Origin of the sequence: Nocardia higoensis NBRC 100133, assembly GCF_000308595.1 — a bacterium.
Lineage (GTDB): Bacteria > Actinomycetota > Actinomycetes > Mycobacteriales > Mycobacteriaceae > Nocardia > Nocardia higoensis.
In genome coordinates, this window is record NZ_BAGA01000081.1 from 57,672 (window position 1) to 115,342 (window position 57,671).

Consider the following 57,671-nt stretch of genomic DNA (forward strand, 5'->3'; position numbering starts at 1 on the left):
ACACCGCGGGCGATGAGCGCGCGGGCCAGGCGGTTGGCGCGGCGGTCCGCTTCGGCGTAGGTCAGCTCGATGCCGTCGGCCACCGACACCAGCGCGGTGCGGGTCGCACCGCGGCGCACGGCGTCGGCGAAGTAGCCGGCCAGGGTCCGCACGCCGCGGGTCGTCGACGATCCGGGCGCGGCATGTCCGCGGGTGCCCGGCAGCCGGGACGTCGCGAACCCGGCGGCGGGCGCCGCCCCTCGCACGGGGGCGAAGTGGACGCGCTCGACGTCGGTGCGGGCGTCGATGTCGCGGATCAGCACCTGTGGATCGGCGCAGACGGCGGCGAGCACGCGCTGGAAGCGGTGGGCCAGGGTGCGGACGGTCTCGGCGTCGAAGAGTTCGGCGGCGTAGACGAAGACGAATGCCGGACCCCGGCTCGGGGATACGGACGTCGAAGCGACGGTGTCGGCGGTGACCCGCAGTTCGAGGTCGAACTTCGCGGCCGCGATGTCGAGTTCCTCGGCTCGCAGTTCCAGCCCCGGCAGTCGCAGCGCGGGGGCGGGACCGTCCTGCACGGTCAGGGCGACCTGCACGACCGGATGTTGCGCGCCGGAACCCGCGGCCCGGCCGATCTCGTCGACGACCCGCTCGAACGGCACGTCGGCGTTGGCGATGGCCGCCAGCTCGTTGTCGCGGTCGGCGCGCAGCAACTCGACGAAGGAGGCGTCCGGGTCCACCCGCGAGCGCAGCACCAGGGTGTTGACGAACATGCCGACCAGATCGTCGAGCGCGGTGTCGGTGCGGCCGGCCACGGGGGTGCCGATCACGATGTCGTGTCCGCCGGTGACCGCGCGCAACAGCACCGCCAGCGCCGAGCGGACCACCATGAACAGGCTCACGCCCTGCTCCCGGGCCACCGCGGCCAGTGCGTCACGCACCTGCTCGGGCAGCGCGAGTTCGACTGTCCCGGAACGATAATGCCCGTCCTCCGGCCGCGCACGGTCGTACGGCAGCGGCAGTTCCTCGGGCAGTTCCGCGAGCGCCTCCCGCCAGTAGGCCAGCTGGGCGCCCGCGGCACTGCCGGCGTCGTCGGCGTCGCCGAGGCAGGCGCGCTGCCAGAGCCCGAAATCGGCGTACTGCACCGGCAGCGGCGTCCAGGCCGGATCGGCGCCGTCGCAGCGAGCCCGGTAGGCGGTGACCAGGTCGCGGGTCAGCGGCATCAGCGACCAGCCGTCGGCGGCGATGTGGTGTAGCACGATGCCGAGCAGGTAGCGGTCCGCGCCGGTGCGCAGCAGCATGACGCGCAGCGGAGTGTCGGTGGTCAGGTCGAAGCCGGTGCGGGCGAAGGCGGTCAGGCGCTCGTCCGCGAGATCGGGACCGACGTCGGCGAACCGGGTCTCGGGCAGGGCGTCGGCGACGGGAAGCACCACCTGGTGGGCGCCCGCGCCGTCCTCCGGGTACACCGTGCGCAGCACCTCGTGGCGTTCGACGATGTCGACGAGGGCGGCGCGCAGCGCGGCGAGGTCGAGCGGTCCGTCGATCCGCAGGGTGAAAGCGATGTTGTAGGCACTGGATTCGGGCGCGTACCGGTTCAGGAACCACAGCCGCTGTTGGGGCAGCGACAGCGGCAGGCGCGCCGGGCGCGGATCGGCCGCGGTCAGCGGGATCCGGTTGGTCCGGGGGGCGGTGGCCAGCCTGGTGGCGACGCCGGCGACGGTCGGCGCCTCGAAGATCTCGCGCACGGGCAGTTCCGCACCGAATTCGGCGTGCAGGGCGGCGGTCAGGCGGGTCGCCAGCAGCGAGGTGCCGCCGATGTCGAAGAAGCTGTCCTCCGCACCGGGCACCGGGCGGCCGAGCACCCGCTGGAACACCGCGGCCACCCGGCGCTCGGTGTCGGTGCGCGGTGCGCGCGTGGGGCCCGCGGCGACGAATTGCGGTGCGGGCAGCGCCTTGCGGTCCAGCTTGCCCGAGGGCGTCATCGGCACCTCGTCGAGCACCATGATCGACGCGGGCACCATGTAGCCGGGCAGCCGGTCCCGGACGGTGGCGAGGATGTCGGCGGCGTGCAGCGGTGCGCCGCCCGGCTCACCGGTCACATAGGCGGCCAGCCGGGGGTGACCGTGTTCATCGGAGTGCACCACGGTCATGGCGAATCCGACGCCGGGATGATCGCGCAGCACATGGTCGATCTCGCGCAGTTCGATGCGGAAGCCGCGGATCTTGACCTGGTCGTCGGCGCGGCCGAGGAAGCGCAGCGTCCCCGCGGCGTCGGTCACCACCAGATCACCCGTGCGGTACATGCGTTCGCCGCGCCTGCCGAGCGGATTGGCCGGGAAACGCTGCGCGGTCAGGCCGTTGCGGCCCAGGTAGCAGCGGGCCAGACCGGGGCCCGACAGGTAGAGCTCACCCGGCGTGCCCGGCGGCACCGGGCGCAGCCGGGCGTCCAGCACGAACAGCCGCATTCCGCGCACCGGCCTGCCCAGCGGCACCGGCTGCCCGGCGATCATGGGCGCCGAGGCGGTCGCGGCCACCGTGGCTTCCGAGGGGCCGTACATATTGTGCATGCGGTGCCGGGTGGCCCAGGTGGCGACCAGATCCTCCGAGCACGCCTCACCGCCGACGATGACGGTCGACAGATCGGGCAGGTCGCCGGCGGGCACCGTGGCCAGCGCCGCGGGCGTGACGAAGGCGTGGGTCACCCGCTCGGAACGCAGCAGCTCGGCCAGTTCCCGGCCGCCGTACATGCCCACGGGGGCGATCACCATCGTCGCGCCGGCCGCGAAGGCCAGCAGCAGTTCGAGCACGGAGGCGTCGAAACTCGGTGAGGAGAAGTGCAGGGTGCGGGCCCCGACGGTGATGCCGAACAGGTGCACCTGCTCGTGGGCGAGCGAGGTCAGGCCCGCGTGGGTGACGACCACGGCCTTCGGTGTGCCGGTCGAACCGGAGGTGTAGATGAGATACGCCGGGTGCGCGACCCGCAGCGGGAGCAGCCGGTCGGCGTCGGTGAGCGGGTCCGCGGAGTGGCGGGCGCATTCGGCCCCGAATTCCGCCGAGCCGAGCACGAGCCAATCCGAGGCGGTCCGCGCGTGCCTGCCGCGCTCGGCGGTGGGCCAGGCGGGCAGGGTCGTCACCGATTCCGGGAGGGTCACGCCGAGCAGGGCGCCGGAGTCGGCGAGCATGTGCGCGATACGTTCCGGCGGGTAGCCGGGGTCGACCGGTACGTAGGCCGCGCCGGTCTTGGCGACGGCCCAGATCGCGATGATGGCCTCGAGTCCGCGTGGCATCGCGACCGCGACCACCGTCTCCGGTGCGGCGCCGTGTGCGACGAGCGCGCGGGCCAGCCGATTCGAGCGCGCGTCGAGTTCGGCGTAGCTGGTGTCGCGGTAGCCCGTCCCCGGTTCGAGGTGGCGCACGGCGACGGCGTCGGGCACCCGTTCGGCCGTCTCGGACAGCAGGCGCGCCAGGGTGACCGGCGGATCCGCCGGCGCCGCGGCCAGCGGGGCGAGATTGGCGAGCTCGCGGGCGTCGAGCAGCTCGATGTCGCCGACCGGCAGAGCGGGCGCGGCCAGGGCGGTTTCCAGCACGGTGACGAACCGGCGCGCGAACGCCTCGATGGTGCCGTGGTCGAACACATCGGTGGCATAGACGAATTCGGCATCGAGCGAGCCGTCGGCCCGGCCGTCGTGCACCTCGAGATGCAGGTCGAACTTGGCGATGTCGGCGGCCACCTCCAGTACCTCGGCGGTGACCCCGGGCAGTTCGATCCGCAGCTCGGGCGTGTGGTCGTAGGACAGCATCACCTGGAACAGCGGGTGCCTGCCGGTGGCTCGCTCCGGATTGACCGCCTCCACCAGCCGTTCGAAGGGGACGTCGGCGTTGGCGAAGGCGTCGAGATCGGCATCGCGCACCACCTCGAGCACCCGCTCGAATCCGGCTGCCTGATCCACCTCGGTGCGCAGCACCAGCGTGTTGACGAACATGCCGACCAGCTCGTCGAGCGCCGGATCGGAGCGGCCCGCGATGGGCGTGCCGATGGCGATGTCGGTGCTCGCGCACAGTCGCGACAGCAGGGTCGCCAATGCGGCATGCAGGACCATGAACAAGCTGACCCCGCGCCCGGCGGCGAGTTCGGCTGCGGCGGAGCGTATTTCGGGCGCGATCGGGAACCGGACGCGGGCGGCGGCGGCGTTGCGGCGCAGCGGGCGCGGACGGTCCAGCGGCAGGTCGAGCTGATCGGGCAGGCCGTCCAGCGCCGAACGCCAGTACGCCAGTTGACGATTCACTCCGCTGCCGGCGTCGCCTTCGGCCCCGAGCAGCGCGTGCTGCCAGAGCGCGAAGTCGGCGTACTGCACCGGAAGCGGAGTCCAGCGTGGGGCGTGGCCCTGGGAGCGGGCCGTGACCGCGGCCATCAGATCGCGGGCCAGCGGGGCGATCGACCAGCCGTCGCCGCTGATGTGGTGCAGCACGATCAGGAAGACGTGCTTGCGGGGGCCGGTCGACCACAGTGCCACCCGCAGCGGCGCCTGGTTGCGCAGATCGAAACCGTAGCCGGCGAATTCGGCGGCCAGTGCGGCGACATCGCCGCCGGTGGCGTCGATCGGGTCGAGGGTCAGCGGTATGTCCTCGGCCCGGTGGATCGACTGGTAAGGGCCGTCGGCTCCTTCCGGGAAGGTGGTGCGCAGGCTCTCGTGCCGGTCGATGACGTCGACCAACCCGGCGCGCAGCGCCGCCAGATCGAGCGGCCCGTCCAGCCGCAGCGCCAGCGGCATGTTGTAGGCGGACGCGTGCTCGGCGAACCGGTTCAGGATCCACAGCCGTTGCTGGGCGGGCGAGAGCGGGATGTGCGCGGGGCGGGTCGCCGGCGCCAGGCGCGGCGACGTCTCGTCGGGCACGCCGGCGGCGAAGCGCTCGGCCAGCGCACCCACCGTGGGCGATTCGAACAGGTCACGGATGGTGAGCCCGAGCCCGAGGTCGGCGGTGATCCGGGCGACCGCGCGGGCCGCGCTCAGCGAATTGCCGCCGAGATCGAAGAAGCCGTCCTCCACGCCCACGTCGTCGCGGCCGAGCACGTCGGCGAAGATCTCGGCCAGCAACTGCTCGGTCGCCGTCCTGGGCCGGGTCTCGGCCGCCGAACGCACCGGGCGTTCCGGGGGCGCGGGCAGCGCCTTGCGGTCGATCTTGCCGTTGACGTTGAGCGGCAGCTCGGCCAGCTGCACCAGCGCCGACGGCACCATGTAGCCGGGCAGCGTGCGGCGCAGCCCGGCGAGGATGTCGTCGATGTCGAGGACGGGCGACTGCCCGGTCGCGTGCTCCGCCGCGGCGGACGGTTCGGACATCGCGGCGGGGTCCCGGGTGGCGGGGTCGCCCTGCGCGGCGACGATGTAGGCGACGAGCTCGTCCCCGCCGCGGCCGGGTCGCGCGACACAGACCGCGCGCGCGATCCGGGCGTCGCCGAGCAAGACCGCCTCGATCTCGCCGAGTTCCAGCCGCTGGCCGCGAATCTTCACCTGGAAGTCGGTGCGGCCCAGGTAGTCCAGCGCGCCGGGGGCGCCGGGCGCGGTGTCCTGCCGCCAACGCGCCAGGTCCCCGGTGCGATACATGCGGGCACCGGGGACGAACGGATCGGCGACGAATCGGTCTGCGGTGAGCACCGGTCTGCCCAGGTAGCCGCGGGCCAGCTGCACGCCGGCCAGGTACAGCTCGCCGGTGACACCGGGCGGGACGGGGCGCAGGTGCGGGTCGAGCACATAGGTGCGGGTGTTCCAGATCGGCGAGCCGATCGGCACGGTGGCGATGCCGGGCGGGCAGGGCCAGGCGGTGACGTCGACGGCCGCCTCGGTCGGCCCGTACAGATTGTGCAGGTAGGGGCCGGTGTCGCGACCCGCGCCGAGCGCGGCGTGGAAGGCCGTGACGGTGGCGGCGGGCAGCGCCTCGCCGCTGCAGAACACCCGGCGCAGGACCCGGCAGTCGCGCACATCGGTGTCGGTGACGAACACCGAGAGCATGGAGGGCACGAAATGAGCTGTGGTGACGGACTTCTCGGCGATCACGCGAGCGAGGTAGGCCGGGTCGCGGTGGCCGTCGGGCGCGGCGACGACCAAGCGTGCGCCGACCTGCAAGGGCCAGAAGAACTCCCACACCGAGACGTCGAAGGTGGCCGGGGTCTTCTGCAGGACGGCGTCGGTCTCGTCGAGCGGGTACTCGTGCTGCATCCAGCGGAGCCGGTTGACGATGGCGGCGTGGCTGATACCCACACCCTTGGGCTTGCCGGTGGACCCGGAAGTGAACAGCACATAGGCCAGATGCTGTGGGCGCAGCGGCGCGGTGCGCTCCGTGTCGGTGATCGGAGCGGGGTCGTAGCGTGCCAACGGCGCGGTGTCGACGGCGAGCACCGGGGTGTGGGCGGGGGGCTCGAGACCGTCGCGTTCGGCGACCAGCACGCAGACCGGCGCGGCCTGGTCGAGGATGCCCTCCCGGCGTCCGGCGGGATGGTCGGGGTCCAGCGGCAGGTAGGCCGCACCGGTCTTGACGATCGCGTACATGCCGGCGACCAGGTCGATGCCGCGTGGCAGGCACAGCGCGACCACGGTCTCGGGGCCGGCGCCGCGCTCGATCAGCAGCCGGGCCAGCCGGTTGGTCCGCGTGTCGAACTCGGCGTAGGTCAGGGTGGTGCCCTCGACGTCGAGGGCGATCGCCTCGGGGCATTGCGCTGCGCGCTCGGCGAACAGCGAGACCAGGGTCTCCTCGGGCAGGTCGACCTCGGTGGCGTTCCAGGCCCGCACCACCAGTTCGCGTTCGCCGGCGGTGATCGCCTGCAGAGCGCGCACGGTCGTGTCGCGACCGGCGGTCAGGAAGCGGGCCAGGTAGTCCAGGAAGCGTTCGTGATGCGCGGTCACCTCACGCTCGGCGTAGAGCAGCCGGTTGGCCTCGAAGTCGAGGTGGATGCCGCCCTCGCCGTTGTAGATGTTGACCGACAGATCCTCCACCGGGCCGGTGGACAACACGTGCAGTTCGCCCACCGAGCTGCCGAACCGCAGCTCGTTGTTGAACATCATGATGTTGACCATCGGACCGAAGAAACCGCGGGTGTTGGCCGAGTAGCCGCAGTCGCGCCGGATGTCCTCGTGCCGGTAGCGCTGGTGACGTAGGGCGCCGGTGATCTCCAGTTCGGCGGCGCGCACGATGTCGGCGACGGTGGTCCCGGCCGCGAAACCGAAGCGCAGCGGCACCACGTTCGACAGCACGCCCGCGGAACGACGCAGCGCCACGGTGGTGCGGGCGGCGACCGGCAGGCTGAGCACCACGTCCGGATCGCCGGTCACCGAATGCACGTACCCGGCCAGGGCGGCGACCAGCAGCGTCGAGGTGTTGGACTCGAATTCGGCGGCGGCTTCGTCGAGCGCGACGCCGAGTTCGTCGTCGAGCACGCCCTGCGCCAGCCGCCTGCCCGGATCCGGCATGGGACCGGCCGCGACGGTGGACAGACTGATCGGCTCCCCCGCGCCCGCGAGATGCTCGGTCCAGTACGCCCGGTCGCGTTCGTGCCTGCTGGTGCGGTGGTAGGCGGACTCGTCGGCGTAGATCTCGGCCAGCGGTGTCGCGCGCGAGACGCTGGGTTCGGTGTGGTTCTCCAGCGCGGTGTAGATCTCGGCGGTGCGGGCCACGCCGGTCATGGCGGCGTAACCGTCGATCAGGATGTGATGGCCACGGGCGTACCAGAGGTATTCCCTATCCCCGATGCGCAGGATGACATTCGTGACCAGCGGGTCGTTCTCGATGTCGATGGGTGAGGCGGCGTGCTCGCTCATCCAGCGCATCGCGGCCGCGCGTGGATCGGGCCGATCACGCAGGTCCAGCCGCCCCCAGCCCGGCCTGCGGGAGGGGTCGAGGACCTGCCGTGGCGTCCCGTCGATCTCCAGCACGCGCAGGTAGGCCGACTGGTTCTCCGCCCCGCACCGCTCGACCGCGTAGAGCAGCCGCCCGACGTCGAGATCACCGTGGATCTCCACGTACTGCGCGATGGTCAGCGGCACGTCGGGGCGGATGCGCTGGGCGTACCAGAGCGCGGTCTGGGCGGGTGAGAGATCGAAGAGCCGGTCGACGAGGCGGTCGGACAGATCCCGGGCCGTGGGATGCCCGGCCAAGCCACTCGAATTGCAGTCGACGCGATCGGTGGCCAACGAACTCATCAATCACTCCATTCTTCCGCAGCTGACTCCGAGCCCCCGAGCACCGGATGGCCCTCGCACGCACGCGTGGAGGGCCGCAGGACGTGACACGTCTTGAATTCGGAGCCCGTACGCGGGCGGATTGCCGGAGCCCTCGTTTTGTCGGTCATTCGTACGACTCCAACGATGCTGCGCGAGCGACGAATTCAACGGCTATCCGACAGTTAATTTCCCGTAACGAATGTAGGGACTGTCATTTCGCACCCAAAAAGGGTCTCTACCAGCCGAATTGGCCGAAGAGGTGAATCTTCAGCGAATCATGGCGCGTCGGAAGACAGACATCATCGGGCAAATCAGACGTGGGCGAGATCACACAGTGCCGGACACGCAGAGACCTTCGGGCACAGCCGGATCCGCCGCTGTACGGGACCGACCGGTTCGGTATCGCTACCGATCTCGGCGGCGGAGAACCACGGCCACGACGACGGCGCTCACGGTCAACACCACGGCCAGCAATTCGGGGACTCCGCCGAGCCGGGTGGCCGGGGTCGTCACCGAGCGCAGCGGCAATGTGCTGACGAGCGCGGCCGGCACGAACAGTTCGGTGGACTGCTCGATCGAGCCGTCGGCGGCGACGATCGCGCTGACCCCGGAGGTCGCCGCGACGACCAGTGCGCGGCCGTGCTCGACCGCCCGCACCCGCGACATGGCCAGCTGCTGGTAGGTCATCTCGCTGTCGCCGAAGGTGGCGTTGTTGGTCGGCACGGTGAGCAACTGCGCGCCCGAGGCCAGCGAATCGCGGAACGCGCGGTCGAAGGCCACCTCGTAGCAGGTGGCCACGCCGATCCGCGCGCCCGCGGCCTCGACCGTGCCGTCGCCGTCGCCGGGCACGAAGTATCCGGCCCGGTCGGCGTAATCCGAGAACAGCCGGAAGAACGAACGCATCGGCAGATATTCGCCGAACGGCTGGACGATCTTCTTGTCGTGACGCTCCTGCGGTCCGTTCGCGCCGTCCCAGACGATGACCGAGTTGGTGGTGGTCCTGTCACCGTTGATCAGCACGGCGCCGACCAGAATGGGCGCGCCGATCCGCTCCGAAGCCCTGGTGATGATCTCGGCGGCGTCGGCATTGCGCAGCGGGTCGATATCGGAGGAGTTCTCCGGCCAGATGACCACGTCGGGCCGGGGCGCCTCGCCCGCGTCGACCTGGTCGGCCAGTTCCTCCGTGCGGCGCACGTGGTTGTCGAGGACGGCGCGGCGCTGGGCGTTGAAGTCCAGCCCAAGCCGCGGCACGCTGCCCTGGACGGCGGCGACGGTGATCCGGTCGTCCCCGTCGTCGGCATCGGGCAGCGCGGACCGCAGCGCCAGGCCCGCCGCGGGGAGAACGACGATCGAGACCGCGATCACCGCGGCCCAGCTGCGCCACACCGGCTGACCCGCGCTCGACATCCGCTTCGCGCTCGTCCGGCCACGCACCACGGGGACGAGCTCTGTCACGAGCACGACCAGCGCGCATCCGACGAACGCGACGACGAAACCGATCAGCGGAGCGCCACCCAGCGCGGCCAGCGACAGGAACCATCCGTCCGCCTGCCCGAAGGCCAGCCGTCCCCAGGGGAATCCGCCGAACGGGAAACTCGACCGCGCCCATTCGACGCCCACCCACGCCAGCGCCACCCACACCGGCCAGCCCGGCAGCCGGACGAGCAGCCGCGTCAGCACCCCGAACAGCCCGATATAGAGCGCACAAGCGACCGAGAGCGCCAACCACGGACCCGGCCCCACATAGATCCCCGTCCACGGCAGCAGCGGCAGGAAGAACCCCAGTCCCGCCAGGAAGCCGTAGCCGAAGCCACTGCGCATCCGGTCCCCGGCGCGCAGCACCCCGACGAGCACCGCGACGCCGACCGGCGCGAGGAACCAATACGGACGTGGCGGGAAGCTGCCGAAGATCAGCAGGCCCGCGAGGATCGCCGCCGCCGACTTCCACAGCACCGGCCATCGCGACAAGGCGGCCCACACCCGGCCCGTGCCCACCGCGCTTCGAGTGCCCTCTGCCGTGGCCGTGCTTCCCTTCGCGTCCACGGCATCGGTGACCGTATCCGCGCGCACCGTCGACGGATCAGCGCCCGCGTCGGCCGACGGCTGGTCGCTCGCCTCGACCGCCCGCTCGCCCGGCGCGGCCGTGCGGGTCGGCGCCGCCACTGCGGCACTTCCTCCCGTCGGGTGCGCGCGGGCGGTCCGCTGTTCGGCCTCCGCGCTCTCGCGAGCATCCGCTTCCGCGCGCCGGTCACTCATGGTCATGCCTCGTAGATGGTCACGCCCGCGCGGACCGTGCGCAGGCAGCGCGGCAACGGCGAATCATGCTCCAGCGCGGGCAGTCCCGGCACCCGGGAGCGCGGATCGGTGGACCACCGCTGCACCGAGGCGGTCGAGGCGGCCACGACGAGTTCGTCGGCTGCCCAGACGGCGTAGTCGGCGGGGGCGCCGGGGACGAGGGTGCCTGCGACGCCGTCTCGCACGCCGCCCGCGCGCCACGCGCCCCTGGTGGCGGCGGCGAACGCGGCGCGCGGGGAGATCCCGTGGTCGGGGGTGCGGTGCAGGGCCGCCGCGCGGACAGCGGCCCACGGGTTCATCTCGGTCACCGGCGCGTCGGACCCGATGGCCAGCGAGATGCCGGCCGCGGCCATCGCGGCGTAGGGATTGAGGCCCGCGGCGCGCTTGTCGCCCAGGCGGGCGGCGTACATGCCGTCGGTCCCGCCCCAGGCGGCGTCGAAGGCAGGCTGGACGCTGGCGATCACGCCCCAGCGGGCCAGTTTCTCGATCTGGTCGGCGTCGAGCATCTCGGCGTGTTCCACGCGGTGTCCCCGCGCGGCCACGGCCGGGCCGCCGAGCGCGTCGACCGTCTGCTCGAAGCCGGCGACCACGGCGTCCATGCCCGCGTCGCCGATGACGTGGAATCCGGCCTGGATGCCGGCCTCGGTGCAGGCGCGCAGATGCGCGCCGATCGCGTCGGCGTCGAGATAGCTGGTGCCGGTTCCGGGAGCGTCGGCATAGGGCTCGCGCAGCCACGCGGTGCGTGACCCGAGCGAGCCGTCCACGAACAGGTCGCCGCCCAGCGCGTGCGCACCGGTGGCGGCAAGCAGCTCACGGGCCTCCTCGGCGGTGCGCACCGCTTCTCCCCAGTAGGCGCGCACCGCGACGCCGTGTTCGAATTCGAGCAGTTCGCGCAGGTCCTCGCGGCCGGAGATCTCCGGGCCCGCGCACTCGTGCACCGCGACGATGCCGTGCGCGGCGGCGGTGTCGAGGGCGACGCGGCGGGCGTGGTCACGCTGAGTCCGATCGAGACCGGCCAGGGCGGCGGCGCGCACCAGGTGATGCGCGTGCGCGCGCAGCGGCTCCCCCGGGGCGTAGCCGGGGGTCGCGGGCGGCACATCGGCGAGCAGGGCGGTGGAGACGGCCGCGGAATGGGCGTCGACGCGGGCCAGATACACCCGCCTGCCTGCGCCCGCCGCGGCGTCGAGTTCCTCGGCGGAGGGGGCGCGGCGTTCCGGCCAGCGGGTCTCGTCCCAGCCCGAGCCGAGGACGGTCGCGTCCGGGTGCGCGGCGGCGAACTCGGTGACCGCGCGCAGACATTCGGCCAGCGAGCCCGCACCCGACAGGTCGAGCCCGGTCAGGCGCAGGCCGTGGGCGGTGACGTGGATATGCGGCTCCACGAAGGCGGGAGCGACGAAGGCGCCGTCCAGATCGATGATCTCCGCGTCCGGGTGCAACGCCCGACCCGGCTGCTCGGCGCCCAGCCACACCACCGTGCCGTCGGTGACCGCCATCGCGGTCGCGTCCGGGGAACTGGCGCTGTAGAAGCGGCCGCCGATGAGCAACTGGGTTCGCACGGCTGTCCAGTCTGCCGTATGGCCGCGGCCGCGCCGTGCCCCGGTCGGTGTCTCGCGGGGCCGGGGTCAGGCGGGGTCGATGGCGCGATGCCCGGTGCCGCGGCCGTCGTCGTACCACTGCCGCACGACCACGCCGTCCACGACATCGCCCTCCGCGTCGATCACCACGCCCCGGTACCGCGTCTGCCCGACGAAGCCGCCGACCCGGCGAGCGGCCAGCGCGGTCACCGCGGGACGCACCAGTGCGCGGGTGAACGGCAGCAGCAGGAGCAGACCCGCCACCGAGGTCACCAGGCCGGGCACGAACATCAGCACCGCGCCCAGCGCCACCAGCAGACCGTCGGCGACCGCGGTCCCCGGCTTCACCTCACCCCGGCCGACCCGCCGGAACTGATCGAACACCCGCCGGCCCTGCCCGCCGACCAGCACCATGCCGACGGCGGAGCCCGCGATCAGCAACAGGATGGTCGCGAACACGCCGATCCACTGGGCGACCGCCACCAGCGCGGCGATCTCGACGACGACGTAGAGCACGAACAACAGGGCGGGCATCGCGGTTTCCTTCCGGAGATCTACCCGTACAACGTCGGGAAGCCCGATTTTTCTCCCGACCGGGCGGACTCGTTCCGACTCGGTCCGTGTCCGGCCGCGGGGTTCCTCGGCCGACCGCGCCGGATTAGTCTCGTCGGTGTCGGCCGGTCACCGATCGAATCGGTGTCACATCTGCTGTCCGGGGGTCGATCGAGGTCCGAACGTCGTTCTCACATGCGTGCAGCCGAAGTTGCCTGTGACGAGGAGGCGAAGCCCGTGGGGTTGCTCGACGGCAAGGTCGCGTTCGTCACCGGCGCCGCGCGCGGGCAGGGCCGCTCCCATGCGGTACTGCTGGCCGAGGAAGGCGCCGACATCATCGCGCTCGATATCTGCGCGCAGGTCCGGACGGTCGCCTACCCGATGTCCACGCCGGACGATCTCGCCGAGACGGTCCGTCGAGTGGAGCGGACCGGTCGCCGGATCGTCGCGACCGAGACCGACGTGCGGGACGGCGCGGCCGTGCGGGCCGCGGTCGAGGACGGGGTCGCGCGGCTGGGACGGCTGGACATCGTGGTCGCCAACGCGGGCGTCATGACCCTCGCGCCGGTCGAGGAGATCACCGACGAGATGTGGGACGACGTCATCGGCATCGATCTGTCGGGAGTGTTCAAGACGGTCCGGGCGGCGTTGCCGCATCTGAAGGCCACCGGTGACGGCGGCGCGATCGTGCTGATCGGATCCACCTCGGGTCTGCACGGCTACCAGCATCTGGCGCACTATGTGGCCGCGAAGCACGGCGTCGCCGGATTGACCAAGACGCTGGCGAACGAACTGGCACGACACCGGATTCGCGTCAACGCGGTCCACCCGACGACGGTGGACACCACCATGATCCACAACGAGTACACCTACGGGGTGTTCGCTCCGGGCCGGAAGGTCTCGGAGGTCACCCGCGAGGAAGCCGCGGCGGCGATGAGTGCCGCGCACGCGCTGCCGGTCGGCTGGGTCGACCCGAGCGACATCAGTCACGCCGTGTTGTGGCTGGTCAGCGACGCGGCGCGCTACGTCACCGGCGTCCAGTTGCCGATCGACGCCGGAGCGGTGAACAAGTGAGGACCGGCTCGCGCACCCAGCGCTTGGCTCATCCGCCGGGGCGCACCAGCCCCGTCTCGTAGGCGAGCACCACCGCCTGCACCCGGTCGCGCAGGCCGAGCTTGGTCAACACCCGCCCGACATGCGTCTTCACGGTGGCCTCCGAGAGGAACAGTTCGGCGGCGATCTCGGCGTTGGAGCGGCCCGCGGCGATCTGCTCGAGGACTTCGCGTTCGCGGGCGGTGAGCGAGTCCAGGATCGAGGGATCGCGCATGCCCGCGGGGTCGGCGGCCACCATGCGGTCGAGCAGGCGTTTGGTCACCTTCGGCGAGACCACCGCATCGCCCGCCGCGACACTGCGCACCGCGGAGATCAGATCCTCCGGCGGGGTGTCCTTGAGCAGGAATCCGCTCGCGCCGGCGCGCAGGGCGCCGAGGGCGTGCTCGTCGAGGTCGAAGGTGGTCATGACGAGGACTTTGCTTCCGGTGCCCGCCTCCAGGATGCGGGTGGTCGCGGTGACTCCGTCGACCACCGGCATGCGCACATCCATCAGCACCACATCGGGGCGCAGCTCCCTGGTGCGGGTGAGCGCGACCGCGCCGTTGTCCGCCTCGCCGACCACCTCGATGTCGGGCTGCGCGCCGAGCACCATCTTCAAGCCCATGCGCATCAATTCCTGGTCGTCCACGACGAGTACGGTGATCGGCACCGCACCAATCTAACCTCGCCGCCGACCCGCTCGATCACGGTCCCGCGAGCGGAGAGCGGTGTCGGCGCTCGTCGTTACGCTTTCCGGTTCGATCGATCCAATCGTGGTGGGGCGCATGAACGAAGAACTCCGAATGCTCGACATCCCCGACATCCCCGATGTCTCCGACTTCCCCCGCATCCCGGCTGCCGGACGGCGCATCCGGACGCGGCCGGCGCCCGGAACACCGCTGCGGTGCGCGGCTGTGCCCGCGCCGGTGCTGTCGCGGCCGGTGTTCCGGCTGACCGACGCCGAACGCGGCGCCACCTCGCTGGCGAGGTTCGCCCGGCGGATGGTGCCGACGCCCGCGCTGGCGCGCTTGGGCAGAGCGGGCTGGCGACTCGCCCGCCCCGTCGACGGCGTGCACGATCACCTCTACCGGCCCGTCGGCGCGGACCTGCGGGTGCTGCTGCAACTCGACGACGGCCTGTCCGCCGACGATCCGTGGGCGGAGGACGAACGCGTGGTGGAGGCCGTCGAGTTGTCCTCGGCTCCGCTCGCGCCGTGGTGGAGTCGTTGCGGCGACACCGCTTTCGGCGTTCTCGACCCGCTCACGGCGAGCGAGGTGCTGCGCGAACTGACCGACGCCCTGGGCTGAGCAACACCTCGAACCGAGCACCGTCCGGGCGAGCACCGCCCTCGGCGAGGCACCGCCGTCCCGGCCTGCACCGCGCGGCCGGCTCGTGGCTAACTCCAGGGCGTTCCGGTCGAGCCGGGATGTTCGGCGAGTTCGAGGGGAATCGTGGCGTGCACCCGCCACCCGCCGTCGGGTTCCGGTCCGACGGACAAACTGCCGCCGAGCACCGCGACGCGCTCACGCATGCCGACCAGGCCGAGTCCGCTGCCGCGGCCCAGTTGGCTGCCTGCCCTCGGGTCACCGGCCGGCCCGCCCTCGACGCCCGCGCCGCCACTTCGCGCACCGGTGTTCGGCTCAGCACGCCGTCGCGCGCCGTCGCGGGCGGGCACTGCCGCGGTGACGAGCGCCGAGTCGCCCGGCGCCCCACCGGAATCGGTGACCTCGACCAGCACATCGTGGTCGCGGCGCTGCACCCGAACCCATGCCTTGGGGTGCGCGCCCCGCGCGTGTCGCAGGGCGTTGGTGAGTGACTCCTGCACGATGCGGTGCACGCCGAGGCTCACCTCGGGGGTGATGTCGTCGATGGCGCCGGTCATCTCCAGATCGACAGCGAGGCCGGTGCCGCGCATCATCTCCACCACCTTCGCGATACCGGCGGTCCCGTGCTGGGGCAGTTCGCCCGGCGCGTGTTCGGTGCGCAGCAGTTCCACCGTGCGGCGCAGTTCGCGCAGCGCGTCCCGGCCGGTGGCCGCGATGATGCCGAGGGCCTGTTCGGCCGTGTCCGGGTCGCGGCGCAGGGCATAGCGGGCGCCGTCGGCCTGCACGATGATCACCGACACCGCGTGCGCGACGACATCGTGCAGCTCCCGCGCGATCCGGGTGCGCTCGGCGGCGACGGCCTCGTGGGTGCGTCTGCGCAGTTCGTCGTCGGCCACCGCCAGACGGGCGGCGACCTCGGCGTCGTAGGCGTGGCGCGCGCCGTTGAATTCGGCCAGCGTCCAGCACAGCGCGTAATAGACCGCCACGAATGCCAGCGTGGTGGCGGTCGGCTGGTTCAGCAGTTCCATGGCAAGCAGCGAATCCACCGTCAACGCCACGAGGAAGACGGTGCCCTCGCGCCTGCCCACGTAGGCGACCAGGGTGTACAGCATCACGCCGAGACCGAGCAGCGCGGGATGGGTCACGAAGTCCTCGAGGAGGTAGCCGAGCAGCGTCGTGACCACCGCCAGCGTCACCATGACCGCCGACATCGCCCGCGGATACAACCGCCGCAGCGCGATGGGCAGCGGAAGCAGACCGGCCATCACCAGGTACACCGCGGGCTGGCGGGAATCGGCGAGCCCGGCCAGATCGAGCGCCAGCAGCCCGAGGGCCAGGATCGAATCCGCCACCAGTGGCTTGCCGCGCAGCCAGAGACTGAACCGTCGCACCGTCTCAGACTAGGGGCCCCGCCCGATGACCGGGATTCATCGGATGTCTGGTTGGCTGGGGCGCGTGGATCTCGCGGACTGGCTCGTTCTCCTGACAGCGGCAGGCGCGGCGGGCTGGGTGGACGCCGTGGTCGGGGGCGGCGGGCTGATCATCCTGCCCACGTTGTTCCTGGTGTCACCGGGCATCGCGCCCGCCACCGCGCTGGGGACCAACAAGTTCGCGGCGGTCGCGGGCACCACCGCCTCGGTGCTGACCTTCGCCCGCAAGGTCCCGATGAACTGGAAGCTGCTGGCGCCCGCCGCGGTGATCGCGGCGTGCGCCGCCGGGGCGGGGGCGGCGGCGGTGTCGCTGATCGACAAGGAGCTGTTCATCCCGATCGTGATGGTGGTCCTGGTCGCCGTCGCCGTCTTCGTGACCGCGCGCCCCTCGGTCGGCGTCACATTGGCCACCGATCCGCCGACCCGGCGCAAGACGATCCTGGTGGTCCTGCTGGCCGCCGGCCTGATCGGCGCCTACGACGGCCTGCTCGGGCCGGGTACCGGGACGTTCCTGATCATCACCTTCGCCACATTGCTGGGCACCGAGTTCGTGCGGGCGGCCGCGATGGCCAAGGTGATCAACTGCGGATCCAATGTCGGCGCGCTGATCTATTTCGGTTTCACCGGGCACATCATGGTCGCGCTCGGCGCGGGCATGGCGGTCGCCAATATCGGCGGCGCGATCGCGGGCTCGCGGATGGCGTTGCGCCGGGGCGCGGAGTTCGTGCGGATCGTGCTGCTGGTCGTGGTGGTCGTGATGGTGGTCCGGCTGGGCTGGCAGCAGTTCGGGTGAGTTCTGCGGGAGCATTCGCTCACCCGGTAGCGTGACCGGGGTGAGCACCGCGACTTCCGAGGGCCGGGCGCGCCGGGCCGTCGACGCCGAATTCCGTGCGCTACCACTGGGTGCGCTCGCCGAGGCCGCGCTCACCGCGGCCAGGGCGGCGGGCGCCGAGCACGCCGATCTGCGCGTGCACCGGTTGCGCACCCAGTCCATCCGCCTGCGCGACGGCCGCGTCGAAGCGGTCACCGACAGCACCGACGTCGGTTTCGCCGTCCGTGTGATCGTCGACGGCACCTGGGGTTTCGCCTCGCACGCCGCGCTGACCCCGCGGCACGCGGTCGCGGTCGCCCGGCAGGCCGTCGAGGTCGCGACCGCGCTGCGCGCACTCAATCGCGACCGCGTGGAGCTGGCCGCCGAACCACGCTACGACGACGTCGAGTGGGTGTCGGAGTACGCGATCGACCCGTTCGAGGTGCCGACCGCGCAGAAGGTGGCGCTGCTGCAGGACTATTCGGAGCGTCTGGCCGCCGCCGACGGGGTCGATCACGTCACCGCGGGCGTGCTGCAGGTCAAGGAACAGACCTATTACGCCGACACCGCCGGGACGGTCCTCACCCAGCAGCGGGTGCGTGTGCACCCGGAACTCGAGGCGACGACGGTGGATTCCGCGGCGGGTGTCTTCGAGACCATGCGCACGCTCGCCGCGCCCGCGGGCCGGGGCTGGGAGTACGTGACCGGCGCGGACGGCGTCTGGGACTGGGACGACGAACTCGCCCGCATCCCCGGCTGGCTGGCCGAGAAGGTGAAGGCGCCCACCGTCGTCGCCGGGCCGACCGACCTCGTCGTCGACCCGACCAATCTGTGGCTGACCATCCACGAATCCATCGGCCACGCCACCGAGTACGACCGCGCCATCGGCTACGAATCCGCCTACGCGGGCACCTCCTTCGCCACTCCCGACAAGCTCGGCACGCTGCGTTACGGCACCCCGATCATGCAGGTCACCGGCGACCGCACGGAACCGTTCGGCCTGGCCACCGTCGGCTACGACGACGAGGGCGTCGCCGGGCAGCGCTGGGATCTGGTGCGCGACGGCGTGCTCGTCGGCTACCAGCTCGACCGCGCCTTCGCCCCGCGTCTCGGGCTGGAGCGCTCCAACGGCTGCTCCTACGCCGATTCCGCGCATCACGTGCCGATCCAGCGGATGGCCAATGTGTCGCTGGCCGCCGATCCCGAACACGACACCAGCACCGCGGAGCTGATCTCCCGGGTCGAGGACGGCCTCTATATCGTCGGCGACAAATCGTGGTCGATCGACATGCAGCGCTACAACTTCCAGTTCACCGGGCAGCGGTTCTTCCGCATCCGCAACGGCGAGCTGGCGGGCCAGGTGCGCGATGTGGCGTACCAGGCCACCACCACCGATTTCTGGGGCGCGATGGAAGCCGTAGGCGGGCCGTCGACCTGGCGGCTCGGCGGTGCGTTCAACTGCGGTAAGGCCCAGCCCGGCCAGGTGGCCTCGGTCAGCCACGGCTGCCCGTCGATCCTGGTGCGCGGCATCAATGTTCTCAACACCCGGACGGAGGCAGGTCGGTGAGCGCACTGGGGGTGCCCGCGGGCGAGGTGGTCGAGCGGGCGCTGGCGGCGTCGCGGGCCGACGAGGCGATCGTGCTGGTCACCGACGCGCACGAGGCGTCGCTGCGCTGGGCGGGCAATTCGATGACCACCAACGGCGTTTCGGCGTCGCGGCAGTGGGCCGTGGTGTCGATCTTCCGTGACGGGCCCACCGCCGCGCGGGTCGGCAGCGTCGGTTCCACCAGCGTCGATCCGGCCGACATCGAGACGGTGGTGCGCGCCGCCGAGGAGGCCGCGCGCACCGCCGAGCCGGCGAAGGACGCCGCGCCGCTGCTCGAGGCCGACGGGCCCGCCGCGGACTGGGCCGCCGAACCGGGCAGCACCGGCATCGAGGTGTTCACGGACCTGGCGCGGGGGCTCGCGGGCGGATTCGACGGTGCCGACCGGCTCTACGGCTTCGCCCATCACCGGGTGCACACCACCTGGCTGGGCACTTCGACCGGACTGCGCAGGCGGTTCGTCCAGCCAACCGGAACGCTGGAGATCAACGGCAAGCGCGGTCCCGACGCCGATCCGGCCAGCGCCTGGGTCGGTGTCGGCACGCCCGATTTCGCCGATGTCGATGTCACCGGACTGCTCGGGGAACTCTCGCGGCGGCTGGATTGGGCGGCGAAGAAGGTCGAGCTGCCCGCCGGACGCTACGAGACGATCCTGCCGCCCTCGGCGGTGGCCGATCTGATGATCTCGCTGATGTGGTCGATGGAGGCTCGCGGCGCGTACGAGGGGCACAATGCCTTCGCCGGGCCCGGTGGCGGCACCCGGATCGGGGAACGACTCACCGATCTGCCGCTCACGCTCTACTCCGACCCCGCGGCCGAGCATCTGCGGCACCGGCCGTTCGTCGCGACCTCCGCCTCCTCGGACACGCTGTCGGTCTTCGACAACGGCCTGATCGCCGAGCGGGTCGACTGGGTGCGCGAGGGCGTGGTCAACGCGCTGGCCCAATCACGGGCCACCGCTGCCGAATTCGGCTCGGTCACCACTGTCCCCGGCGAGAACCTGCTGCTCACCGGTGGCTCCTCGGCGAGCGTGGACGATCTGGTCGCCGACACCGAACGGGGCCTGCTGCTCACCACGCTCTGGTACATCCGCGAAGTGGATCCGGCCACGCTGTTGCTGACCGGCCTCACCCGCGACGGCGTCTACCTGGTGGAGGACGGCCGGGTCACCGCGGAGGTCAACAATTTCCGCTTCAACGAGAGCCCGCTGGACCTGCTGCGCCGGGTCACCGAAGCCGGCGCCACGGAGCTGACGCTGCCGCGCGAGTGGTCGGACTGGTTCACCCGGACGGCCATGCCGCCGTTGCGGATTCCCGACTTCCACATGTCCTCGGTGAGCCGGGCCACCTGAGCCCGGCCGTGGCGGAACTCAGAAGGGCCTGCTGACCTCGTAGACGCCGTCGGTGCTGGTGATCGTCACCGACACCGACATCGGATCGCCCGACACCGTGACCGAGCAGGTGAACCGAAGGCCGACGACGACCGCCTGACCCGACGGGCAGCTCGCATCGCTCACGCCGGTGAGGCCGTAGGAGTCGGTCAGCACCGTCACCACGCCGCTCTGCACGGCCGTCTGATCGAGGGTGTCGATCTCCGGGGCGAGCGTGGTGCTCGCCGGAGCCTCGGTGGCGACGGTGATTTCGAACGATTCGGGGATCTGCCCGGCCGGTGCCGCGGCCACGGGCGAGGACGTGACCGTGGTCCGCGGGGTGTCGCTCATGGCGCTCTCCCGCAGATTCACCACCACCAGTCCGGCGATGACCCCGGCCACCGCGATGGCGACGGCCGCCACGATGGCGGCCACCAGCACGGAAGTCCAGCCGCCGTCGGTGTGCTGGGGCTCGGGCGCTTCGGCGACCGGGTAGGGCTGCGACGCCCTCGGTGGCCGCGTCGGTGCTGTCATGAACGATCCCTCCCGCCGGGGCAGGGACGTGACATCATGTCCGCCTGGGGACCACCCCGGTTATGCCCGTCGAAGGATAGTCGAGACCCCGGCGGACGGCGGCTCTGGGCCGGAATCCAGCTGCCCGGCTTACCGATTCCCACCGCGCCGGGAATCCGGGTCCGTGTTCAGGCCGCCGGCGTGATCTCGAGGCCCACCGTCCCGTCCTTGCCGCGGCGCAGACTGCTGCCGAGCAGCGTGACCCACGCGAGCAGCTTGTACTTGCGCTTCAACAGGCTTCGGACTCGTTCGGTGCCCGCGGCGTCGAGCACCCGGGCGGTGCCGTCGACCACCGGGCCGCTCAGTTTCTTGCCGCGCGCGTCACAGGCCTGCACCGTGACCGCCGGATTGCGCTTCAGCCGCTTGACCTTCCAACTGTCGGTCACCGTCCACATGTACAACTTCCCCTCGTCGGCCACCGCCCACAGCGGCGTGCCGACCGGCGAGCCGTCCTTGCGGAAGGTCGTCAGCATCACATAGTCGGCGGTTCCGGCTTCCCCGAACGCATTCGTCATGTCCGCAGCCTAAGCGGATTCCCCGGACACGCGCACGTCCCGGCCGGTGCCGCGGGGGCCGCGGGCGAGCCGGATCAGTCGGGCAGTGAATACTCGCCCGCTTCCAGCCGCGCGAGCAGTCCGCCCGTCCAGCCGGCCAGGTTCTCGAACACGCCGCTCCACAGTTCGAGCAGGTCGGTGGCGTGCGGAATCTCATAGCGCCCGGGAAATTCCGGGATCATGGCCAGGAGTTGCTCGCGCACCCGCGCGGCGTTGCGTTGCTGCTCGCGCAAGCGGTCGATCACGTGCGACCGGGGCAGCGCGTCCATGAACGCGATCGCCGCGCCCAGCTCTTCCATGTCGACGCTGACCAGCGCCTGATCCATGAGTCGCCGGAATTCGGCCTCGCCCTCGGCGGTGAGCTCGTACAGCGTCCGGCCCGGCCCCTCCGCGCTGCGTTCGGTACCCGCCTCGCGCAGTTTGCCTTCCGCGCTCAGCTGTTTGAGCGCGTGGTAGATCGAGCCGGGCTTGGCGTTGGTCCACGTCTCGGCCCGCCACGACAGCAGTTCCCGTCGCACGGCGTATCCGTGCGCGGGCCCCTGCCTGCGCAGGACTCCGAGGACGAGCAGGCGCACCACGGACACGGCGGCTCCCTTCTGTCGCGGTTCGATACTACTCAAACTTGACTTCCCCAGGCCCTCACGTAGCCTGGTAATCAAATTTGACTACCAGGTGAAAGGTCTTCGGCCCGATGACCGACTCCCCCGTTCCCGTTCTCTGGACCTCGAATTCGAGCGCCACCCTCGACTTCTACCGAGCGCTCGGCTACACGGTCACCCACGAACAGACCAGGCCCTATGTCTATCTGGCGGTGGCACTGGACGGCTGTGAGCTGCATTTCAGCCCGCCCCCGCGTGAGATCGCCGTGCCGCTGGAAACGGTGCGCTGCCTGGTGATGGTCGACGATGTCGCCGCGCGGCACCGCGCCTTCACCGAGGGCATGCGGGCCGCCTACGGGAAAGTTCTGGCGAAGGGCTGCCCGCGGATCACCCGGTTCCGCCCCGGCCGGTCCCGGTTCAGCCTCGTCGATCCCGACGGCAACACCGTGCTGTTCATCCAGCGCGACGAACCGAGGGACGTCGAATACGGTGGCGCCGCCGACCTGGCGGGCCTGGCCAAGGTGATCGACAACGCGCGGATCCTGCGGGATTTCAAGGTCGACGACAAAGCCGCGGCGCGGGTGCTCGAGGTCGGGCTCGGCCGATTCCGCCGGATCGCGCCGGCCGTGGACCGGGCCAGAGCCCTCGCGATGCTGACCGAAATCGCGGTGGCCGCAGGCGATTCCGTGCGGGCCGAGCGGTTGCGCAGCGAAGTCGCGGCGCTGCCCTTGTCCGACGAGGAGCGCGCCGCCGTGGCCGACGAACTGCGGGCAGGCGACGAACTGGAGCGGTGGCTCGGCGGACAGCCCTGAACCCTCGCGCCCCACACCTCGGCGAAGGCCGGCACACAGCCCGCACGGAGACACCGTCACACACCCGGCATCGACACGCCGAGCGACATTGACATGGCCCGGCATCGATCGGCTAGCGTCGCCAGCGAACACGGCCTCTGCGATCTTTCGGAGACCACGTCGACTCCGGCGACCCAGGTCGCCGGTCATGAGCTGAACGGCATCACAGCATCCCGCCGGGGGAAGCACCGTACCGGCGGTCGACGAAGGGCATATCCCGTGGGCAGCAGCAATTTCGCGTATACCGGGTGCGACAACCTGGAAGTGATGACCAGAGCGGTCAATTACAACACCTTCCTGGTCGACACGGTCGACGAGCACTTCCCCTCGCGCGGCGCACCGGCCGACGTTCGAGTACTGGATTTCGGCGCCGGGTCCGGCACGTACGCCGACATGCTCTCCGAGCGCCGGGTGAGCCCGGAATGCCTCGAGCCCGACGAGGAACTGCAGCACATCCTGCGGTCCAAGGGCTACAAGGTGGTCGATTACGACGAGACCCGACCCAGCGAGACCGAGCAGTACAGCCTCATCTACACCTTCAACGTCCTCGAGCACATCAAGAACGATCAGGCCACGGCCGAGCAACTGGCGTCACTGCTTCGCCCCGGCGGCAGACTGGTCGTCTACGTGCCCGCGCTGGAGGTCCTGTTCACCGCCATGGATGTCAAAGTGGGGCACTACCGCCGCTATCGGCGGACCCAGCTGAACCGGATCCTGCGCAACGCCGGCCTCGAGATCGTGGAGTCGCGATACTGCGATCCCATCGGGTTCTTCGCGACACTGGCCTACAAGGTTCTCGGTTCCGGCGACGGCACCCTCGATCCCCGCTCCATCGAACTCTACGACCGCGCCGTCTTCCCGCTCAGCAAGGCCCTGCAGGTGTTGACGGGCAAGTTCTTCGGCAAGAACGTCCTGGTCGTCGCCACCAAGCCCTGAACCTCTCGCACGGGATGCGGTCGACCGGAGAGGTCGCGACGACCGGGCCGCCGGTCAGGCGCGGGTGAGGATCACCGGGCCGTCCTCGGTGATCGCCACGGTGTGTTCACTGTGGGCGGTTCGGGATCCGTCGGCCGAGCGCACCGTCCAGCCGTCCGCGTCGTCGATGTACACGCGGTCGGTGGTGCGAGCGAACCACGGTTCCAGCGCCAGCGTCAGCCCGGGACGCAACCGCAGCCCGCGACCCGCGCGGCCCCTGTTGGACACGTGCGGGTCCTCGTGCATGGTGCGGCCGAGGCCGTGCCCGCCGAATTCGGTGTTGACCGGGTAGCCGTAGGCGGCCGCCACCGCACCGATGGCCGCCGAGATATCGCCGAGCTTGTTGCCGGGCACCGCCGCCTCGATCCCCGCCGCCAGCGCCTCCTCGGTCGCCCGAACCAGTCGGAGGTCTTCCTCGGCGGCGGTGCCGACGATCGTCGTGACCGCGGCGTCGGCCACCCAGCCGTCGATGGACACGGCGAGGTCCATCGTCAGCACATCGCCGTCGCCGAGTCGGTAGTCGAACGGCATGCCGTGCAGCACGGCGTCGTTCACCGACAGGCACACCGTGTGACCGAACGGCCCGCGCCCGAACGAGGGCGCGTAGTCGACATAGCACGAGACCGCGCCGCGCTCCCGGATCCGTTCTCGCACATAGGCTTCCAGATCGAGCAGGTTGACCCCGATCCGCGCCCGCGCCCGCAGCCCGGCGAGCACGTCGGCGACGAACGCGCCCGTCACCGCCATCCGCTCGATCTCCCGCGGGGTCTTCAACTCGAGCATGTACGCCCTCCACTTCGGTATTTTCATACCACCGTAGCGGTGTCGGTATTTTAATACCAATCCGGCGATTGCCGCCGCTCCGCGCCGCCGCCTACCCTGGTCGCCATGGTTCGCCTCCCGTTGACTCCCGCCCAGATCGAAGCCGGTCGCCGCCTCGGCGGCAGGCTGCGGACCGCGCGCGCCGGCCGCGAGCTCGCCGAGGTGGCCGCCGCGGCGGGCATCTCACCGGAGACACTGCGCAAGATCGAGACCGGCAGGTTGCCCTCCCCCGCCTTCGGCACCGTCGTCGCCCTCAGCCGGGCACTCGACGTGCCGCTCGACGAACTCGCCGAGGTGTGGCGTTCGGCGGGCCTCGCCGAGTCCGCCTGAGCGCGGGCCGATCGCGGACGCACCTCGCCTCACCTGCGTGAACTCGGCCACAAACGCGGCTCCCCGGCGTAGCGGCCGGAAAATCGAACCCTACTTTGGACGTATGTCCGATACGACCGAGGTCGCCGCCTACTTCCGGCGCGTGGGTCCCCAGCGCTTCGTCCCCACCGCCCATGCGACGGGTGCGTGGACCGCCGACGAGCAGCACTTCAGCCCCGTCGCCGGGCTTCTCGTCCACGAGATCCAGCGCATGCGGACCGCCGAGCAGCGCCCCGCGATGGCGATGAGCCGCATCACCTTCGACATTCTCGGCCGCGTCCCGGTCGGCGAATTCGAGATCGAAGCACGGGTCGTGCGGCCGGGACGGACCATCGAGTTGGTCGAGGCCACCGCGTTCGCCGCCGGGCGCGCCGCCGTCACGGCGCGGGTCTGGCTCATGACCCCCGGCGACACCGCGAGCGTCGCGGGCGGAGCGCCGGAGCCGCTGCCCGCACCCGAGACACAGCCGCGCTGGGCGATGGACTCGTTGTGGCCCGGAGGTTTCATCGCCTCCCTCGATGTCCGCACGGTCGGCGAGTACCTGCCCGGACGCGCCGCCGCCTGGGTCCGCACCGACCTGGATCTGGTGGAAGGCGAGCGCGCGGACGCGGTCACCTCGTATCTCGCCCTGGTCGACACGGCCAACGGCATCGCCGCCAGGGAAAAGCCCTCGGACTGGATGTTCCCGAACCTGGATCTGAGCATCCACCTGCATCGGCAGCCGGAAGGCCGCTGGGTCGGGCTGGACACCTCGGTCGTCTTCGGCGGCACCGGCCAGGGCCTCACCACCACAGTCCTGCACGACCTCGCCGGACCCGTCGGGTACGCCCAGCAGATCCTCACCGTCCGTCCGCAGCCGGCCGACTGGCCCCCGGCGCGCTGACCCCGCCGACCGGAAAATACGTTGCCGCTCGGTAACGGGCGGCGTAGCGTCCGGAGGCGTTTCCGACCGGAAGGACACCCGTGCAGCCCATCTCCGAACGCGACATCAGGTCGTCGTTCGTCAACTGTTCCAAGGGCGAGGCCAAGCGTCTGCCGGTGCCGCGCGACCTCGCGGACCGACCGTGGGACGACCTGGACTTCTTCGGCTGGAGCGATCCCTCCATGCCGGGACGCTGCTACCTCGTGGCCCCACGCGAGGACGGGCTCGCCGGTGTCGCGCTGCGCTACGAGACCGGCGGGACGGGTCGCGCGCAGATGTGCTCGATCTGCCTGACCACGCACACCGGCGGCGGGGTATCGCTGCTCACGGCCAGTAAGGCGGGCGAGTCCGGGCGGCGCGGCAATTCCGTCGGCATCTACATGTGCACCGATCTGGCCTGTTCGCTGTACACGCGCGGGAAGAAGCGGCCCGCCGCGGGGAGCCGGTATCGCGAAGACCTGTCCGTCGAGGAGAAGATCGAGCGCGTGCTCGAGAATCTCGGCGTATTCCTGACCCGCCTGCACACCTGACGGCGAGCCCTGGCACCCGGCAGCGCGGAACCCACGGGACCGCGGGGACGGCTCGGCGCGGCACGGCAACCGCTCAGCGCCGCACAGCGAACGCCGGAACGGATTCGGTACGGACACCGACACCGCCCAGATAGGCCGTCAGCCCGCGCAACGCCGGGACCGCCCGCAGCGCCCGCACGCCGCGGGGCAGTCGCCGCTCGTCGAGCGTTCCGGCGAGCGCGGGCCGGATCAGCGTCTCGTGCTCGCCGCGCTGGGTCCGTTGCATCACCCACGCGGGCCAGGCCCTGCGCCGCTGGACCTTCGCCAGATCGCTCTCGCCCACCCGGCCGGTGCCCAACAACGGTCCGGCCAGAATCCGCGCGGCGGCGACCGCATCCTGGACGGCCAGGTTCACCCCGACGCCGCCGACCGGCGACATGGTGTGCGCCGCGTCGCCGAGACAGAGCACGCCGTTGCCATACCACCGTCGCAGCAGCGTCATCTCGGTGCGGAGCACCTTCACATCGTCCCAGCTTCGAATCGCGGAAACGGTCCGCGCCGACCAGCCGAACATTTCACCCAGGGCATCGCGGAACGCGTCGAGTCCCTGCTCACGTACCCGCTCGTCGGTGCCTTTCGCGACGAGATAGGCCGTGTGATAGTACTCGCCGCGGTCGAGGACGATGCCCGCCCGGCCGCCGCCGAACACCCCGAAGATCTCCCCTTCGATCGTGCTCTCCCCCTTCGGGACGCGTACCTGCCACACGTCCATCGGAATCGGTGTCGAGTCACCGGGCAGCCCCGAGTCGGCGCGCACGACCGATCCGCGCCCGTCACAGGCCACGGTCAGATCCGCGGCGAGTTCCCGTTCGACGTCCGCCTCGTCGCGATATACCACCCCGGTGACCCGCCCGCTCGAATTCCGGCGCAGCGAGGTCACCTCGCAGTTCGTCCGCAGCACGAACGATGGCTCGGCGGCCGCCGCCGATGCCAGCAGGTCGAGGAAGTCCCACTGCGGGACTATCGCGATGTGCTTGTGCCGCCCCGGAATCCGCCGGAAGTCGGCGATCACCACGGTGGCGGCGCCGATCCGGATCCGCATCTGCTCGAGTTCGCGAATGGGCAATCGCGCGAAGTCCGCGCCGAGCCCCAGGTCGTCGAGCATGCGTAGCGTCGACGGGTGCACGGTGTCACCGCGGAAGTCCCGGATGAAGTCGCCGTGCTTCTCCAGCACCGTCACCTCGATCCCGGCCCGCGCCAGGAGTAGTCCCAGCGTCATCCCCGCCGGACCGCCACCGACCACCGCACACCGCGTTCGCTCGGCCATCCCACGAATATAGCCGCAGGTCACCGCCGGAAAAGGATACGACCGGACAACGATCGCGATGCGGGCGAAGTGCGCTACGAGGGCACCGCGGCGATCAGCTCGGCGGTCACGGCGTCGAGTCGCCTCGCACGCGCGGGGTCGAAATCCGCACCGGTCACAGGCACAGTGCGACCGCGGAACCGGGCCGAGACCGGTTCGGCCGGCGGATGGTCGAGCAACTCGATCACCGACGGCACGGTCTCGTCCACCGAACGGGCGAACACCCGGGCGAGCCCCTTCGTCACGACCAGCTGCTGCACGATGTGGTCTTCGCCGACTGGTCCGAATGCGGCGGCGCACACCCGTTGCTGGCGATGCTCCGCTCGGCCGACCGCGACGAAATCCGTGACCAGTTGCGCACCCGGCTCCGCGAGGATTACCTCGGCGCCGTGGCAGAACGCATCCCCACATCCGACGCCGCCCTGCGCGCCGAGATCATCGGGGCTTGCTGCTCGGCCTCGGCGTCATGCGCTCGGTGATCGAGACTCCCGCACTCACCGAGGCGCCGTTCGAACACACCCGGGTTCTCACCGCCACAATGATCACCGCCCTCACCCGCTGAAGAGAGAGAACGGACCCATGCGTGAACTCCACGACCTGCCCTACGCCGCCTATCTCGGCCCGCTCGAGGAAGACCCGCTCCCGGAGGCCGATTACGACTGCGTACACATCGAGGGGGCGGAGTACAAGGAGATCGACATCAGGAACGCGCGGTTCTCCGAGTCGGCGCTGTCGGATCTCGTGTTCGCCGGCGGCAACCTCGCGCACACCCGGTGCGCCGATGTCTGGCTGAACCGCGTCGACATGACCGCGACCTCACTGGCGGAGACGACCTGGCTGGATGCCGAGATCGGGGGCAGCGCCTGGATCGGGGTGGACGCGGGCGGCGCCGAGCTGCGCCGGGTGGAGTTCACCGGGTGCAAACTCGACGGGGTGAACTTCCGCAACGCGCGGTTCCGGGACGTGGTGTTCCGTGAATGTGTGCTGCGGGAGCCCGATTTCGCCGGGGCGAAGCTGTCGTCGGTGACCTTCCCCGGCAGCCGGATCGACGGGCTCACGCTGAACGAGACGACCATGACGAAGGTCGATTTCCGCGGCGCGCAGGGGCTGAGCATCGCCCGCGGCATCGAGTGGCTGCGCGGCGCCACGGTCGACCACGGACAGCTGATGGAGCTCGCCCCGTCGTTCGCGTCGGCGCTCGGCCTCACCGTGACCGACTGATCGGCGCGCTCCGCACCGAATTCTCGCTCCGCGTCACCCCGTCCGGTTCCCGCCGTGCCGGGTCGGCTCGTGCGAGCATGAACGGCAACTGTGGGTTCGCCGGGTGGGCGGTCCCGTGGATCGGATGTCGAGGAGCACGCATGCCTGCCAGTGAGTTTCGTGCCAGGATCCCGCGCGCCGAGGCAATCGCCGGACGGTTGCCACGGATGTCGACGGTGATCATCGGGGTACTGGCGGTGATCGTCGGATCGCTGCTCGTGGTCCGGCCGCTGACCGCGCTGACCGCACTGGCATTGCTCGTCGCCGTTGCCTGCGTGGTGACCGGACTGGGCGAGCTGCTGTTGCCGCGCCGTGCCGGCAGGCTCGCCACGGTGCTGGCGCTGGGCTGGGTGCTGGTCGGTGTGCTCGTGCTCGTCCAGATGGGTCCTGCGATCGATCTGCTGCCGCGATTCGTGGCCGCCGCGCTGGTGATCGGCGGCCTGATCCGAGTGGCGGGCGTGCGCGCGGGAACGCCCGACGATCGCCTGATCGCCGGCCTGCTCGGCGCGGCCGAGACCGTGCTGGGTGTGGTGGCCTGGCTGTGGCCCGATGTGACACTGCTGGTCGTCGCCGTGCTGTTCGGCATCCGCACGGTGGCGCTGGGCGCGGGGCTGCTGTGGGCGGCTCGGCCGGGAGAGCGAGTGGTGCGCGCCGGGCCGGTGGCCCCGGCCACGCTCGCCCGCGTCGGCCGGGTGGTGGCGGCGGGCCTGGCACTGGTGCTGGCGATCGCGGTGGCCGGGGTGAGCGCGCATCTGCGCACCTCGGCGCCGCGCACCGAGGACTTCTATTCCGCGCCCGGCGGATTGCCCGCCGAACCGGGCGAATTGCTGCGCGCCGAGCCGTTCGGCGGCGGCGACATCCCCGCCGATGCGCGCGCGTGGCGCATCCTCTATTCGACGACGAACGCCCTCGGCCGGCCGGCCCTGTCCAGCGGTCTGGTGCTGGTGCCGCGCGACGCCCCGGCCGGTCCGCTGCCGGTGGTGGCGTGGGCGCACGGCACCACCGGTTTCGCCACCGGCTGCGCCCCTACCCTGCTGCCCGAACCGCTCGCCTCGGGCGCACTGCCCGCCCTGCCCCAATTGCTCTCGGAAGGTTGGGCATTGGTCGCTACGGACTACATCGGGCTGGGCACAGCCGGACCGCACCCGTATCTGATCGGGCACGGCGAAGCGACCTCGGTGCTCGATGCCGTGCGCGCCGCCCGGCAACTCCCCGACATCGAACTCGACGACCGCACCGTGGTCTGGGGACACTCCCAGGGCGGGCACGCCGCACTGTGGACCGGGATCCTCGCACCCGGCTACGCGCCGGACGCGCATGTCGTCGCGGTCGCTGCGATGGCGCCGGCCAGCGACGGTCCCGCCCTGGTGCGTCACCTCCCGGACGTGACGGGCGGCTCGGTGTTCGCCTCCTATGTGGTGGCCGCCTACACCGCCACCTATCCGGACGTGAGTTTCGACCGCTACATCATCCCGGCCGCACGCACCCTGGTCCGCGACATGAGCACCCGCTGCCTGGCCGAACCGGGCATCCTCGTCTCGGTGCTCAGCGCGCTGTCCATCGACCGGGACCGCCCGGTCTTCGCCGTGGATCCGCTCGACGGCGCGTTCGGCGACCGACTGCGGGAGAACACTCCCGCGGGCCCGTTGACGGTGCCGCTGCTGCTCGCCCAGGGTGGCGCCGATCCGCTCATCACCCCGGCCGTGCAGGACGCCTACGCGGCCGACCGATGCGCGGCGGGCTGGAACGTCGACTACCGGGTCTACCCCAAGCGCGACCATCTCGGCGTGGTCGCGGCGGATTCACCGCTCGTGCCCGAACTCATCACCTGGACCAGGGCACGCTTCGCCGGCCGGCCGCAGACGCCGAACTGCCCGGGCTGAGCACGCCGGTCGGCACCCGCGCCGACGCCCACGACGGCACCGCGCTGCGCAGTGCAGGCAAGATCCGGGTGGCACCGTTCGTCCCGCACGGCCAGGTGCTCGAACAGGGCGCGTCGGTGATCCGCCGAGCGGCGGACGACCGGTCACGCCGTTATTCGAGTTCGCCCTCGGTCTCCAGGTACACCTGCCGCAGCCGTTCCAGCGTCTCCTGCTCCGGCGCCGCCCACATGCCACGTTCGGCGGCCTCGAGCAGTCGCTCGGCGATACCGTGCAACGCCCACGGATTCGACTGCTCCATGAACTTGCGGTTGGTCTCGTCGAAAACGTAGCTCTCGCTGAGCTTCTCGTACATCCAGTCGGCGACCACGTCGGTGGTGGCGTCGTAGCCGAACAGGTAGTCGACGGTGGCGGCCATCTCGAAGGCGCCCTTGTAGCCGTGGCGGCGCATGGCCTCGAGCCAGCGCGGGTTCACCACGCGGGCGCGGAAGACGCGGGTGGTCTCCTCCGAGAGGGTGCGGGTGCGCACGGCGTCGGGGCGGGTGCTGTCGCCGATGTAGGCCTCGGGGTTCTTGCCGGTCAGCGCGCGCACGGTGGCGACCATGCCGCCGTGGTACTGGAAGTAGTCGTCGGAGTCGGCGATGTCGTGTTCGCGGGTGTCGGTGTTCTTGGCCGCGACGGCGATCCGGCGGTAAGCGGTGCGCATGTCCTCGGCGGCGGGGGCGCCGTCGAGATCGCGGCCGTAGGCGAAGCCGCCCCAGGCGGTGTAGACCTGCGCGAGGTCCTCGTCGCCGCGCCAGCTCTTGGAGTCGATGAGCTGGAGCAGGCCGGCGCCGTAGGTGCCCGGCTTGGAACCGAAGATGCGAGTGGTGGCGCGGCGTTCGTCGCCGTGCTCGGCCAGGTCCGTGAGGGTGTGCGCGCGAACGTAATTGGATTCGGCGGGCTCGTCGAGGCCGGCGACGAGGCGGACCGCGTCGTCGAGCAGGGCGAGCACATGCGGGAAGGCGTCGCGGAAGAAGCCGCTGATGCGGACGGTGACGTCGATGCGCGGGCGGCCCAGTTCCTCGAGCGAGATCACCTCGAGGGTGGTGACGCGGCGGCTGGCCTCGTCCCACACCGGTCGCACGCCCAGCAGCGCGAGCACTTCGGCGATGTCGTCACCGGAGGTTCGCATGGCCGAGGTGCCCCACACCGACAGGCCCACCGAGCGCGGATACTCACCCTGGTCGTCGAGGTAGCGGCGCAGCAGCGAATCGGCCATCGCCTGACCGGTCTCCCAGGCCAGCCGGGACGGCACGGCCTTCGGGTCGACGGAGTAGAAGTTGCGGCCCGTGGGCAGCACGTTGATCAGGCCGCGCAACGGGGAACCGCTGGGGCCCGCGGGGATGAACCCACCGTTCAGCGCGTGCAGCACCCGCTCGATCTCGATGCTCGTGCCACGCAGGCGGGGCACCACCTCGGTGGCCGCGAAACGCAGCACAGCGCCGACGGATTCGCGATCACCGCCCTGGTCGCCGAACAACTGCCCGGCGAAGCGTTCGACCATGCCGTCCACCGCGTCGGGCGACCAGTCGGCGGCCTGCAGGGCGATCAGCAGTTCCCGTGCCCGCTCCTCGACGGCGTCGACCCGCTCCCGCGTCTCGGAGCCGGATTCGTCCAGGCCGAGCGCTTCGCGCAGGCCGGGCACCGACTGCTCGCCGCCCCAGAGCTGACGCGCGCGCAGCATCGCCAGCACCAGATCGACTTCCGACTCACCGACCGGCGCCTGGCCGAGGATGTGCAGGCCGTCGCGGATCTGCACATCCTTGATCTCGCACAGCCAGCCGTCGACGTGCAGGAGCATGTCGTCGAAGGTGTCCTCGTCGGGACGCTCCGCCAGGCCGAGGTCGTGGTCCATCTTCGCCGCGCGCATGAGCGTCCAGATCTGCTGGCGGATGGCGGGCAGCTTGGCCGGGTCGAGGGCGGAGATGTTGGCGTGCTCGTCGAGCAGCTGCTCGAGGCGGGAGATGTCGCCGTAGCTCTCCGCGCGCGCCATCGGCGGGATGAGGTGGTCGACGAGGGTGGCGTGCGCGCGGCGCTTGGCCTGGGTGCCCTCGCCGGGGTCGTTGACCAGAAACGGGTAGATCAGCGGCAGGTCGCCGAGGGCGGCGTCGGTGCCGCAGGCCGCGGACATGCCGAGGGTCTTGCCGGGCAGCCACTCCAGATTGCCGTGTTTGCCGATGTGCACCATCGCGTCGGCGCCGAAGCCGCCCTGCTCGGCGGGCACGGCCAGCCAGCGGTAGGCGGCCAGGTAGTGATGGCTCGGCGGCAGGTCGGGGTCGTGGTAGATGGCGACCGGGTTCTCGCCGAACCCGCGGGGCGGCTGGACCATCAGCACCACATTGCCGAAACGCAGTGCGGCGATGACGATCTCGCCGTTCGGGTCGGCGGAGCGATCGACGTAGAGTTCGCCGGGCGGCGGGCCCCACGCCTCGATCACGGCTTCGCGCAGCTCGGCGGGCAGGGTCTCGAACCAGGCGGTGTAGGTCTGCGCGCCGATGCGGATGGGGTTGCCCTCGAGCTGTTCGGCGGTCAGCCAGTCGGGGTCCTGGCCGCCCGCGGCGATGAGGGCGTGCATGAGGGCGTCGCCGTCGTGTTCCTCCAGGCCGGGCACCTCACCCGCGTCGCCGAGATGGTAACCGGCGCGGCGCAATTCGTGCAGCAGGGCGATGGTGCTGGCGGGCGTGTCCAAGCCGACGGCGTTGCCGATGCGGGCGTGCTTGGTCGGGTAGGCCGAGAGCATGAGCGCCAGGCGCTTGTCGGCGGCGGGGATGTGACGCAGGCGCGCGTGGCGCACGGCGATACCTGCCACGCGGGCCGCGCGCTCGGGATCGGGCACGTAGGTCGACAGGCCGTCGGCGTCGAACTCCTTGAACGAGAACGGCACCGTGATGATGCGGCCGTCGAACTCGGGCACCGCCACCTGGGTGGCGACGTCCAGCGGGGACAGACCGTCGTCGTTGTCGTCCCACTGGGCACGCGAGCCGGTCAGGCACAGGCCCTGCAGGATCGGCACGTCCAGCGCGGCGAGCGCGGCCACGTCCCAGGCTTCGTCGTCGCCGCCCGCCGAGGCGGTGGCGGGCTTGGTGCCGCCCGCGGCGAGCACGGTGACGATCAGCGCGTCGGCTCGTCCGAGCGTGGCCAGCAATTCCGGTTCGGCGGTGCGCAGCGAGGCGCAGTACAGCGGCACCGGACGCGCACCGGCGTCCTCGACAGCCCGGCAGAGCGCGTCGACATAACCGGTGTTGCCCGCGAGGTGCTGGGCGCGGTAGTAGACGATCCCGACCGTGGGCACGCCCTCGACCGGCTCCGGATAGCGGGCCGCGCGCTCGAGTTCGCCCCAGCTGGGCAGCTGCACCGGCGGCTCGAAGCCGTGACCGGTGAGCAGCACGGTGTCGGACAGGAAGTTGTGCAGCTGGCGCAGATTGTCCGCGCCGCCCGCGGCGAGATAGTTGTGCGCGTCGGCGGCGACGCCGCCCGGCACGGTCGAGCACTCCATGAGCTCGGCGTCGGGGGCGATCTCACCGCCCAGCGCCACCACCGGGACGCCGCCGCCGCGCAGCGCCTCCAGTCCGTCCTCCCAGGCGCGCTTGCCGCCGAGGATGCGCACGATCACCAGATCCGCGCCGTCGAGCAGGCCGGGCAGGTCGTCCACCAACAGCCGGGCCGGGTTGCCCAGGCGGTAGTCGGCGCCGCTGGCGCGCGCGCTGAGCAGATCGGTGTCGGAGGTGGACAGCAGCAGGATCACGAGTGACCTTCCTCGGGTGAACGCGCCCATCGGGTGTGGTGCTCGCCGGAGAGGGTCTGGCTGTTCACAGTGGCGCGACCGCACCGGAATTGCACCGGTTTCCTCGACGCCCGTCGAGCACCGGGGATGCTACCCGGCCGGGTCGGATCACCCGCCGCGCGGCTCCCGGCCCCGGCGATCGAGCACCGCTCACACCGCGTGCCGCGTGTGATGCCGCGCGCATACCTGGGGGACGCCGCTGCCCGTACCCTGGGCATGTCATGACGCGAACAACTCCCGATTCCTGCCCCGGTGTACTGCGCCTGCATCAGGCGGCCGACGGTCCGCTGGCGCGCGTGCGTGTGCCCGGCGGCGTCCTGTCCCCCGACCAGCTGCGCACGCTGGCCGAGGCCGCGACCGAACTGGGAGACGGCGCGATCGAACTGACCTCGCGCGGCAACGCGCAACTGCGGCGGGTGCGGGACGCGAGCGAGCTGACCGCACGCCTCGAGCGCGCGGGACTGCTGCCCAGCCGCACCCACGAGCGGGTCCGCAATATCCTCGCCTCGCCGCTCTCGGGGCGGGTCGGCGGCCTCGCCGATGTGCGTTCGTTCGCCCCCGCCCTCGATGCCCGGATCCAGGCCGATCCCCGGCTCGCGGACCTCCCCGGTCGCGTGCTGTTCACCGCCGACGACGGGCGCGGCGACGTCAGCGGGCTCGGTCCCGATATCGGCGTACACGCGACCGGCGACGGATTCGCCCTCCTCCTCGCCGGTTCCGACACCGGCATCCGGCTCGCCGTCGGCGACGCGGTCGACGTCGTGCTCGCCGCCGCCCACGGCTTCCTCGATCTGAGCTCCGGCCAGTGGCGGTTGCACGAAATACCGGACGGCACAGCACGATTGGTCGATCTGCTCGGCCTCTCCCCCACTGCCGAGCGGCTCGGGACCGCCGGCTCCCAGGAGTCCCCGATCGGCTGGCTACCCCAGGACGACGGCGGCGTGGCGCTGGGCGCGGGCGTCCCGCTGGGTTCCCTGCCCGCGCGGACCGCCGAATTCCTCGCCGCGGTGGAACGCCCCGTCATCCTCACGCCCTGGCGTGGAATCGTGCTCGCCGATCTCGACGAGTGGACCGCCGAGCAGGTCGTGCGAGTGCTCGCCCCCATGGGCCTGATCTTCGACGCCGAGTCCCCGTGGCTGCAGGTCAGCGCGTGCGCGGGGCAGCCGGGCTGCGCGAAGTCCCACACCGACGTGCGCGCCGATGTCGCCGTCGCGATCGACGAGGGCCGGATCCTGCCCGCCGGGGCGGGCGCGACCACCACCGGCGCCGCGTTGTCCGCCGGGGAACCGACGGTCGCGGGCCGCCAGCACTGGTCCGGATGCGATCGACACTGCGGACGGCCGCGCGGTGCGGTCGTCGAGGTGACCGCGGGCCCCGAGGGCTACCGCGTCGAGGAGCCGTCCGCGCCATGAACCGCCTCGCCGCGCGACGGTCGGGTGGGTGCGTCACACCCATCCACCATCGCGTGGCCCGTACCTAGCATGGGGACATGGCTGCCGGTGAACTCGGAGATTTCCTGCGATCACGTCGCGCACAGGTCTCCCCCGCGAGCGCCGGATTGCCGACCTCCGGGGTGCGGCGGGTGCCCGGGCTACGGCGCGAGGAAGTCGCGATCCTCGCCGGGGTGATATCTCGACTATGCACTCCTTGAATGGTCGCCTGCGGCGGTCGTCTAGCACCAGTTCGTCGATACCCTTGTCGGAGAACAGCACTCCCGCGCCGATGAGGTTCTCGCGTAGGTAGGTCGCCGAGGAGGTGCCGGGGATCAGTCGGACGTTCGGTGACCGGTGCAGCAGCCAGGCCAGGGCGGCCGACATCTGTGCGGCATTCACCCGTGCGGCGACGGCCGACAGTGCTGCGGATTGCAGCGGAGTGAAGCTACCGAAATGGGTAGAAGAGGCACATGGGCGATGCCCTGTCCGGCGAGGGTGTCGATCAGTTTGTCGTCTCGGCGTAAGGCCAGGTTGTACATGTTCTGCACGCACACGATCGGCGCGATCGTCCGCGTTTCGGCGACCTATTCAGCCGTCGCGTTACTCACGCCGAGATGGAGGATCAGCCCTCGCTGCTCAAGTTCGGGTGAGGGCCTCGAAGCGCTATGCGGGTGAACCGGGTTGCGGCGCTGCGGCATCGCCGAGCCGGAGGTTGACAACGTCGAGCGCCTCGAGCTAAGTGCCTTCAGGTTCTCGTTGACTGCGCGGCGCAGCTGTTCGGCTCGTCGGTCCGGGGGCAGCCGCCCTGCTGATCGCGCCAGCCTTGGTCATGATGTGCAGCGATTCGGGGTAGGGGTGCAGTGAATCGCCCCGGCGGGTCGGGAGACTTCATCTCTTGAGGAAGGATGAAGTCTGTGAGTTCGAGGAAGTACCCGCCGGAGTTGCGTGAGCGGGCCGTGCGGATGGTTGCCGAGGTCCGGGACCAGTACGAGTCGGAATGGGCCGCGATCGGCGCGGTTGGCGACCTGCTGGGTGTTGGTACTGCCGAAACGCTGCGCAAATGGGTCCGTCAGGACCAGGTCGACGCTGGTGTTCGTCCGGGGGCGACCAGTGAGGAGTCCGCGGAGCTGAAGCGGTTGCGGCGCGGGAACGCCGAACTCAAGCGTGCCAATGCGATCTTGAAGGCGGCTTCGGCTTTCTTCGCGGCCGAGATCGACCGGCCGCAACGCTGATCTACAGGTTCGTCACCGAACACCAGGGCCACCGCGAAGACGGTGGCTTGCGCTGGGGAGTCGAGTCGATCTGCGCCGCGCTCACTGAGCTCGGCGTAAACCTCTCTCCTTCAACCTATTACGAACACCGTAAGCACTTCCGGACCAAGCGGGAGCAGCGTGACCAGCTGTTGAAGCCACAGATCGCGCGGATTCACCGGGAGAATTCGGTGTCTATGGCGCGAGGAAGGTGTGGCCTGGCATTGAACCGCGAAGGCCATCCGGTGGTCCGCTGCACCGTCGAGCGGTTGATGCGCGAACTCGGGTTGCAGGGCGTTCGACGCGGCCGTATCAAGCGCACCACGATCGCAGAACCGGCCGCGGATCGGCCGGCTGATCTGGTGCAACGCCGGTTCTCGCCCTCCGCGCCGAACCGTTTGTGGGTTGCCGACATCACGTATGTGTCGACGTGGTCAGGGTGGGTGTATGTGGCGTTCGTGATCGATGCCTACGCGCGAAGGATCCTGGGCTGGCGCACGTCTACGTCGATGACCACGACGTTGGTTCTGGATGCGATCGAGCATGCCATCTGGACCCGGGAACGAGACGGCTGCAACGTGAAAGATGTTGTCCACCATACGGATAAGGGATCTTACACGTCCATAGCCTTCAGTGAACGCCTCGCCGCAGCGGGGATCCAGCCCAGTGTCGGCGCGGTAGGATCGAGCTACGACAATGCGCTCACCGAGACGATCAACGGTCTCTACAAAACCGAGCTGATCAAACAGCGCGGCCCGTGGCGCACCGTCGATCACGTGGAATTCGCCACCGCCGAATGGGTCGACTGGTTCAACCACCGCCGCCTCTACCGCTACTGCGCCCCCCCGGCGGAGATCGAGGCCGCCCACTACGCTCAACAACCAGCCCAGCTACCGTCCGGGCTGTCACACACGATAGGTCTCCGGACTCACCGGGGCGATTCACAGCTTCGCGGATCAACTGATTGGTGGCGCGCGGCTGTAGGCGTCGGGCGGCGGCATCGATGTAGGTGATTCCGAACGCCGCGACCCCACGCAGGGCGGCGAGCGCGCCGTTGCGATCGGCATGGGACTAATGACCCCGGTCTGGCGAGTTGCATTGCGCCGTAGCCGAACCGGGTGACAGTCAGGTCGCCCAGGGTCTAGCTTCCCCCGCGGGAAGCGAAGTGGAGGGTGCGTTCATACCTCTGCCTTCATCTCGAAACCGGTTGGCGTCTATCGGAGCCTTGCTTAGACATTGACGTGTAAGTTCCCAACAGGAAGTAGGCACTTCGAAGTGCCCAGTGCACCCGCGGGTGGGAGGAGCGACCGATCGCGACGATGACGGCAGCGCAGAAGAGAGCTCAGCCCAAGTCTGAGTATGCTGTTCTACCTGCAGTTTCTTTCAGATTTCTTTCGACTTGCAACACCAGATAGTCAGCCTGCGACAGGATAGAGGAGCTTTCGGAGTAGCGCTGCTGTGCTCGGCTTAGCCAGCAGGACACGCGCCTCGGAGGTCGGGTCTTGTGGGTAAGATTGCGAACGAAGGGGACGCCTTGAGTCAGTGCACCGAATCCCACAGTGAGAAGCAACCTTCCGTCGATCGCATAGGGCTTACCGCGGACGAGTGTCAGATCCTGGGGAGAGCGAGGATCGCGAAATCGGCAGCCGGCGCCCTCGGCCGGGCCGACCTCATTGCCGAAGTCCCGAGGCTCGATCCTCCTCACTCCGGCTTTCTGTACAGGAGACTCAAGCTTCCTACCAGCGCGCCCCCTGCGAAGATCGCCGTGGCAGTTAAGGCCACACTTGCTCGCGCGGACGATGAGCGGGCGGCACATATCCTGCACGACTTCTTCCACGGATCGATCAGGGCGACCTTCGTGACCAGCACGCTGGCCGAGTCCCAACTCGCCGCGATCCTCAGCGCCGACCCCGACGAGCTGACAGACGCACTCGGCTCGCTGCGCCAGAGCTGGCGCGACGCCGGCCTTTTCGATATCGAGGTATTCGGATCGACACCGGCGGCACGAGTGGCGCTCTGGTCGTCGATGGCGGTGACCGGACACGCCGGCGATGCAGCCGCGCTCGCCTGGCTGCTCGCCGACCCGCCTCCGTTCTGGAGCACAACGCAAACCGATGCCGCTCGACAGGTATGGCAATCGGTTCGAGAACGGTACCCATCGTTGCCGGAACGACCCACCCCGCTGGCGGTGCTCGTGGAGATGCTCTCCGAGCTCGGCGATTACGACTATCCCGACGATCCGAAGGCCCTCGACATCAGCAGCGAGGACGCGAATGCCCCGCAGGGCGGCGATATGTCCCATGGAGCCACCGCAGCGGCGCCCGAGTCCACCGTGGCGAGTCTGACCGAACGTCTGACGGCCGAAGCAGCCGAAGAACTTCGTACCGGAAAGAATCCGACACTGCTGGCCGAGTGGATTTCCCTAGGTGAGCGCGTAGAGCAGGAGCGGCAGACGATAGCCGCTGTCGTCCTACCGGACCTGGCTACTGCGGTCGCGCAGGGTGTCCCGTCCGAGACGACCGATATCGCCAGAATCATGGAGTTTTTCGTGAACCTGCGCGAGCTGCTGGCCGCCGCCACAGCCGTTACCGACCAGGCGCCCGCGGACCTGGGCACGGCGCGGGCGGCCCTGCAGCGAGCACAACACGCCGTCGCCGAGGCCGACGCTGCCGCCGAACGGGTCGAGCGCGTGCGGCGCCTTATGGCATTGATGGCATTGGCCGGATACGAGTTCCTTGCCGCCGACATCGCGCAGGTCCAAACTCTGGCCGGTGAGGTCACCGTCGACAGCGATGCAGATACCGTCCGCGCTCTCCTGGCCTTGCTCGACCTCATCGAACTCGCCGGCCGAGACCCCGAGCGTGCCCACAAGCTCGACCAGGTGATCAGGGCCACGCTGCCTGCCGCGATTCCATTGCTTTCGTTCGCGAATGTCCCCGACGTATTCGTCCTAGGTGATATGACTGTGGCCGGGGCGAGCGCCGAGTCGCCCGACGCGTACACGCCAGTACCGGTCGCCATCGCAGCCCCATACGACGACAACGGCGCTGCTGCGGCCGACGGCGGCGCCACCAGCGACGAGAACACCGCCGCGGCCGACACCGCGGCGGCCGACCATGGACAGCGGACCGAGCGACTCGAGGATCTTCTCGCCGAGTTGGAGTTCGTTGTCCCGCAATCGAGTTCGGCCCAGTACACGTCACAGGCCCGGAGTGTTCCGCCATCCGGCCTCGACATGGCCGGCCCGCAGACATCGAATTCGACCTCGCTGTACACCGCGCTCCTTCGTTCCGGTGAGCTGGCGCTGGCGTACTGGCTCACGGTCGCGGAAAACGGCGGTACTTCGATCCGAGCCGCACACCGGCTCGCTGCGCTCGCCGCTGCGATGAAAAGCTCCACCGGATCGAATGCTGCCGAATTCGCCGCGACTATCGCCGACCTCGAACCCAGCGACCTCAAAGACCATCCCGGTCTGCAGATGCTCGTGTACGGGGCCTCGGTCCGCGCGGGCTTGTTGTCCCCGATCGCTGGCGCATCCGATCTGCTTCGTGCGTCCGCCACCAGCGTCGTGCGTTCCGGCGACGCCGTCGGCAAGCTGACAGAGCTGCTCCAAGCCGCCATCTACGCCGGGGTTTACCTGACTCCCCGCAACGCCAACGCAGTGATCGAAGCGTCTGAAGCCGCCTCGGAGTACGAAGCCTTCGCCCACGAGGCGGCCGCCAAGCTCCGCAACGCGCCCAATCGCACGATCAAATACGGCCCGGCGACAGAACTGTGGCAAAGCTGGATGGCACCGGAAGACGGCTACCTCGGCGCGCCTCTGCGCGTTGTCGCATCCGCCACGCCGTCGCCGGAGGACCTGGGATTCGTCCGTACCCGCGTTGCCGAACTACGCACACCTCGTAGTCTCGAGCAAGCCCTGGACCGGGCGGCAACACATACCCGAAGCCGCAAGCGGAACACGAAACGGATCGAGGCCCAGGCCCGGCTCAAACTGCTCGACTGGGCCGGTGACGTCACCGAACTACTGGCCAGATGGGTCACCGCTACGGAAAACACGCTGTCCTCCGGCGGTGGGACGTGGATGACCGATCCGATAGCAGATTTGCAGAACAGCGTGGCCGCAGTCCGAAAACCAGCACTGGCCGAACTGGCAGAGCTGTGCGACAGCGGAGATGAGGCCCGTGATGCCGCGACCGATGCCGGGCTGACACTGCTGAACAATGCGCTGGATCTGCTCATGGGCACCGAGGTGATCGACGGTCCGGAAACCTCTTCGGCCCGTACCCTCAACGGACTACTGACCCTGGCCCCGGCTGTCGAACTCCTTCCATCGATTGAGCCACGCCGTCCGCCTACGGCGACAGACATCCAGACCGCGTTCGACGCTCTGCGTAACGGGGAAAACGGCTGGATCGCGACATTCAACGCGCGCACCGAACGACACGACCAACTAGGTACCCAGCTCCTCATCGATACCCTGCGGCCTCACAACCCGCGGCTTGCGCAACAGTTGTCGGCCGAGCGCGAAGCGGCGATCGACGCCTCCATCGCCGAGGTGGATCAGAACGCCGCCGCGCTCACGGCTCGTATCGACACCGACCGGTTGTATGGTCGGTTGAACGCGGACACATGGACCGACCTGACCACCCGCGCCCGCGCCTGTCAAACCCCGCACCGCGGCGCGCGCAGCGACTTCGATGTCGTGCTCGACCGTCTCGGCAAGATCGAGCTCGATCGGGCCGAGGCCGTGAAGTCCGCGATCACCGCCGCCCGCATTGCGCTCGACACCGCCGGGATGCCCCTCGACGCCGCCGATCGGGTCCAGCAGTGTATCGACAAAGGCGACCTGACCACTGCGGCGGAGTATGTGGTCACGATCCGCGACAACGGTCAGCTGCCCGCCCGGCACGACACCACCGACCACCTGTCCCTTTTTCTCAGGGCATTCCCGGACAGATTCGCCGTCCCCCGTCCAGCGGTCGAGGCCGCCGGCCACCCTGTTCTCGCCCAGCTGCGCAGCGCACTCAACGCAGGCGCATCGACCGGCGACCTGGCTGCCGGGGAGCTCGCCGACACCCTGATCTCCGCCGGGATCGAGCTGGGTCAGGTCGGCCGCGGATCAACCGCCGCGGTCCGGATCGATCAATGGATACAGCTTGCGCAGGCCCGGTCGTTCGAGTCTCGGATCGGGAACGTGAGGTCGATTCTCGGGCAGGTCGGATTCCAATTCGACAAGGCGACCACCCCGCCTACGCGGCGCGGGCACTCCGGGCGCCGTGGTCGGTGGTTGGACTTGCACGGTGTGCAGCCGACATCTGGCAGTGCCCTGCTGCCGGCCTTCGGGTCGGCGATGAGTCCATCAGGCGACTCGTTGCGTCTGCTGGGGATCTGGCACGGTCCGACACCGGGTGAACTCGTGGAGACGCTGCGCGACGAGCCGAACGATCACTCGGTCATGGTGTTCTACTTCGGCACGCTCGATTCCGTCGCACGTCGCGAGCTGGCTGGTCTGTTCCGTAGCGACCGACGGCTACCGACGACAATCGTGATCGATGACGCCGCTTTCGCCTACCTGTCGTGCCAGCCCGAACCGAGTCGTGAGATCACCATGTCGGCCTTGTTGCCGTTCACCGTATCCTCGCCGTTCGCTCCGGACATCCCTGGCGCGAGCATCCGGCAGGAAATGTTCTACGGCCGAAACGAGGAACGCGCCAAAATCATCGACATGATGGGCCCCTGCATCGTCTACGGCGGCCGGCAGCTCGGCAAGTCGGCATTGCTGTTGCAGGCAGCTCGACAGTTCGATGACCAGCGTGACCGGATTGCGATCTACGAATCGATCTTCAAGATCGGCAGGGCGGTGTCTGTCGAGGCGGTGTGGACAACGCTCTGGCCGCTGCTGGCCAGGCGGGACATCGTGCCAGCCGATATTCCGGCCGGTGATGTTGCCGGTGCGCTCACCAAGCACATCGCCGACTGGATTATTTCTCGTCCGGGACGGCAACTCCTGCTACTGCTGGACGAGTCCGACAAATTCCTCGACGGCGACGCCGAAGCGGTCAACGGACGATTCACACATGTGACCCATTTCAAGGAACTGATGGAGCGGACCGGGCGCGCAGTGAAAGTGGTGTTCGCCGGGCTGCACCAAACGGCACGATTCGATCGCCTCGCGAATCATCCGCTGGCGCACTTCGGTGAACCCGTTTGCGTCGGTCCTCTGGCCCCCCAGGCCGCCTACGATCTGCTCACCGGTCCCTTGCGCGCGCTGGGATATCACTTCGATGACCCCGACCACGCCGCGCGGGTCCTCGCGCTCGCGAACAACCAGCCCGCACTCATTCAGCTGTTCGCCGCGCACCTGCTACGCAATCTGCAGGCTGCGCCGATGCCCGAAGACGCGCCACCGCAGACCGTGCACGCCGACGATGTCGAACAGGTGTGGGCCGACGCGCATCTGCGCAGGTCATTCCGCAAGCGGTTCGATTGGACTCTAGACCTCGATCCCCGCTACAAAATCATCGCTTACAGCGTCGCGTTGCACGCACACGCCCGCGGCATCGACGCGACCATGACACCGAGCGAGCTACGCAACGAGTGCGAGACGTGGTGGCCGACCGGGTTTTCCGCCGAAGACGTTCGCGCCGGCGAATTCCGGGCGCTGCTGGATGAATGTGTGGACCTCGGAGTGCTGTCCTATGCGACCAACGGATACCGACTACGGACACCGAATGTACTCGATCTGCTGGGTGCCAGAGAGGAGGTCGAAGCGGTACTCGATCAGGCCGAGTCGATCGAACTGCCCGAAAGCTTCGACGGCAGCATGATGCGGCCAGAGTTCGGTGGCGGACCGACCCGAGGGCCGTTGACCTCACAGCAGATCGCTGATCTGCTCGCAACCCGAAGCCAGGTCCGCTATGTCATCGGCTCGCCGGCCCTGACCGTCGAACGCTGTCTGAGGGCGCTACAGGACGAGAACGACCGTGCGGTCTCGGGCCATCGCGGGGGCCACGTACGAGAAGCAAACCCGGCGACCCTGGCCAAGCAGTGTCAGCAGGGAACGTTGATGGCCGCCGGGCGACATGTGATCGTGCTCGTCAACCTGAAGACCGCTTCCCGGGACGTCGCATGGGCGACATGGAAGCAGGCGCGAGAACTGATCGCCACCCACTCCGGTGGCACCCTCGGGATCGTGCTGGTGTCCGGACCAGCGCAGGCACCGACATGGCCAGCCGCGGCACGCGAGGCCGACATCTCCTCAGGCTTGACCGAGCTGCGCCGATACGACCGGACCGACCTGCGGCTGTGGCTGACCGAAACGCCCCTGCCATTCCAGGACAACGCCGCTCGCGACGAATTGCTGGCGGTGACGGGCGGCTGGCCGATCCTGCTGAACAAGATCGCCGAGGATCTCACCGCGCATGGCTCGGGCCTGCGTTCGGACCCACTGCGCGAGATCCGGACTCGCCTACAGGATTCCGAGCGCTGCCACGAGCTGGTCGAGACGTCCGGGGTACGCAGCGACGCCACGCTGAGCCAGGCCTGGGATTTCCTCGTGCAGACGTGCGCGCAGGACCGGGCCGATCTCGATACGCTCGCCGAATACCTCACCCTGCGCGGCGAAGACGATGACGAATCCAATGCGCTCACCCCCGCCGCGGTTGCCGCCGCCGGATACGCAAGTACGGCCGACGTCATCGAGGTGCTGCGCGGGCTGGGTGTCCTCGTCGGCCTGGGCGAGGACGGACGGTTCAGGCTCGAACCCGTCATGGTCGCCGCGACCAAGCGTGCACGCCGATGAGTCGGACCGCACCGCAGCTGCTCGAAGCGATCGTTCTCGCTGCGGCCTATGCGGTTCTGAAGTCGCCGGCCTACGCCGGGCAGCAGATAGATCCTCGGGCGTTTGCCCAGGCCAACAGGGCCACACTGCTGGAACTCGTGGCGAGGGCATCAACGTTGCGAGCAGAACTTGCGCAGACCTATCGCGACGAATTGAGCGAAACGCATCCACAGGTGGTGGCACTGCTGGGCGATAGTGCCACCGACAGTGCCACCGCAGCAGCAGCGCTGCGAGACCCGCGGGCGATCCGGGCACGACGTGGGCGGGCCAAGCCTTCTGCGAAGGCCGGAGCCGACGGCGAGCAGTCGGCGGTTGCGGACGAACACCGACCAGCCATGCAGGACCCGGCGACCGCACGTCGGCTGGAACGGTACGAACGACGCCTGACCGAGACCCGCACGGCCCGCGACCGAGCCAGAGTGCAGCGCGACTACGCCCGTGCAGAGACCGACCAATTGCGCCGCGATCTCGAAAGGGCCGAGGAGGACCGGGACGAGTCGCTGGCTGTCATCGACGGGCTGCGTGCCGAACTGGCTGCCGAACGCGACCGTGTGGCGAAACTGGCAACCGACGTGCTGGCAGCGGCAGCGGTACTGAAGGCAGCGATTCTCCCACCACTGACCACCCTTCCGCCGGTCGGGGACATCGACGTCGATCCCCGTGAACGTGAAGCGGCCGTCGATACTCCGCCGGCAGAGGCGGCACCGGCAGCCGACCCGATGGTTGCTGCGGCACTGACGTGTGCTGAGGTATCGCCGGACGTGCTGTTGTCAGTACTGAACGCCTTGCTCGAACCGCCCGAACCGGTGAACCGGGTGTCGGTCGGTGAGCCGCGCGAGATCGCGCTCACGCCGCTCGGCGGGGGGACCGACATCGGTGGCTCCTGCATGCTGGTGACCGCCGGCGACGTCCGGATTCTCATCGACGCCGGGATGCGGGTCAACAAGCGCATCGACCAAGCCGGGCCGGAAGATATAGATGTGGCCCTCGCCGGGCCACTCGCCGCGATCGTGATCACGCACGCCCACAACGACCACGCCGGGTACGTACCGGCACTGACCGCGATTTACCCGACAGTGCCGGTGATCTGCACCCCCGAGACCGCGGCGATCCTCCCGACGATGTGGAGCGATTCGGTGCGGGTGTTCGACCGCTCCCGCGGCAACCATGTCGGCAGTGATGAACCGCTGGCCGAGCCGCCCTATGGGGATGCGCAGGTCCATGCAGCGCAGCGCCGCATCAAGGAGGTGCAATGCGGTCGGGTTGTCGAGATTGCTGCCGGTGTCACGGTCACGCTGTTTCCTGCCGGCCATATCCTCGGCGCGGCCGGCGTGGTGGTCTGCGCCGGCCCGAACCGGGTGACGGTGACCGGGGATGTGTCGGACCTGGCCCAGATCAGTGTTCCCGGTCTGGTCGTGCCTGATGCGGCACGCGGGTCCGATCTGCTGGTCATCGAGTCGACCTACTGCGGGCAGCACAGTTCCAACCGCGAGGCCGAGGTGGAGAAGTTCGTCCGGATGGTTTCGGAGACCGTCGGCGACCCGGCGAACGGTGGACGGGTGCTCGTGCCGGCCTTCGCGCTCGGGAGAGCGCAGGAAGTGGCGTTGACTCTGCGCAACCGTCTGCCGGATGTGCCGGTTCTCATCGATGGAATGGCCAAGGACATTGCGAGGATCTACGAGGAACAGACTGCTCGAAGCGCGCGGCCATTGAAGATATACGGCGATCAGGTGTCGGCGGTGCAGCCGGGCGCGCGCGAGCAGCTATTGCGCACATTCCGGCGCGGGGTCATCGTCACTACGTCGGGCATGTTAACTGCCGGTCCAGCGGTCACCTGGGCACGCTCGATCCTCCCGGATCCGAACGCGGCATTGCTGCTCGCGGGCTATCAGGACGAGGAATCTCCCGGGTTCGAGCTGCTCGAACTGGCCAAGACCACCAGACGAGCCACCTTCGTACTCGACAGAGAGGAACTCGTGGTCAACGCGCGAGTAACGAAGTTCGGCCTGTCGGCGCACGCGGACCGACGCGGCCTGTCCTCCATCATCACCGAGGTCGGCGCCACCGAAGTAATGCTGGTCCACGGGGTGGCGTCCAAACAACGAGACTTCGCCGACAACCTGACCCGCCGTGGGTTCCGCGTTGCCTCCACCGACCGTTGGCAGCCCATCAGTTGACAACCTTCCCGCAGAAACCGCTGATCCACGCCACGCCTCGTACTGCCTGCGGGACGTGGGGCCCGGGGTCGACGTGACCACTCGGCCGGCCACGCCACCGATCTCAGTCGACAAAAGCCGGACAAGCACCGATCTTCTGCCCGGCATGAAAGGCTCCCGGATGACCGAAGACCCATCCCTGATCGACCTCCTGCTGCCCGGGACCACGGATGCAGGGTTAGACGGCCTTGCTTACAGCACTTTCCTCGACAACGGGGTTGCTGTCCCGGTATCGGCGGTCGACCAGTTGCTGGTTGCGTTCAGTCGTCACCTGATCGACCAGATGCCCCGTACTGTGGCGGTCCTACAGCTACCGCGTGCCGACCACAGAATCGCGCTGACGCTCGCAATCTGTATGCACCTACTGCGCCTACAGCAACCCTTGGTTGCCGGACCGGTTGTATTCGCCGCGCTCGACGTCGATTTGACCGAGCAACTGCGAAACCTCCGGTGGCGCAACTACCGCAATATGGCCCTGGACCGAAACAACCCGCTATCGGCACAGCGACTTACCCGCAGTGGATACCTCGTTCCGGTGGTCGGCGTCGCGCCCCGCTCGGCAGATAGTTCCCTCATCTATGTCAACACTCGAATCGGCAATCCCGTACTGCCGCAATGTAATCCACCACTGGTCATCATCGATGCGGCCTCGATCACCTCCGCGGACAGCCGAGCGAGGATGCTCACCTGGGCCTCACACCACTCAGCTGTGTCGACAGTTGTCTTCGGCGATATCGGCGACGAATTGCTGGTAAAAGCCGTCACCGCGACTGGCTCCACACCGCTGGTTCTCCCCATGACCGATGCGGAGGTCAATGCGCTGGTCTATGAACTCAACAGGCAGGAGCCCGAACCCAGTCCACTGTCGAGTATGTGGATGCTGTGGCGTGAGAAGCAACCTCCGCTCAGCATCTACCGCGCCGGTGACACGGAGATCAACGCTGCGATCACGCGTGCCTTCGCCTGTTTGGCGACCCGGCCCGACGGGCTCGTGCCCCAAGCACTCGATTACCCGACCAAGCTGCTCTATTCGGGTACCCGGCTGGCTGCGGCAGTGTACGACTATCGCAGGGCCTGTGCCCTGGCGGTCCGCCCCGGGGAGGGCCCCGCTGCCCTGCTACGTGTCCTCAACGGTCTGACGTTCACCGGCCCCGGACCATGGCACGCATGGGGCGTCGCGCGGTGGGGCGAGCTCAAGGTCGCTGTCGAAGCACTATGGCGACATCTCGAGGAATCCACCCCGAAGCTCGACCTCCTCTGGGGGCTGCTCGCACGCGCCGAGCATGCCACCTGCGGTCGGATCCTGATCCGTTGCCACAGCAACGCCGGGGCCGTGGCCACGGCGCAATCGCTCAGCAGCGAGAACCGGACCAGCGCGCAGATCGCATTGTGGGCGCGTATCGGCGCAAGGGTCGAGATCGACACGTTCGCCAAGCGCTATCCGCCCCGCCACGCCGGCGTTCAGATCCTTACCGGAAATCCCCCGGCACGGCATTTCTCACTGCTGTTCAGTGGTGAGGCCGACGAGAATTGGCTGCTTGCCTACGATGTCGAAGACGCCATCCTGCGGCACCAACTACGTCGCTGGTACGACACGACCGATGCATGGCGGCGGAATACGTTCCGGGCGCTCGGGGCATCTGAGCCCGCATCCGTCGCTGGCCCACTAGTGGCCACCGAACTCCACAGCACACCGCCGGAACCACCAGAACTGCATCTACCTCAGCTATCGATACTAGATGTACTCGACAGCGCCAACAGGTCGATCGACCTATCATCAATCCTCGGCACGGCATCCAACGACTGGTTCGGCCCCGAAACCACCAGTTGTGTGCCGATACTGCTCGATAACGGCCGGACCTGGTGGGTGCGTACCGAGAACGACCACGACGGCGACCTGGCCACGCCGATACTCGTGGTCACCGGCAACCACCGCTATCTACCCCTGCGAGACATTCGACCGGGTGATGTAGTTGTCGTTCCGGCCGGTGACGGTACCGATTCGGTGCATGCCCGCCTGGTAACCCTCAGTCACACCAACGATGATGTCGCTGCGCTCGATGCAATACTCGGACAGTTCCGCAGGGCCGCCCGCACAGTGCTGCAAACGCATACCACGCTGCAGGCCGCGATAGCGGCGGTACGCGATGCCGGCGCGCAGGCCCCCGGCGAGCTGAAAATGTGGGCCAGCGGCCGCACCATCGCCCCCCGAGTACCCCAAGATATCGCTGCCGTCTTTCAAGCCGCACAGCAAACGTCTCCTGATCTGTGGCTTCTACACAGTGTGGCCGGACGGCTCCGTACCCTGCACCGATCACTCGGCCATTTCGTGAAAGCACTGGCCTCGGGCCACGCCGGGGACGCTGTGAAAAAGCTCCGGAGCCTCATCGGCGACGGAGCCGATGAACTGTTGGACGAGTTTCTCGTCGCCACGGTCATCAGCGTGGGCACGCCCACCGACGTACCGGCCAGCTTCTCGGGGCGGATCCAGTGAACCAGCACTGACCGGCCGCGGCCGAAGCGTAGTCTTTGTGCCGAACACCTTGGCGCACAACAGAAGACATCATTTCTCGGACCTCGAGAGGTTGGGTCACCGACCAGAGACGTCGGTTCGAATGCAACCGCACACTGTTCAAGGACGACATGACCGCAGTCACCCCGCACACCACCGGTACCCGGACACCGCCCGTCGACGTCGGCCGCAGTCGGCAGAATCGGGCCGAGGAGACCCTCGTCCGTTACATCCTCGCGGAACTGGTCGATGCGCTGACCGACCGGTCCGGTGGCGAGCACCCTTTCCCCTGGTCTCCTGAGCACAGAGTCCGCATCGGAGTGCTGGGCGCCACGATCGCACCTACGACCGCGCCCGGTACCAGCGAAGGTGGCGAAACCACGCCTCCGACCACGACACCTCCGGTCGAAAACCGCGGAGTCATCGGTGTGGATTTCGTGGTGAAAGGAGCTCCGGCCACCGTCGATCTCACCCTCGAGGTCGGCTACGCCATCTACCAGCCGCTCTTGCCGGCCTTCACCGACGTGTCGGCAGAAGCCGGGCGGCTGACCGCTTCGGCCTCGGACAACTCCCGACGCCGCCCAACAGTCACGCTCAACCCGACCTGGTATCGCGATCAACGCCACGTGAGCCTGTCGATGTCAATCCCCATCATCGGGGACGAGTACACCCTCATCAGCAGCGAGCTGCCGGGAGGCTGCCCGTTGGCAGCAGACGCGCAGAACGCGGTGCGGGACCACTACGCCGGCGCTACCGCGCTCTGGAAGCTGACGAACAACCAAACACTGCCGGTGGCCGCAGTCTCGGGCACCGAGGCGGCCTACCGCCAGACAGTCGACTCGCGCCGTGATCGGCGGTGGACGCCAATCGCTCCGATACCCCGTGTGACCGTCTCGACGCTGCCCACCGTGGACGGGGATACCGCTGTATCGGTATCGATCACCAACGCGTTGGTGATCGAAGCACGCGGCCTACAGGACGTGGCCATCTACGACACGACTCTCTCGGTCACCATCGATACCCCCGAGCTGCTACCCCGCCGACTCGGGTTTGCCGACGACGACTGCCGTTATGCCTCCGCCGCAACAGTGGTCGGCCGGGGGCGTGGGTGCGTCGCCCGTCCAGGAAACAGACCGAATGTGGTGATGGCCGACACTCTTCCGATCCACACCCAGCACCACACCAGTTCCAGCGAGCCGACAGACATCTCGTTCGGTAATCTCGCCGGCAAATGGACTGCCGCGTTGAATTCGCTGAGTGCAGAGATGCGAGGCTTCCACCGTGGCTGGGACTTCAGCGCAGCGCAGACCACCGATGAGCGGCGCCAGATTCAAACCCTCCGAGATCAATTCGAGTCCGAGGTCCAGCGTTTCGAGCTCGGATTGGATCTGCTGCGGACCGATCCGCACCTTGCCCGCGCCTTCGAGCTCGCCAATTACTCCTTCGCTGCAGCCCGCGGGGCGACCGCACGATGGCGACTCTTCCAGCTGGTCTTCATCGTGTCCGAGCTAGCCGCCCTGGCCGGCCGAGAAAACCCTGCCGACCCGCGCCTGCGCGAGGAGCTCGACACCGTTGACGTACTGTGGTTTCCCACCGGTGGCGGCAAAACCGAAGCATATCTCGGACTGATCGTCGTTGCCCTCTTCTACGACCGCTTTCGCGGCAAAGAACGAGGAACCAGCGCATGGCTGCTGTTCCCGTTGCGAATGCTGTCCGTGCAGCAACTTTCGCGGGTCAACGCGATATTGCATCACGCGGAGATCGTGCGTAAGGAGCACAACCTTCCCGGCGACTCCTTCACGCTCGGTTACTTCGTCGGTGCGGGCAATACCCCGAATCGTTTGGCCTACCCCGACACCCACGGTTGGTGGCCCGGCCTGGCGAACTTCGCCAGACAATCGCAGTCAGAGCGCGACAAGAGACGACTCGTCGGTGCGTGTCCCGCCTGCGGTGACGACAACAGCGTCGGCCTGGAATGCGATCTCACCGATCAGCGCTTACGCCATGTATGCCGCGCCTGCGACCATGAGCTGGCGATCCATGCCAGCGACGACGAGACCACCCGCTACCAGTCCTCGGTCGTCGTATCGACCCTCGACAAGGTCTGCGCCTTCGCTCGCAACGGCCAATTGACCGCCATCAACCACGGCCCTTCCGCGAGATGCCCACAACACGGCTGGTACACACACCAGAGATGCATCGCCGAGGGCTGCTCGACCGCACCGTCGACGCACACGCCGCCCACTGGATTCAAGGACCCGACACCGGCACTGTGGGTCCAAGACGAGCTGCATCTCATTCGAGAAGAACTCGGAGTATTCGCCGCGCACTACCACACTTTGCTGGCCGAACTCGCGCGCGGTGCACACAATGAACCCTCCAAAGTGATCGCCGCTACCGCCACCATCGAGCAGTTCGAGGACCAGCTTTCCCAGGTCTACGGCCGCCGGCCGCGCATGTTCCCCACCGGCGGGGGCACTCTGGACCGATCCTTCTACACGACGGTCACCGACGACGTTCGCCGTCTCTATCTCGGCGTCTTGCCCTCGGGCGGTGGCACCGTCAAAGTGGACCTCACCGGCGCGGTCACCGCCCACATCGTCGAACACATCCACCACCTCACCGACGACCCGGCCCCGCTGCTCGCCGCGATGACCGACGCCGGATTAACGCTCACCACGGCCGAAGCAAGGTCGATGCTGTTCGCATACGAGCTCGCACTCGCCTACGTAAACTCCAAAGCACACGGGGTCAACATCGTCGACGATCTCAATCGTCTATCGGAAGACTTCATCAACGCCGGTACCGACCGGGTGCGATCGGAATACCTCACCGGCGAGTCGTCATTGGGCGAGCTCGCCGCGATCATCGCCGAGATCGAGGCATCCGATCCCGCCATGAGTCGGGCAGAACGCATTCGTGGCATCGTGGGCACCTCAGTCGTGTCCCACGGCGTGGATCTCGACCGGCTGAACTTCGAGATCCTCGCCGGAATGCCGCCCACCTATGCCCACTACATCCAGGCAACCGCACGAGCCGGCCGACGGCACGTAGGGCTCGTCATCGACATCTTCGACCGGAACAACCGACGCGAGACATCGATGTACCAGAGCTTCCTTACCACCCACGCAGCCCTGGAACGCATGGTCGAACCGGTTCCGGTCAACCGATTCGCGAGCCGCGCCATCGAGCGAACCCTGCCCGGCATCGTCTGCGCTCTGTTATGGGACGAGACCCGGCACTCGACCTGGGGGACGACGCAGAACATCGGCAAGACCAAACGGTTTCATGAATGGTGGAACGCCAGAGCTGCAGACCTCCTACCCCACATTTCCGAACGTATTGCACGGGCCTATCGCTGCCCGGTTCCGGGCGTCGTCATGCATGCCGACGAACAACGGCTCGTAGACGACGCCCAGCGCCGCTGGCAGGAGATCGAACTTCCCCGTGTCCAACAGTGGCAGTCCGACTGGCTCACCGAGCTGTTCACCGGCCCCGCAATGACCAGCCTCCGCGATGTGGAACTGCCCGCCGAATTCCGCGGCGGCAATCAGGCACAACAGGTCATTTCCCGACTACGCCCCTGAGGAGGGTCCACCGTTGAAGCGCTCGACCACTCAGGTTCTATACCGCTACCTCCCCGGTGCAATTTTCGCCCACGACGACGGCTTCTACGCGCGTGTCCAACGCATCGACGGCCGCCGCGTCAGCGGTGAAATCAACCAGACAGTGCTGCTGGACGAGCTGGCGAACGAAATCAACCGCTGGCATCGCGACCAGATAGGTCTACCGAACCCCCGGACCAACCGCGACGAGTTCGTGTTCATCAGGCCCGAGGAGGTGGTCTGGGACGTCTTCCCACTCTCCTTCGAGTGCGTGAACTCCACCTGCGGTCGTGTTCGGCGCTGGTGGCACCAGGACCAACTCGTTACCGACACCAAACAGACCGGGCGGCTCCGCTGTCAGCACTGCTCCTCGAAGATGCGACAGCTCCGATACCTCACTGCCCACAACTGCGGAGCCATGGAGCCCCTCTACACACCGAGCTGCTCGGCCTGCGACAGCGCAGCAAATTTGTACCTCGAGGATCTCGGGTCATTCCGGGCATCGTCGTGGCGATGCCGCACCTGCGGCAGCGCACGAAGCACCCGCTTCACCCCCTGCGACTGCGGCCGATACTCCGACGGAAACACGCCCTACCGTCAGGGCTACACCGCGCGCGATCAGCGCGTCTGGTATCCCCACGGCCTCACCATCCTCAACATCTCCTCGAACCAGACCTACGACAACCTTCAGCGCAACAACGACCGCGGCGTTGTCGCGCTGGCCTCCTGGCTCGGAGACGAGGAGAACCTGGCCGCGTCGCTCACCGAGCTGAACCAACCCGCCGCCGGCCCACGCATGACGGCCGAGAAGTGGGTCGAGACCGAAGCCACCCTACGGAAAAGTGGCATCGACGAGCTCACCATCGATACGGTCCGACAGCGGCAGGCACCAGCCGCGCTCGGACCGCCCGCGATCATGGCCGGCGTCGACACCGACGTAATAACGATGGCCGCTGAAAGGCCGATGGTCGAACGCGCGGGGCTATTCGACCGCAATGTCATCACCGACCGCCGCAGCTTCACCGAAGTCGTGGCGAGCTCCTCCGGAGCGGCGGCGCGTGCGACCACGTCCGCTGTTTCCAAGGCCATCGCCGGGCTCGGCATCGACGACATCTCCGTCACACAGAGCTTCCCGATCGTGACAGCCAGCTATGGATACAGCCGAGCACGCCGAGAGCCTGGTCAGGCACATCTACGGACCTACGCCGTGACCCATCGGTACAACAACAAGACCCCGATCTTCGCTGTCCCAGCGAACACAGAAGCATTGCTGATCACGTTCGACGCCCAGGCGATCCTCGGTTTCCTGCAGCACGCTGGCCTGTGGGCAGGCACTACACCGGCCACGCTGCGAGATGCGAAGCTGAAGGTTGCCGAGATCCTGGCCGATCGTGATGATGCGAACGGCAGCGCCCGCGTTGTCCGCCGCCTCGTGCACTCCGCCTCGCACGCCCTTCTCCGCGCGCTGGATGACGGCCAAGCCGGCTTCGGCGAATCGAGCCTCGCCGAGTGGATCGTACCCAATGCACTGACCTCGGCCATCTACGTGGTGTCGTATGCCGACTTCACCCTCGGAGCATTCGACACCGTGCAACGCCGCCGAATCGGACCATGGCTCGAGCGAGCCGTGGATACGATCGACCACTGCGACAACGATCCGTTGTGCTCGCAGACCTCGACCTTGCGACCCCATGCTGCCTGCGATCGTTGCCTGTACATGTCGTACGGATGCAGAGTGTGGAACGCCGATCTCGATCGCAAGTTACTACGCCGCTTCTGGTTGTGGACGAGGCAGCGAGCTGCGACACGATGACCGGGATCGTCGACCTTGTTCCCCTCGCCGAACTGCTGGCCAGTACGGTGGGCACTCGCGCAGGTGCCGCTCATCTCGCAGCGCAGATACTCACCAGCGGAGCACAGGCTCTTCCGAGAGACACCGGTGACATCGGCTACACCGTGCGCCAAGAACTGGTCCGCACCGCAGTGGTCGCCGACGATGGCTGCCCAGTGCCGCACCGGGCTGCCGAGCTGGTGATCGTCTGCGAGGTGCTGGCGGCCAGTACGCTGCCCGACTCCAAGCCACCCAGTGAGCAGCGGCTGGTACTTTCCGCGCCAGGAGAAGCCGTGTCGATAGGCGATGCCGAACATCTCGACAGTCTGGTACTCGACGTGATTCGCCGTGCGACCAGCACACTGCACATGGGGGGCGCCTTCTGGAACCACGCCGGCTTCGAGCGCCTCGATGAGGTGCTACTACCGGCGCTGGAGGTCCGCGCCATCGCCACGGTCATCTACGCGAACAACCCTGCAGAGGAGCATCACCACGCAACGCTGTACCGCCACCTCAATCGGCTCGCCCATACCGGCCCGGTTACCGTGCGCTGGTTCACCGGCCCCGCCCCTGCCATGCTGCACGCCAAATTCGTGATCGCCGACCGCCGCATCGGCTATCTCGGCACCGCGAATCTCACCTCATGGGGACTCCGCGGCCACATCGAGGCAGGCGTCGAGTTGACCACAGGCCAATCGGAGCGGTTCGTCCAGTTCCTCGGCGACCTCGAAGTGGCCGGCCATTTCACGGCAACGCCACCCGCCCGAAAGACCACCCGGACAACAGATGACATCCGGCAGAGTAAAAACGGATGATGGCTACCCCTGATGCGCGGCGAAGCGTGCTCCGCCACCTTGACGTGGTCGGCGTTAACACCAGGGCCCGCGCCGAAGCCCGATCCCGGCAGAACGTACTACCACCCCTGACCACTTACCGGTGGTGGGCACGGCGCACCGAGGCCGTGACTGGAGCACTCATAGACGCCGCCAACGTCGACCAACCAGGCCGACTCGTCGTTGCAGATCCGTTCACCGGCGGTGGCGTCATCGCCTTGGCCGCGCTGCTGCGCGGCCACCGCGTCTATGCCCAAGACATCAACCTGTGGGCCGCCCAAAACCTCACCACGATGCTTTCGCTCCCACAGGCGGAGCGACTCGAACCTGCGGCCCATCGACTCCACACCGCAGTGGCGCCCCTACTCGAAACCGCATACTCCACGTCGTTCGAGGACGGCACACCAGCGACAGTGGCGCACACCCTCAGGGTCGCAGTGGTCGCCTGCCCGAAGTGCTGCGATCCCGTACGGCTCTTTCCCTCAGCAATTGTCAGTCTCACCGAACGGGTCGACCAGGGCGGAAGAGCGGGCTGGCTCGCATGCCCGTCCGGTCACCTCCAGTTCGGCGCCGCAGATCGGCGAACCCAGTGTCGAACCTGCAAACGGACCATCCAACCGGGTGCCCGCTACACCCAAGGCCGCAAGTTCCGCTGCCAATGCGGCTACTCTGGCCGAATCTGGGAGTCTGGACAAATACGCTGGGTGCCGATTCTTGTCGAGCGCACCGCCCCCGGCTGTCGCGAGTTCGGACCTCCGAGCGACCACGAACTCATGCTCGCCGCAGACACGTCGTGGCCCCACCAACCCTGCCTCCCCGAGATCCTGCAGGGCACTGAAACCACCGTGCTCCGCCGCTACGGCATGACACATTGGCACCAAGTCATGCCACGCCGCCAGCATGCGGTAATCAACGCACTCGTCGACACGGTCGAAGCCGCCGCCGCAGGAGACAAAGCTATCGCGTCCACGCTCCATGCGGCAGTACTCGGTTCGGTCGAAATGGCCGGTTACCTGTCCCGATGGGACGCCCGCTATCTCAAGGCCTACGAGGCAATGGCCAATCATCGCTACAACGTCACAACCCTTTCCGCCGAACCGAATGTATGGGGGGCTCCACAGTCGGGTCGAGGCACCGTCGGGCGCCGATTGGCCCATCTCGCAAAAGCAGGCAACTGGTATGCCGAACGCCTCGGGCGTACTCCCTCGGTTGCCGGGCCGCTACCCGCTCGACAGCGGCGTTCACGTGGGTCCCGCACCGTTGATGTCCGAGTCGTCGTCGGGTCGAGTACAAGGCTCCTCGCCCCGAGCAACTCGTTCGACCTGGTGTGCACAGATCCGCCATACCACGACGACGTGAAGTACGGAGAACTGTCTGAAATCTTCCGCGCGTGGGCCG

Annotated in this window: 34 protein-coding genes, 2 pseudogenes and 1 riboswitch (2 of these 37 cut by a window edge); of the genes and pseudogenes, 23 read left to right on the plus strand and 13 right to left on the minus strand. The window is 68.8% G+C overall.

Features of this window, described 5'->3' with window-relative positions; all coding sequences use genetic code 11:
• The 4 genes from ON26_RS14920 to ON26_RS14935 all read right to left on the minus strand — a co-directional run.
• Positions 1–8,171 carry the 5' portion of a non-ribosomal peptide synthetase gene (locus ON26_RS14920; RefSeq protein ID WP_083884094.1) on the minus strand. The gene continues 5,659 nt to the left of window position 1, outside the view, so the window shows 8,171 of its 13,830 coding nt (coding positions 1–8,171); the start codon lies at positions 8,169–8,171; its stop codon lies beyond the left edge, outside the window.
• Between the two features lie 426 nt (positions 8,172–8,597).
• Positions 8,598–10,454 carry an apolipoprotein N-acyltransferase gene (lnt, locus tag ON26_RS14925; protein WP_245545859.1) on the minus strand — a complete coding sequence of 619 codons (1,857 nt, stop codon included), beginning with the start codon at positions 10,452–10,454 and terminating at the stop codon, positions 8,598–8,600.
• Positions 10,451–12,043 carry an amidohydrolase gene (locus ON26_RS14930; protein WP_040796734.1) on the minus strand — a complete coding sequence of 531 codons (1,593 nt, stop codon included), beginning with the start codon at positions 12,041–12,043 and terminating at the stop codon, positions 10,451–10,453. The genes lnt and ON26_RS14930 overlap by 4 nt, the downstream gene beginning before the upstream one ends.
• Before the next feature lie 66 nt (positions 12,044–12,109).
• On the minus strand, positions 12,110–12,595 hold the full coding sequence (locus tag ON26_RS14935) for an FxsA family protein (RefSeq protein ID WP_040796735.1): 486 nt from the start codon (positions 12,593–12,595) through the stop codon (positions 12,110–12,112).
• Positions 12,596–12,850: 255 nt separating this feature from the next.
• Here ON26_RS14935 and ON26_RS14940 point away from each other — a divergent pair, with 255 nt between their 5' ends.
• Complete coding sequence (locus tag ON26_RS14940; protein WP_040796784.1) at positions 12,851–13,687, plus strand: mycofactocin-coupled SDR family oxidoreductase; 837 nt, start codon at positions 12,851–12,853, stop codon at positions 13,685–13,687.
• Positions 13,688–13,715: 28 nt separating this feature from the next.
• Here ON26_RS14940 and ON26_RS14945 read toward each other — a convergent pair whose 3' ends face one another.
• A complete protein-coding gene (locus tag ON26_RS14945) occupies positions 13,716–14,375 on the minus strand; it encodes a response regulator (RefSeq protein ID WP_040796736.1) in 660 nt (219 codons plus the stop codon).
• Between the two features lie 115 nt (positions 14,376–14,490).
• Here ON26_RS14945 and ON26_RS14950 point away from each other — a divergent pair, with 115 nt between their 5' ends.
• The gene (locus ON26_RS14950) at positions 14,491–15,012 is read left to right on the plus strand and encodes a DUF4132 domain-containing protein (protein ID WP_040796737.1); all 522 of its coding nucleotides are present in this window, start codon (positions 14,491–14,493) and stop codon (positions 15,010–15,012) included.
• An 89-nt stretch (positions 15,013–15,101) separates the two neighbouring features.
• Here ON26_RS14950 and ON26_RS14955 read toward each other — a convergent pair whose 3' ends face one another.
• Positions 15,102–16,421: a sensor histidine kinase gene (locus ON26_RS14955; protein ID WP_040796738.1), complete on the minus strand. Its 1,320-nt coding sequence runs from the start codon at positions 16,419–16,421 to the stop codon at positions 15,102–15,104.
• 43 nt (positions 16,422–16,464) lie between these two features.
• Between ON26_RS14955 and ON26_RS14960 the strand changes: the two genes are divergently transcribed.
• The 3 genes from ON26_RS14960 to ON26_RS14970 are packed head-to-tail and all read left to right on the plus strand — an operon-like array spanning position 16,465 to position 20,226.
• A complete protein-coding gene (locus ON26_RS14960; protein ID WP_373280943.1) occupies positions 16,465–17,253 on the plus strand; it encodes a TSUP family transporter in 789 nt (262 codons plus the stop codon).
• Positions 17,254–17,293: 40 nt separating this feature from the next.
• Positions 17,294–18,838 carry a TldD/PmbA family protein gene (locus ON26_RS14965; RefSeq protein WP_040796785.1) on the plus strand — a complete coding sequence of 515 codons (1,545 nt, stop codon included), beginning with the start codon at positions 17,294–17,296 and terminating at the stop codon, positions 18,836–18,838.
• Positions 18,835–20,226 carry a metallopeptidase TldD-related protein gene (locus tag ON26_RS14970; protein ID WP_174375401.1) on the plus strand — a complete coding sequence of 464 codons (1,392 nt, stop codon included), beginning with the start codon at positions 18,835–18,837 and terminating at the stop codon, positions 20,224–20,226. The genes ON26_RS14965 and ON26_RS14970 overlap by 4 nt, the downstream gene beginning before the upstream one ends.
• Before the next feature lie 18 nt (positions 20,227–20,244).
• Here the strand turns inward: ON26_RS14970 and ON26_RS32305 are convergent, their stop codons facing one another.
• The 3 genes from ON26_RS32305 to ON26_RS14985 form a co-directional block, all read right to left on the minus strand.
• Entirely contained in the window at positions 20,245–20,778 is a 534-nt protein-coding gene (locus tag ON26_RS32305) for a DUF4333 domain-containing protein (protein ID WP_083884096.1), read from the minus strand.
• Positions 20,779–20,945: 167 nt separating this feature from the next.
• Positions 20,946–21,332, minus strand: a complete 387-nt coding sequence (locus tag ON26_RS14980; protein ID WP_040796741.1) for a PPOX class F420-dependent oxidoreductase — start codon at positions 21,330–21,332, stop codon at positions 20,946–20,948.
• Positions 21,333–21,406: 74 nt separating this feature from the next.
• A complete protein-coding gene (locus tag ON26_RS14985) occupies positions 21,407–21,955 on the minus strand; it encodes a PadR family transcriptional regulator (protein WP_040796742.1) in 549 nt (182 codons plus the stop codon).
• 107 nt (positions 21,956–22,062) lie between these two features.
• Between ON26_RS14985 and ON26_RS14990 the strand changes: the two genes are divergently transcribed.
• Positions 22,063–22,782 (plus strand): DUF8817 family protein, encoded by a 720-nt coding sequence (locus ON26_RS14990; protein WP_040796743.1) that lies wholly within the window; start codon positions 22,063–22,065, stop codon positions 22,780–22,782.
• Positions 22,783–23,088: 306 nt separating this feature from the next.
• The gene (locus ON26_RS14995; protein WP_157171901.1) at positions 23,089–23,757 is read left to right on the plus strand and encodes a class I SAM-dependent methyltransferase; all 669 of its coding nucleotides are present in this window, start codon (positions 23,089–23,091) and stop codon (positions 23,755–23,757) included.
• A gap of 54 nt (positions 23,758–23,811) precedes the next feature.
• Here the strand turns inward: ON26_RS14995 and map are convergent, their stop codons facing one another.
• Positions 23,812–24,579 (minus strand): type I methionyl aminopeptidase, encoded by a 768-nt coding sequence (map, locus tag ON26_RS15000; protein WP_040796745.1) that lies wholly within the window; start codon positions 24,577–24,579, stop codon positions 23,812–23,814.
• Positions 24,580–24,684: 105 nt separating this feature from the next.
• Between map and ON26_RS15005 the strand changes: the two genes are divergently transcribed.
• From ON26_RS15005 to ON26_RS15015, 3 genes are all read left to right on the plus strand, one after another.
• Positions 24,685–24,948, plus strand: coding sequence for a helix-turn-helix domain-containing protein (locus ON26_RS15005; protein WP_040796746.1), 264 nt, complete (start codon positions 24,685–24,687; stop codon positions 24,946–24,948).
• 103 nt (positions 24,949–25,051) lie between these two features.
• On the plus strand, positions 25,052–25,870 hold the full coding sequence (locus tag ON26_RS15010) for a thioesterase family protein (protein WP_040796747.1): 819 nt from the start codon (positions 25,052–25,054) through the stop codon (positions 25,868–25,870).
• An 80-nt stretch (positions 25,871–25,950) separates the two neighbouring features.
• Positions 25,951–26,439, plus strand: a complete 489-nt coding sequence (locus tag ON26_RS15015; RefSeq protein ID WP_040796748.1) for an FBP domain-containing protein — start codon at positions 25,951–25,953, stop codon at positions 26,437–26,439.
• A gap of 73 nt (positions 26,440–26,512) precedes the next feature.
• On the opposite strand, the gene ON26_RS15020 is transcribed toward ON26_RS15015, so the two are convergent.
• Both ON26_RS15020 and ON26_RS15025 read right to left on the minus strand, forming a co-directional pair.
• Entirely contained in the window at positions 26,513–27,745 is a 1,233-nt protein-coding gene (locus ON26_RS15020) for an FAD-dependent oxidoreductase (protein ID WP_083884098.1), read from the minus strand.
• Between the two features lie 74 nt (positions 27,746–27,819).
• Positions 27,820–28,044 (minus strand): hypothetical protein, encoded by a 225-nt coding sequence (locus tag ON26_RS15025; RefSeq protein WP_040796750.1) that lies wholly within the window; start codon positions 28,042–28,044, stop codon positions 27,820–27,822.
• A gap of 3 nt (positions 28,045–28,047) precedes the next feature.
• Here ON26_RS15025 and ON26_RS15030 point away from each other — a divergent pair, with 3 nt between their 5' ends.
• The 3 genes from ON26_RS15030 to ON26_RS15040 all read left to right on the plus strand — a co-directional run bounded on the left by ON26_RS15030 (position 28,048) and on the right by ON26_RS15040 (position 30,927).
• Positions 28,048–28,263 carry a TetR/AcrR family transcriptional regulator gene (locus ON26_RS15030; RefSeq protein WP_040796751.1) on the plus strand — a complete coding sequence of 72 codons (216 nt, stop codon included), beginning with the start codon at positions 28,048–28,050 and terminating at the stop codon, positions 28,261–28,263.
• Positions 28,264–28,363: 100 nt separating this feature from the next.
• Positions 28,364–29,005 (plus strand): pentapeptide repeat-containing protein, encoded by a 642-nt coding sequence (locus ON26_RS15035; protein ID WP_040796752.1) that lies wholly within the window; start codon positions 28,364–28,366, stop codon positions 29,003–29,005.
• 140 nt (positions 29,006–29,145) lie between these two features.
• Entirely contained in the window at positions 29,146–30,927 is a 1,782-nt protein-coding gene (locus ON26_RS15040) for a lipase family protein (protein ID WP_040796753.1), read from the plus strand.
• A 151-nt stretch (positions 30,928–31,078) separates the two neighbouring features.
• On the opposite strand, the gene cobN is transcribed toward ON26_RS15040, so the two are convergent.
• The gene (cobN, locus tag ON26_RS15045; protein WP_040796754.1) at positions 31,079–34,711 is read right to left on the minus strand and encodes a cobaltochelatase subunit CobN; all 3,633 of its coding nucleotides are present in this window, start codon (positions 34,709–34,711) and stop codon (positions 31,079–31,081) included.
• Positions 34,692–34,858, minus strand: a riboswitch (cobalamin riboswitch). Its footprint overlaps the gene before it by 20 nt.
• Before the next feature lie 113 nt (positions 34,859–34,971).
• On the opposite strand from cobN, the gene cobG reads away from it, so the two are divergent.
• The 10 genes and pseudogenes from cobG to ON26_RS33420 all read left to right on the plus strand — a co-directional run.
• Positions 34,972–36,162, plus strand: coding sequence for a precorrin-3B synthase (gene cobG / locus ON26_RS15050; protein WP_040796755.1), 1,191 nt, complete (start codon positions 34,972–34,974; stop codon positions 36,160–36,162).
• A gap of 77 nt (positions 36,163–36,239) precedes the next feature.
• Positions 36,240–36,377: pseudogene (locus ON26_RS35200) on the plus strand (transcriptional regulator); the annotation flags it as partial.
• Between the two features lie 711 nt (positions 36,378–37,088).
• Positions 37,089–38,323, plus strand: a pseudogene (locus tag ON26_RS15060) (IS3 family transposase); the annotation flags it as partial.
• A gap of 875 nt (positions 38,324–39,198) precedes the next feature.
• Positions 39,199–45,237, plus strand: coding sequence for a hypothetical protein (locus ON26_RS15065; RefSeq protein WP_157171902.1), 6,039 nt, complete (start codon positions 39,199–39,201; stop codon positions 45,235–45,237).
• On the plus strand, positions 45,234–47,453 hold the full coding sequence (locus ON26_RS15070; protein ID WP_083884099.1) for an MBL fold metallo-hydrolase: 2,220 nt from the start codon (positions 45,234–45,236) through the stop codon (positions 47,451–47,453). The genes ON26_RS15065 and ON26_RS15070 overlap by 4 nt, the downstream gene beginning before the upstream one ends.
• Before the next feature lie 160 nt (positions 47,454–47,613).
• On the plus strand, positions 47,614–49,986 hold the full coding sequence (locus ON26_RS15075; RefSeq protein WP_157171903.1) for a DISARM anti-phage system protein DrmE domain-containing protein: 2,373 nt from the start codon (positions 47,614–47,616) through the stop codon (positions 49,984–49,986).
• 149 nt (positions 49,987–50,135) lie between these two features.
• Positions 50,136–53,591, plus strand: a complete 3,456-nt coding sequence (locus tag ON26_RS15080; protein ID WP_040796760.1) for a DEAD/DEAH box helicase family protein — start codon at positions 50,136–50,138, stop codon at positions 53,589–53,591.
• Positions 53,592–53,604: 13 nt separating this feature from the next.
• Entirely contained in the window at positions 53,605–55,422 is a 1,818-nt protein-coding gene (locus tag ON26_RS33415; RefSeq protein ID WP_040796761.1) for a DUF8724 domain-containing protein, read from the plus strand.
• Positions 55,419–56,255, plus strand: a complete 837-nt coding sequence (locus ON26_RS15090) for a phospholipase D-like domain-containing protein (protein WP_157171904.1) — start codon at positions 55,419–55,421, stop codon at positions 56,253–56,255. The genes ON26_RS33415 and ON26_RS15090 overlap by 4 nt, the downstream gene beginning before the upstream one ends.
• Positions 56,255–57,671, plus strand: the 5' portion of a protein-coding gene (locus tag ON26_RS33420; RefSeq protein WP_157171905.1) for a hypothetical protein. 494 nt of this gene lie beyond the right edge of the window; only the first 1,417 of its 1,911 coding nucleotides appear in the window; the start codon lies at positions 56,255–56,257; its stop codon lies off the right edge, out of view. Before ON26_RS15090 ends, ON26_RS33420 begins: the two co-directional genes overlap by 1 nt.

Coding starts and splice junctions, on each gene's coding strand:
- lnt (WP_245545859.1), bottom strand. CDS start 10,454: ATGACCATGAGTGACCGGCGCGCGGAAGCGGATGCTCGCGAGAGCGCG.
- ON26_RS14935 (WP_040796735.1), bottom strand. CDS start 12,595: ATGCCCGCCCTGTTGTTCGTGCTCTACGTCGTCGTCGAGATCGCCGCG.
- ON26_RS14950 (WP_040796737.1), top strand. CDS start 14,491: ATGAACGAAGAACTCCGAATGCTCGACATCCCCGACATCCCCGATGTC.
- ON26_RS14960 (WP_373280943.1), top strand. CDS start 16,465: ATGTCTGGTTGGCTGGGGCGCGTGGATCTCGCGGACTGGCTCGTTCTC.
- ON26_RS32305 (WP_083884096.1), bottom strand. CDS start 20,778: ATGACAGCACCGACGCGGCCACCGAGGGCGTCGCAGCCCTACCCGGTC.
- ON26_RS14980 (WP_040796741.1), bottom strand. CDS start 21,332: ATGACGAATGCGTTCGGGGAAGCCGGAACCGCCGACTATGTGATGCTG.
- ON26_RS14990 (WP_040796743.1), top strand. CDS start 22,063: ATGACCGACTCCCCCGTTCCCGTTCTCTGGACCTCGAATTCGAGCGCC.
- ON26_RS14995 (WP_157171901.1), top strand. CDS start 23,089: ATGACCAGAGCGGTCAATTACAACACCTTCCTGGTCGACACGGTCGAC.
- map (WP_040796745.1), bottom strand. CDS start 24,579: ATGCTCGAGTTGAAGACCCCGCGGGAGATCGAGCGGATGGCGGTGACG.
- ON26_RS15005 (WP_040796746.1), top strand. CDS start 24,685: ATGGTTCGCCTCCCGTTGACTCCCGCCCAGATCGAAGCCGGTCGCCGC.
- ON26_RS15010 (WP_040796747.1), top strand. CDS start 25,052: ATGTCCGATACGACCGAGGTCGCCGCCTACTTCCGGCGCGTGGGTCCC.
- ON26_RS15020 (WP_083884098.1), bottom strand. CDS start 27,745: ATGGCCGAGCGAACGCGGTGTGCGGTGGTCGGTGGCGGTCCGGCGGGG.
- ON26_RS15035 (WP_040796752.1), top strand. CDS start 28,364: ATGCGTGAACTCCACGACCTGCCCTACGCCGCCTATCTCGGCCCGCTC.
- ON26_RS15040 (WP_040796753.1), top strand. CDS start 29,146: ATGCCTGCCAGTGAGTTTCGTGCCAGGATCCCGCGCGCCGAGGCAATC.
- cobG (WP_040796755.1), top strand. CDS start 34,972: ATGACGCGAACAACTCCCGATTCCTGCCCCGGTGTACTGCGCCTGCAT.
- ON26_RS15070 (WP_083884099.1), top strand. CDS start 45,234: ATGAGTCGGACCGCACCGCAGCTGCTCGAAGCGATCGTTCTCGCTGCG.
- ON26_RS15075 (WP_157171903.1), top strand. CDS start 47,614: ATGACCGAAGACCCATCCCTGATCGACCTCCTGCTGCCCGGGACCACG.
- ON26_RS15080 (WP_040796760.1), top strand. CDS start 50,136: ATGACCGCAGTCACCCCGCACACCACCGGTACCCGGACACCGCCCGTC.
- ON26_RS15090 (WP_157171904.1), top strand. CDS start 55,419: ATGACCGGGATCGTCGACCTTGTTCCCCTCGCCGAACTGCTGGCCAGT.